Raw genomic sequence first — 57,671 nt, forward strand, 5'->3', positions numbered from 1 at the left:
TTGGCCATCAGCATGGCGATTGTCATCGGCCCGACACCGCCGGGAACCGGCGTGATGGCACCGGCACTCTTTTCAGCCGAGGCGAACTCGACATCGCCGACCAGCCTGGACTTGCCTTCGCCCTTGTCGGGCGCCGGGATGCGGTTGATGCCGACATCGATGACGGTGGCACCTGGCTTGACCCAGTCGCCCTTGACCATTTCCGGCCGGCCAACGGCTGCGACCAGAATGTCGGCGGTGCGGCAAAGCGCCGGCAGATCCCTGGTGCGGCTATGGGCAATCGTCACGGTGGCATTGGCTGCCAGCAGGAGATTGGCCATCGGCTTGCCAACAATGTTGGAGCGGCCGACAACGACGGCGTTGAGGCCCGACAGGTCCTTGCCGTGCTTGCGCTCGATCAACAGCATCGAGCCGAACGGCGTGCAAGGCACCAGCGCCGTGTCGAGTTCGCCGGTGGCGAGCTTGCCGACATTGATGAAGTGGAAGCCATCGACATCCTTGTCGGGCGCGATCGTCTGGATGATCTTGCCGCCATCGATATGGCCGGGCAGCGGCAGCTGAACGAGAATGCCATGGATCGCGGGATCGGCATTGAGCGCTTCGACCAGGGCGACGAGATCGGCTTCGGAGGTTTCGGCGGCGAGCGTATGCTGGACCGAGTGGAAGCCGCATTCCTTGGCGGTGCGCGACTTGTTGGCGACATAGACCTTGCTTGCCGGATCCTCACCGACGATGACCACGGCCAGGCCCGGCGTCACGCCATGCGTGGCAAGGTTGGCCGCCGACTTCTTGACGCCTTCGACGACCTCGGCTGCGACACTCTTTCCGTCAATGATCTCAGCCATGGCCTACTCCGTCTGCTGCTTCTTTCGAAGCGGCATTGTCATCAAATTTTCGACCCGCAACCTCGCCATTGCGGCGTCCGGTGCCGTAAACTCGAAACCGCGTGGGAGAATTTCAGAAGTAGCGGCGTGAGCGCCGCTCCCTGAGCAGGTTCAACTCCTTGCGAACCTCGCGCAGGCTTTCGCTGATCTCGTCGATCTGGTTTTGCGGCGCGGGTGCTTCGGCCTGCGTCGGCTGCGGGGTCTGCGGTGGCGCAGGCGGCCAAGGGTAGTAGCCCGCCGGTTGCTGCGCCGGCGGATACGGATACGGCGTGGCGTAACCCGGCTGCGGCGTCGCTGCATAGCCCGGCTGCGGATGAGGCGAATAGGACGGCACGAAGCCGCCTTGCGGAAGCTGCTGCGCAGGTTGCGTCTGCATCGGCTGCGGCGGCCATGATTGTGGCTGCATTGGCGGTGCAGGCATCACCGGCTCGGCAGCGGCATGATCAGCCGGGCCAGGCTGCAGTGCAGGAGCCGTTTCAGCCTTTGGCGCAGGTGCCTCGCCGCGATTGTCTGGCTGCTTGTTTGCCGTTGCCTGTTCGCGACGTGGCCGGGGCCTTGAGCGACCGCGCCGGTTGGCAGTGTCGCGCAGACTCTGAAGTGCCCCGCGCAGCGCTCCGATACCCACACCAGAGGCGAAGCCGAGCAGCATACCGCCCAGCGAGATCATCGCCCGCGACGGACCTGTCGACTGCAGCGGGGGCGATGCCGGCGATATGATGGCCACATTGCCCGAATTGATATCCTTCTGCTCGCTGGTCTCGCGAGCCCTGAGCAGGTACCCCTCATAGACGGCGCGCTTGGCGGTAACGTCGCGCTCGAGTTCGCGAAGCGTGACCATCTCGCCGCCGACGTCGCCCTGGCGGATCTTGAGCTGGGCCAGCCGCGCGGCAAGCTCCTGCTCGGTCTGCACGGCGCGCTTGAGTTCGACCTGGATGGAAGCCGCGACCCGGCGCAGTTCTGTGGCGATGCGTTCGCGCGCGCCGCTCAATTGGGCTTCGACCGCCAGGCGCTCCGGGTGGCGCGGGCCGAGCCTGACCGCAGCCCGGTCGGCTTCCTGGGTAAGCGCTGCATATTGCGCGCGCAGTTCGGTGATCGCGGGCGAGCTGATCGCCTCGGGCAAGGCGCCGGAAAGCACCGAGTCGATGCCGAGGTCACGCGTAGACGCAGCGCGCGCATTGAGTTCGAGCGTGCGGGCGCGGGCCGCCGTCAGCTGGTCGTTGACCCGCTGGATCTCGTCATCGGTGATCAGTCGGCCCTGCGGATTGATAAGCTCGTTCTCGGCCTTGAAGGTCTCGACCTTGCGTTCGGCGGCTTCCAGCGACTTGCGCATTTCGTCGAGGCGGGCATTGAGTTCGTCGGTCGCACGTCCGGCAGTGCCCGATTGCAGCTCGCCAAAGGTCTGCATGAAGACCTGGGTCATCGTGTTGGCGATGAGCGCCGACTTCTCGGCATCCTCCGTCTTCGCCCCGATCGAGATGACGAAGGTGTTGACGTCCCTTTGGATGGTCAACGCCTCATAAAGGTGTTCCGCTGCCAGCGAGTGGCGCCGCCCGGGGTCATCGCTTGCGGCCTTGTCGTTGGAAGAGATCAGCGAACGAATAAACCCGCCGACACTGAAGCCGCCGCCAGCCGTTCCGTTGAATTCTGGATCTTCGGCCAGGTTGAGCTTGTCGACGACCTTGACCAGCACCGAGCCGGAGGTCAGCCTGCGCACCTGGGTTTCGACCACCGCCAAGGTCGCATCCGACGGTAGATCGCCGACGGTCAGCTCCTTGTCCGAAAGCCTCAGATTGCGTGGATCGACGATCATCTCGGTCCACGCTTCGTATTTCTTGGGCGTCGACAGCGCGAGGGCCACGCCAAGAAGCGCCCCGGCGAGCGTCGTCGAGGCGATCAAAAGCTTGGAACGGGTAATGCCGCCAATGACCGCCATCGGGTCGATCAGCGGCTTCCAGCGGACATCATCGTGGTCACTGGGCTCGTCGAACGCCGCGGCAGGCGCCGCGGGCTGAACCATCGCCGGCGCCGCAGGCGTGGAGGGGTCGAGCATCCTGTCGCGCCAGTTGCCGGTCATCGATGACGAAACCGGTGCCGGCTTGTCGCTGGGCGTTTCCGGCGCAGCGCTGCTCGGGGCCCTTTCGTCGATCGATTGCGCCGGTGCTACGGGTGTCGTTTCGGCCAGTTGCTCGCGCGCGGCACGTTCGGCCTCGCGCCGAAAACGCGCCATGCGATGGCGCGTCGCGGGATCCTGGAAATCTTCTTGCCCGTCGTTTTCCGTGGACATCGACAGCAGCGAAGAGCCCCGCTGCTTCGGAGCAGCGTCGTCCCGGTCCAGCGCAAGCAACGAGCGCTTGCGCCTCCAGTCGTCGCGGTTTCCAGATTCGGCCATGGTTCGAGCTGCTTCCAAAAGTCCAGGCCGGATCAGCTGTCCGGTCGTTAACCCACGCTAAACAGACATGGGAAACAAAAGGTTAATTCCTACTTTGCGGCAGCATATAGAGGTTCTGCGCAGAACGGCACATTAAGCTTTGAGTTTTATCGTTCAACTGGATCATGACCAAGGCGAACGACATACCGCGCAGGCCATTGCGCGACCGGATCGGCAGTTTCGTGACGCAGCGGCGCGCGATTCTGCGCGACTACTTCTCGGCGATCAGCGGCTCGGCCGGACGGCTGGTCTTTTCGCTGATCTATTTCATCGCACTCGCAAACACGCTCTCGATCGCCGATTTCGGCCTTTTCGCCACGGCTTCCGCCGCAGGCGTCATGCTGTCGCGAACGCTGGCCTTCGGCTTCATCTCCGCACTTTACCGCACGGCGACAATCCGGCCGCGGCTGATCGGCAGCTATACCGCGGGCTTCCTGCTGCTTGCCGTACTGTCGTTGCCGCTGCTCGTCGCCGCCTCCGCGCTGACTTGGTTCCTGTTTTTTTCGACCACCTTGCCCGCCGGTATTTTTGCCGCCGTCATCTTCGCCGAGGCACTGTTGTGGCGGCCGGTCGAAGTGGCGATGATCGTCAACAACGGGCTTGGACGCTTCGGCCGCGCGGCGGTGCTGGCAATCCTGACCACGGCGATCAGGGCTGCCGCCGCGGCGCTGTTCGTCTTGTGGCCGAGCCACACGGTCGAGGCCTGGGCCGGGTTCTACATTGCCTCAAATCTCGTTTCCCTGGCCTTGGCTTTCGGCGTCTTCTACCCACGCCAGCGACTCAGGCTGACGCCAGACCTGTATTGGCGGCGGCTTTCGGATTCGATCTATGTCGCCGGCGCGGAAGTGCTGTTTTACCTGCAGATGGAGTTCGACAAGCTGCTGGTGCTGGCCATGGGCGGTCCGCATCTCGCCGGCATCTATGCCATCGTCATGCGTCTGGTCGACCTCACCGCCATTCCGATCCGCACCTTCTCGATGATGCTGGTGCAACGCATGATGCGCGCACCTGGGATGCTGGAGAAGTTCAAGATCAAGGCCGGCATCGAAGGCGGCATCCTGATCGTTTCCACCTCCGCCTTGCTGTTTTTGGCGGTGGTGCTGCACTTCTACCCCAACTTCCTCGGGCGCAATGTTTCGGAGGCTGCGCCGCTGATCGGGCTGGCGCTGTTCGTGCCGGCCTTGCGCAACCTCGTCGAGTATCACGCCGAACTGCTGTTCGCGCGTGGCCAGACGCTGATCCGCGCCGGCAGCCTTGCCATGCAGGCCGCATTGAAAGCCGCGCTGTTGTCGATGTTGCTGCTGCGGATCGCCGACACCGAGACACTGATATGGTCGCTGAACGGCATGTTCGCGCTGCTCTATCTCGCATCGGCAGCGGTGACCTATACGGCGCTGCGGCGGCCGGCCAAGGCAGTCTAGGCCTCAGGCGACGACAAGCCTGCGGATACGGCCAAGATCGGTACCGATAAACGACTGCATGCCGATCGCCACCTGCTCCGGTGACATCTCGGCGACAAAGGTCTCGAATTGCGCATCGGTGAGCGGCGTGCCGGTCCAGTGGACCCGGCAGAACTCCTGCGAGCCGACATAGTGCCCCGCCCCGGCCACGACCTCATCGACGAAGCGGCCGTAGATCATGCATTCGGAGAACTTGCGCCGTGCGCAAACCGCTTCGACCCAGTGCCGCCCACTGACCTTTTCGATGCGGGCGAGCATGTCGCGCACGGACGACCGGCGCCAGGCGATCAGCGTCGAGATGTAGTCGTGCGGTGAAATTTCGGGCGCAGCGATGCCAAGCACAGCGGCGGCATTCGCGGACCAGATACGATGGTTGTCGTGGCCGGGGTTGAGCAAAGCATTGTCGCGCCGGAACAGGCGCAGTTCGCCATCGCGCCAGAACCAAGCGCAATCGAACGGCCTGAGGAAAGCCACGTCGGAATCGACATAAACGAGCGTCTCCTGCTCGATCCGTTCGGCGATGGCCATGCGCCGCAATTGCTGTACATGCCAGCCGCGCAGCGGCGGTGCCTTGAGGCTCAGCCAGATGCGGCGTTTGAACAGGCTTGTCGGGTCGGGAATGTCGCGCAGCCAGGACGGCAACAGCTCGCGCTCGTCGATGACGGTGCGGCGATTGCTTTCGAGTTGCCGAAACAGCGCCACGTCTCGATGCTCGACCAACAGATAATGATGCGAGGCACCAGCGACATGGCGGTCGACGGTCTCGCACAGCAGGCGGCAGCGCTCGAAATCGGCAGCGTAACTCGCCGTCACCAGCGCCGCATCCGGGGCCGACATGCTCTTCGCGTTCAAGAGCGCTTCCCTCCGCCTCGCCCGCCGAGTTTCTGTCGCAGCACGCGAAACAGAAACAGCGGATTGCCGACGACATAGCGACGCCACAACCGACCAGGCTCGATGAGCAGGCGGAACAGCCATTCGAGGCGAAGCTGGCGCATCCACTCGGGCGCACGCGGAACCGACCCGCTGAGGAAATCGAGCAGCGCACCGACCGCGATCGGCAGCGTACAATGTTTGGGCCCCATGTTGCGCGCGATCCACAATTCCTGGCGCGGCACGCCCATGGCGACAAGCAATATGTCGGGGCGCAGGTCGCCAATGGCCGCGACGATTTCAGGCTCTTGCTCAGCCGTAAAGAACCCGTCATGAACAACAACGATGTTGTGATGCGGGGCAATCTGGCTCAAGCGCTCGGCCGCGCGCTCGGCATTGGCACGCTTGGCGCCAAGCAGCGCAACCGTCAGCGGCCGGCTACTCGCTTCCAGCAGGGCAGGCACGAAATCCGTGCCGTTGAGGTTGTCGGGAAATGGTGCGCCATAAAGCCAGCGCGCGGCGATATCGACACCAATGCCGTCGGCGAGAACCAGGAAGTCGTTGAGCGCCGCCGCGAATGCCTTGTCGGAACAAGCGATATTGGCATTGTGGGCGTTGAGGAAACTGACCTTGGTGAAGGTCCTTTCCTTGATCAGTTGCGACAGCAGCGAGATCGCCTCGTCGCGCCGCAGGCTGGCGACCTTGATGCCGAGAATGCTGCGGTAGGTTGTGGCCGCTTTCGGGATCGTCATGCTCACGCAGCCACCTCGTGTGCGCCCGCACCAAGCTTGGCGAGGCCAAGCGCCACCGCCCGGTCGAGGGCTGATATCTGCCGGCGGTGGAAATCCGAACCATCAACGTCGGCGACCTTCTGATCGACGATTCGTTCAAGCGCCTTGGCGAAGGCTACGGGATCGTCGGTCATGGTGCAATTGTCCGGCTTGTAGGCGATGCCGCGCAGCGAATGCGCGGTTGCCACCGAAGGCAAGCCCAGTTCGAAGGTCTCGATGGTCTTGAGCTGGACACCACTGCCCGACGTACTGACGAGCGGAATGACAGCCGCGCCACGCACGAAGGCCTGGGCATCGGGCACCCGGCCAACGAACTTGACGCCGGGATGGGGCGAGGACACGCCAGCCGGGACGCTGCCGGCGATATGGATCCGGAAATCGTTGCGCAGATGCGGCACGACCTTGGCGAGGAACCAGTCGAGACCGATGCGGTTCGGCTCCCAGGTCCAGGTACCGATCAGGGCCGCGTCGCAGTCGATGGCGCGCTTGCCATGGCTGGCTGAAAGCTCCGAGCGAGTGACCAGCGGCAGGGCCACCGAACGCGTGTCGGAGGCAACGCCCAACTCCGCGCGGTCCTCTTCGGCCAGGGTAAAGACGAAGCTCGCATTGCGGCACAAACGCTTTTCGATGACTTCGAGCAGTCTTGCCTCACGGCGAAACAGCAGGCGCTGAAAAGCACCGTTGGCGGCGCGCGAATTTTCCGCCGCCGAGCGAAACTCGACATTGTGCGCAACGAAGATCGAGGGCCGGTCCTGAAAGATGCTTTCGAACGCAGCGGCCATCTGTACCGAATTGAGGATGTAGCCGTCGAACGGCCCTGCCGCCTCGATCGCCTGCCGCACCGTTTCATCGGAGACGATACGCAGCTTGGCCGAGGCGAATGTCAGCCCCGACGCAATCGCGCTTGCCAGCCAGGCAAGCTTGAGCTGCAAGGGCGCCGCATCGGTGCGCACGTCGAGCGAGCCGAGCAAGATGGTGTTTTCGGCATCGGACGGCGCCTTGCCGGGCCAGCCAAAGCCAAGCACGGTCACGCGAACGCCGGCCCGGCGAAGCGCATCGATGATCGCCTGGTTGGCGATCTCGTAGCCCGAAGATAGTGCTCCGTCAGGCACGATGGATGTGGCAAACAGCAAATGCATCACGACAAGTTCCTGCCTATGCCCTAGCAGTGCGCGGTGAAGTCTTCATTAAGCAATTTCAGCCGGTTGTGGAACTTGTCCGCCAATCGGCCGTTGGCTGATCGGTTGTTTAACTGACCGTTATGGCGCGCGTGATAGGGACGAGGCATCAACAACCGGCGTCTTTTCATGAATGCTCTACCTCCGCTCCAGTCCGTGACCATTGCCGGCACTTCGCCTGCTCTGGCGGTGGACGACGTCGAGGTGGTGGTCACGCTGCCGACTTTTCGCCGGCCGCAGCAATTGCTGGCAACGCTCGATTCGCTGGCCAAACAAAAGACCGCGCGCAGCTTCGCAGTGATCGTCATGGAGAATGATGACGAAGGCACCGAAGGCAAACGCGCAGCCTTGCCGCTGTTTGAAAGCGGTGCGATGACCGGGCTGGTCATCGTCGCGCATGAGCGCGGCAACTGCAGCGCCTACAATGCCGGCTGGCACACAGCCTTGCTGCGCTTTCCGAATTTCACCCGGCTGCTGGTCGTCGACGACGACGAACTGGCCGATCCCCTGTGGCTCGACACCATGTGCACGGCTGCAGAACGCCTCGGCGTCGACATCGTCGGCGGACCGCAGGTACCGGTGTTCGCCGATCCGGCACACCAGGTCTGGGCGACACATCCGGTCTTTGCGCCACCCTATGGCGTCACCGGTCCGGTCGGTGCGCTGTACTCCTCCGGAAACCTCCTGGTCAGCCGGAACGTACTTTTGGCCATGGGCCCACCCTTCCTCGACCTGCGCTTCAACTTCATGGGCGGCGGCGATTCGGATTTCCTGAGCCGCTCGGCGCAGAAAGGCTTCAAGCTCGGCTGGTGCGCGGAAGCGAAACTGTTCGAGACGGTTCCGGCACGGCGCACCGAGGCCGACTGGATCCGCGCGCGTGGTTTGCGCAACGGCGTTATCTCGACCCTGGTCGCCAAGAAGAAATATGCCGGCACGCCGTTTGCCAATACGCGCGTCTTTCTGAAAAGCCTGGCACTGCTTGCCGCCTCGCCGTTGCGCGCGCTGAAGCGGCTCGCCGCCACCGGCTCGCCGTCTGTAGCCGTGTACCCGATCCATGTGGCACTTGGCCGTGTGATGGCCGAGTTTGGTTATGCCAATGAGCAATATCGCCAGCCTGAAAAGAACTGACACGGCGCCGCTGTCGGCGGCGTTCACCGCATCAGGCATCGCCACCGCGATCGCGGCGATGGTGTTGACCATCGTCATCGTGTCGTTCAGGCCGTTCCAGCCGGCTGGCGCCGTCACCGTCGAGGGGGGCGACATCGTCAACCAGCTCGGCTTCGGATCGCTTGGCGCTTTCGCCATCTTTTCGCTGGCGACGATGGCCAGTCCGGGCCGGCTTCGCGCCATTGCCGGGCTGCCCTGGGCCGTGTTGTTGTGCTTCTTCCTGATCTCCGTCGGTGAAGCGGCCGACCCTGGCGCGGCGTTCCGGGCGGCAAGTTTCACGCTCATCGGCATCATCGCCATGGCAACCGTGCTCGCATTGCCGCGTGATGGCGATTCGTTCTCGACTGTGCTGGTCGTCGCCGGCTTCTTCGTCGTGGGGCTGAGCTATGCCGGCGTCTTCCTGTATCCCAGCGTGGCAATCCACGGCGCCGATGGCTTCGAACCCGAGCATTCCGGCTTGTGGCGCGGCGCCTTCAGCCACAAGAACATCGCTGCACCAGTCATGGCCTGCTTCAGTTTCGCCGGCATCTATCTGATCCGCCGACACTGGCGCTGGTCGGGTTACGTCCTGCTGGCGATGTCCATGTTCTTCATGATCCACACCGGGTCGAAGACAACGGCCGGGCTGGTACCGCTGTCGATCATGCTGGTGCTGCTGCCCGGTCTGGTCGGCATGCGGCTCGGCACACCGGTGCTGTTTGCGCTGGCCGTCATCGGTACGGCATTGGCCACGCTGGGCATCGTCTTCATCGAGCCGCTGAAGCAGCTGGCGGCACACCATTTCCCCGAACTCACCTATACCGGGCGCACGACGGTCTGGGCTTTTGCCGGCGAGATGATCGCGCAGAAACCCTGGTTCGGATATGGCTACGAAAGCTTCTGGCGCACGCCTCTGGTGACCGGCATCGGCCATGCCTTCGACCAGGGCTGGGACATCCGTTTCATCGTCCACGGCCACAACGGCTACATCGACATCGCGGTGACCATGGGCCTGCCTGCGCTTGCCGTCGCCGTCTATGTCTTCCTGATCGCACCGCTGCGTGACTACATGCGCATCCCGCTCTACAAGGAAAATGTCTTCCTCGGCGATTTCTTCATGATGGTGGTGCTGTTCACCGCGCTCAACGCCTTCCTCGAAAGCTTCTTCTTCCGCCGCATCGACCCGGTCTGGATGTTCTTCGTCCTGGGCGTTCTGGGGCTGAGGATGGTGTCGCGCATGGTGGTCCACAAGTCGAGCGCCTGACGCCAGGCTCTTGATCCGGCCCAGGGAGCGAGACATGCTCGCGCCATGGTCGCCGTTGTTTCCAGACGCTGGATGCTCGCCCAGACGCTCGGCGTCGGCTTCACCGCGTTGCTCCCGGTTCGGGCGGCGCGAAGTGCCAAATGGCCGAAGATCGACGCGACGTTTCTTTTTGCCGCCGACATCCACGCCTGCCGCATGGCCAGCGGCCTGAGCCCGCATTGCCAGGCAGAAGGCAAGACCGACGAGAACCTGCGCCGGCATATCGCAGCGCTGAACGGGGTCGGCGCCTTCGCATGGCCGCGCGAGATCGGCGGAGTGGCGAGCGGGTTGGCGAGCGCTGGCCAAAGGATCGACCGGCCGCTTGGCTTGGTGATCGGCGGCGACATGACCGACGATGGCGGCGGACAGGTGACGCAACCGCATGAAGGCACGCAGCTTCTGCAGTTCAGCCAGCGCTATCAGGAAGGCAACGGCCCCGACCGGGTGCATGTGCCTGTCTATGTCGGGCTCGGCAATCACGACCTCGACCAGGATGGTCCGCCGCCGCATGTCGACTGGTATCGGCGCGAGATGCGCGACTATGTCGAGATCAACCACCGCCCAAGCGTATTCTTCAAGCCGCCGGTGCCTGCCAGCAACTATGACGCGCCGTCCGATTGCTATTCATGGGACTGGGGCGGGCTGCACCTTGTCCAGATGCACAGATTTGCTGGTGACACCTCCAGGGGCGCCGTCAGCGCGCTCGGCTGGCTGAAACAGGATCTCAAAACCTTCGCCGGCGATGGCCGACCGGTGATCCTGTTCCAGCACTATGGCTGGGACCGTTTCTCGATCGAGAGATGGGACCCGGATGCCCACAGGTTCGACGATTCCGGCAGCGGCCAGCCGCACTGGTGGAGCGACGACGACCGGCACGCACTGCTTGAGGTGATCGACGGCACTAACGTGATTGGCGTCTTCCATGGCCACCAGCACGAGACTGCGATGATCTACAAGCGCGACAGGCTCGACCTGTTCAAACCGAAGGCAGCCTTCATGGGCGGCTTTGCCGTGGTCCGCGTGACCGACACCTTCATGGATGTTGCGCTGGTGGAAGCCGGCCCGCACGGCAGCGTCATCTTCACCAACGCCTTCAGCAAGGTTCTGGATCACACACGCTGAAGTGGCGTTGCACCCTTCCGCCTGGCTCCAAGACGGTCTATGTCAGTTGTGTTCGGAGGGCTTTGCATGACCATCAGACTGATCCTCGCCGGCTGCGGCAACATGGGCTACGCCATGCTCACGGGCTGGCTCAATTCGGGCAAGCTCGCGCCCGAGGAAACCTTCGTGGTCGAACCCAATGCCGAGCTTCGCGCCCGCGCCGCCGACCTCGGCAGCCGGGTCGCCTCGGAAGTCGGTGGCATACCGGCCGATGCCGCCCCCGAAATCATCGTCATTGCCGTCAAGCCGCAGGTCATTCGCGAAGTAACCGCCGGCTATCGCCGCTTCGGAAATAGCCGCACGACATTCGTCAGCGTTGCCGCGGGCACGCCGGTCGCCACCTTCGCCGACATCCTCGGCAGCCACACGCCGATTGCGCGCTGCATGCCCAACACGCCGGCGGCCATCGGCAAGGGCATGATGGTGGTCTATTCCAACGAGCACGTCACCGAAGCGGCCAAGGACATCGTCGGCGACCTTTTGTCGGCAAGCGGCGAGGTCGCGACCATCGCCGACGAGGGCCTGATGGATGCGGTGACGGCGGTGTCCGGTTCGGGCCCGGCCTACATCTTCCATTTCATCGAGTGCCTGACCGCTGCGGCCGAAAACGCCGGGCTGCCGTCAAACACCGCCTCCCTTCTTGCGATGCAGACAGTGTACGGGGCAGCGAGCCTTGCCGCTGAAAGCCGCGAAGATCCCGCCGTGCTGCGGCGCCAGGTAACCAGCCCCAACGGCACGACTGCGGCGGCACTTGGCGTCCTGATGGGCGAGGATCGTCTCAAGATTCTGCTGACGGAGGCCGTCGAGGCGGCCCGGCTGCGCTCGATCGAGCTCGGCAAGTAAGCTATTTCGTGTCAGCTTCGGCTTGCAGCGCTTTGATATGAGGCGCCGCGGCCTCGTTGACCGCACGCTCCATGTCGCGGAACCGGCGAACGACGTCTTCGCCGACTGAGGTAAGCTCGGCACCGCCGCCGTGTTTACCGCCGGTCTTGGCTGCAACCAGCGGCTTGCCGAACATATCCTTCATCTCTTCGACCAGATCCCAGGCGCGCTTGTAGGACATTTCCATGGCGCGCGCCGCCGCCGAGATCGAGCCGGTGGCGGCGATTTGTTCGAGAAGTTCGACCTTGCCCGGACCGAGACGGCCCTTGGGGTCGAGATACAGTCGCAAGGTCAGAGATGGCATCGGCTACTCCAGTCAGTCGCTGGTTAGCACAAGCGGAGCCCCCGGAGAAAGATTGGCGCGATCGAATGCAACCGTCTTGATGACGGCAAAGACTTGGCGGCCGACACTGAGCTGAAGTGTTTCCAAGGACTGGCGGGTGATGCGCGAGACGAGCATGTCGCCGTGGCAATCGAGCCTAAGGTCGATCTGCGCACCGTTGACCTTGCCGATCTCGGCGATCCGCCCCGGCAGGATGTTGAGCGCGCTCAGCCCTTGCGGCCGCTCGGTGGCGATCATCACGTCGCGCGCCCTGATGCGGACGCGAACCTTGGACCCCACCGACAAGGCAATGCTCGGCACGCGCATTTCGCCGGCAGCGGCGCCCAGCACGGTCATGCCGAATATCTCATCATGGCGCAGGACGGTCATGTCGAGCACGGCACCGCCCTCGCCCACCTCTTCCGGCGGCAACAAGTCGAGGCGCTGCATGATCTCGATTGTCGGTCCGGACGCGGCAACCTTGCCTTCGGCCATCACCACGATGTCGGTGGCGAGCCGCGCCACCTCTGATATGGAGTGGCTGACATAGACGATCGGGATTTTGGTCTCGTCGCGCAGACGTTCAAGATACGGCATGATCTCGGACTTGCGGGCATCGTCGAGCGAAGCCAGCGGCTCGTCCATCAGCAGCAGCCTTGGACTCGCCAGAAGCGCACGGCCAATGGCGACGCGCTGCTTTTCGCCACCCGAAAGCAGCGCCGGACGCCGCGCCAGCAGATGGCCGATGCCGAGCATCTCGACGACCCGGTCGAACTCGGCGTAACGCTCGGTCCGCGGCGTGAACCAGCGGCCATAGAGCAGGTTCGAACGCACGTTGAGGTGCGGAAACAGCCGCGCGTCCTGGAAAACGAAACCGAGCCGGCGCCCATGAGCCGGCACGAACATGCGCGCCGCCGTATCGACCAGCGTCCTGTCGCCGATGATGACGCGGCCGGCGTCGGGGCGGATCAGGCCGGCGATGATGTTGATGAGCGAGGTCTTGCCCGAACCGGACGGCCCGAACAAGGCGGTCAGCTGGCCAGCACTTTCGAAGCTGGCTTCAAGGTTCAGCGCGCCGAGGCGGTGATGGACATCGACGAGCAGTGTCATCCGACATCCATGCGTTGGCCGATGCGGCGGGCGAACATCTCGGAAACGACAAGCGCGATCATCGAAATGGCGATCGAGATCAGCGTCAGCCGCAGCGCGCCGGCGTCGCCGCCCGGCACCTGGGTGAAGGTGTAGATTGCCGATGGCAGGGTCTGGGTCTCGCCGGGGATGTTGGAGACGAAGGTGATGGTGGCGCCGAACTCGCCCATCGCCTTGGCAAAGGACAGGATCATGCCGGCGACGACGCCTGGCAGGATCAAAGGCAGCGTCACGGTCAGGAAGACCCAGAGCGGGTTCGCGCCCAACGTGCCGGCAGCCGATTCAAGGCGCCGGTCGACCGCCTCGATGGACAGGCGGATAGCGCGCACCATCAGCGGAAAGCCCATGATCGCACAGGCAAGGGCGGCACCGGTCCAGCGGAAGGAAAAGACGATGCCGAAATATTCGTCGAGGAACGAGCCGATGGGGCCGCGCCGGCCAAAGCTCAGAAGCAGCAGGTAGCCGGTGACAACGGGAGGAAGGACGAGCGGCAAGTGGACGACGCCGTTGAGCAACGACTTGCCCCAGAAATTGCCGCGCGCGAGCAAAAGGGCAATGGCAATGCCGAAAGGCAGGCTGGCAGCCATCGCCCACAGCCCGACCTTGATCGACAGGTGGACCGCATTCCATTCGTCAGGAGTGAGGTCCAGCCATGTCATGCGTCAGTCTGAATGCCTTTAGTTGGAAGCGACGGGCGCAAGCATAGTGAAACCTTGCGCTTCGAACAGCTCCCTAGCCTTGGCGGACTGAAGATATTTCACATACGCTTCCGCGTCCGTGTTCTTCGAGCCCGCCGTCACGCCAACCGGATAGACGATGGGAGGATGCGTCTCTTCCGGGAAAATGCCGACGATCTTGACGCCCGGCTCGGCGGTCGCGTCGGTCTGGTAGACGATGCCGAGCGGCGCTTCGCCCGTCGACACGAGCTTGAGTGCCGCGCGCACGTTTTCAGCCTGGGCGATCTTGCCTTCGACCGACGACCAGACGCCGAGCTTCTCGAGCGCGGCCTTGCCGTACTTGCCGGCAGGCACGGCCTTGACGTCGCCCATGGCGAGGCGGCCTTCGCCGAGCAGTCCGGCGAGGTCGAAATTCGCCGCGATATCGGCCTTGGCGGCCGAATCCTTCGGCGCCACCAGCACAATGCGATTGCCGAGCAGCTTCACTTCCGAGCCATCCTTGATGAGCTTCTTTTCGGAAAGATACTTCATCCAGTCGAGGTCGGCGGAGATGAACACGTCGGCAGGCGCACCGCCTTCGATCTGCTTGGCGAGCGCCGAACTCGCGGCATAGGACGCGGTCGCGGACTTGCCGCCCTCGGCCTTCCAGGCCGCATCGACGGCGTCGAGCGCATTCTTCAGGCTGGCGGCGGCAAACACCACGACATCACCGTCGGCGCGCGCTGCCGGCAGGCCGAGTGCGAGCACCGCGGCCAGGCCACCAACCATTGCGGCGAACCGCACCCCAAATCCCCTACGCGTAAGCATCCTCATTCCTCCGTCGTTGCCGGCCGCCTGGCCGAGATTCGTTATATTCATACGGATATAACAAAAGGCAGGCAACCACCCGACCGGGTGGTTTTGAACGAAACAGTTGCGATGGTTTCGATGCCAATCGCGCCTTTGCCTGGCATGGCAATCCGGGGAAGACTGGACCACCGCATCATGTCATATGTGGCCGCCTAACCATGGGACATCTGGTTCTGGCACGCTGCGGCCGGCGCGGTTCGTCCCTCCCGCCCCACTGTCGACGAGACCTCCCCACATGGCCGGCATATCAACCTACGAAATCATCTGGCTCGCCATTGCTCTTCTGGGCGCCGGCGCCATCACCGGCCTTCTCGCCGGCGTCTTCGGTGTCGGCGGCGGCACGGTCATCGTGCCGGTGCTCTACGAACTGTTCCAGTCCGTCGGCGTGCCGGAAGAAGTACGCATGCCTTTGTGCGTCGGTACTTCGCTGGCGATCATCATTCCGACGTCGATCCGCTCGTTCAATGCGCATCGGGCCAAAGGCGCGGTCGACATGGCCATTCTCAAGCAGTGGGCGATCCCTGTCATCGTCGGCGTCGCCATGGGCAGTTTCATTGCCCGCTACGCACCGGCCGACCTGTTCAAGGCGGTGTTCGTCGTCGTTGCCGGCATTTCGGCGATCCGGCTGCTGTTCGGCAAGGATTCCTGGCGGCTCGGGCTCGACATGCCCGGCAAGCTGGTCATGAACATCTATGGCTGGGTCATCGGCGTGCTGTCGAGCCTGATGGGCATCGGCGGCGGCCAGCTCTCCAACCTGTTCATGACCTTCTACGGCCGGCCGATCCACCAGGCGGTCGCCACCTCGTCAGGCCTCGGCGTGCTGATCTCGATCCCCGGCGCGCTCGGCTACATCTATGCCGGCTGGCCGCGCGCCGCCGAATATCCCGATGTCGCCGCCCTGCAGTTTCCGCTATCGCTCGGCTATGTCTCGCTGGTCGGCATGATCCTGTTCGTTCCGACCAGCGTGCTGACCGCTCCGCTCGGAGCAAAACTAGCCCATGCGTTGTCGAAGCGAAAGCTGGAGGTCGCCTTCGGTATCTTCTTGCTTCTGATCAGCCTGCGTTTCCTGATCAGCCTGATTGGCTGAACAAACGCCCGGCACTGCCGGGCGTTCTCGTTTTCGCAGCTCCGATGGCTCGGATCAGGCCCGCTCGAGCGCGACCGCAATGCCTTGGCCGACGCCAATGCACATGGTGGCAAGCGCCAGCCTGCCGCCGCGCAGGCCGAGCTCAAGCGCGGCAGTACCGGCGATGCGGGCGCCCGACATGCCAAGCGGGTGGCCCAGTGCGATGGCGCCACCATTCGGGTTCACGTGCTCCGCATCCCAGGCGATGCCAAGGTCGCGCAGCACGGCAAGGGCTTGGGAGGCGAAGGCTTCATTGAGTTCGATGACGTCGAAATCGGAAGGCTGAATGCCCAGTCGGGCGCACAGCTTCTTCGTCGCCGGCGCCGGGCCAATGCCCATGATGCGTGGGGCAATACCGGAAGCCGCACCGCCTAGCACACGCGCAATCGGCGTCAGGCCATGCTTCTTCACCGCCGCCTCGGAGGCGACGATCAACGCTGCTGCACCGTCGTTGACGCCCGAAGCGTTGCCGGCCGTCACCGTGCCGCCTTGGCGGAACGGTGTCGGCAGCTTGGCCAGCGTCTCGATTGACGTGCCGGCGCGCGGATGCTCGTCCTTTGAAACGACGATGGCGTCGCCCTTGCGCTGCGGGATGGTCACCGGCGTGATCTCCTTGCCGAGACGGCCATTGTCCTGAGCGGCGACGGCCTTGTTTTGGCTGCGAACCGCGAAAGCGTCCTGGTCGGCACGGGTGACGGCAAAGTCCTCCGCCACGTTTTCGCCGGTCTCCGGCATCGAATCGACGCCGTACTGCGTCTTCATCAGCGGATTGACGAAGCGCCAGCCGATGGTGGTGTCATGGATCTCGGCATGGCGCGAGAACGCAGCGTCGGCCTTGGGCATGACGAAAGGCGCGCGGCTCATGCTTTCGACGCCGCCTGATATCATCAGATCGGCTTCGCCTGATTTGATCGCCCGGGCAGCCGCAATCAATGCGTCCATGCCAGAACCGCAAAGGCGGTTGATCGTCGTGCCCGAGACGTCCTGCGGTAGGCCGGCCAAAGCAGCGACATGCGGGCAACGTTGCGGTTGTCCTCGCCGGCCTGGTTGGCGCAGCCGAAAACGACGTCGTCGACGGCGGCCCAATCGACGGACACATTGCGCTCCATCAATGCCTTGAGCGGAACAGCCCCCAGATCGTCGGCGCGGACCGACGACAAGGCACCGCCGAAGCGGCCGATCGGCGTGCGGATGTAGTCGCAGATATAGGCCTCAGCCATCCCTTGATCCTCGCTTTGCGCCAGCCGCCTCGCCCTTGTGGGCGGCGTCGGTGCGTGCCTTGAGGTCGCGCAGCGTCTTCAGCTCCAGTTCGGTCGGCGCAGGTGTTTGCTCGAGCGTGTCGGCAAATTTCACCGTCCAGCCGCAGGTCTCCTGCACCTTGTCAGGGGGCACACCCGGATGCAGCGAAACCACGGTGAACTCCTTGGTGTCAGGGTCCGGCTTCCAGATCGCCAGATCGGTGATCAAAAGTGTCGGACCCTTGGTGTCGATGCCGAGACGCTGGCGATGGTCGCCGCCATCGCCATGGCCGAAGGAGGTGTAGAAGTCGATCTTGTCGACCATGCCGCGCTTGGTCTGCACCATGGTGATGTAGATTTCCTTCGACGACGTCGCGATCTCCGGTGCGCCGCCGCCGCCCGGCAGGCGGGTCCTGGGGTGGGCGTAGTCGCCGATGACAGTTGTGTTGATGTTGCCGAACTTGTCGAGCTGGGCGGCACCGAGGAAGCCGATCGAAATGCGCCCGCCCTGCAACCAGTAGCGGAACATCTCCGGCACTGAAACGGTGGTGACGGCGGTGTCGCACAATTCGCCGTCGCCGATCGACAGCGGCAGCACGTCGGGCGCTGTGCCGATGGTGCCCGATTCGTAGATCAGCGTGATGTCGGGCGCATGCGTCAGCCGCGCGACATTGCAGGCGGCCGACGGCGCGCCGATGCCGACGAAGCAGACGTCGTCGCCTTTCAGGGCGCGCGAGGCGGCAATGGTCATCATCTCATTGGGGGTGAAGCCAATTTCGCTCATGCCACGCTCCTCAGCTGTTCGACACGGGCGGCAAAATCATCGGCGCTCTTTTCGATGACGTTGTTTTGCATCCACGCGCGGAAGCGGTCGCGGTCGGCTGATATCTCGTCCCATTCGAGATAAGACGCGTTGTCCCTGACATAATAGCCATGGGCGTAGGATGGGTGCGCCCCGCCCGGCACGACTGAAATCGCCGTGACCGACCAGTTCGGCAGCACGGTCAGGTTGGGGTGCAGGTCGTCAAAATTGTCGACCACTTCCTCGACGGTGACCACGGCGCGCTTGGCGGCCAGGGCTGCTTCCTTCTGGATGCCGATGATGCCTTCGACCAGCACGTCGCCGCGTCTGTTGGCCTTCTGGGCATGGATGAAGGTGACGTCGGGCCGAACCGACGGAACGGCGGCCAGCACCTCGCCGGTAAACGGACAGGTCACCGACCTGATGTTCGGGTTGACTTTGGCGAGCTCGGCACCGCGATAACCGCGGAAGATGGCGCAAGGCAGGCCGGCCGCTCCCGCCTCATAGGCGTTGGCCATGGCCGCGTGGCTATGCTCCTCGATCTCCAGCGGATGCGGAAAACCGTTCTCGACGGCGTCGCGCAGACGGCGCAGCAGGCCAACGCCGGGGTTGCCGGCGTAGGAGAAGACCACCTTCCTGGCCATGCCCATGCCGATCATCTGGTCGTAGATCAGGTCGGGCGTCATGCGGACCAGCGTCAGGTCCTTGAGACCCTGGCGGATCGCCTCATGCGCGGCCGCAGTGGGAATGAGATGCGTGAACCCTTCGAAGGCCACTGTGTCGCCGTTGTTGAGATTGTCGGCGACCGCCTGCGACAGGGGGAGAAATTTGGTCATCGCGTTTCGTCCCGTTTGTCCAAAGTTCACCCAAAAGTTCGTATTGCGAACATTTGTTTTATATGCGATACATTTTTGAGCCAAGATGATGCCGGAGTCAATGAGATGACTCCGCGGCGACGCCATTCCCGAGGGATCTGCCATGAGCGACGAACAACCCGTCCGCGATCACGTCGCTTCGCTGGAGCGCGGGCTCGCCGTCATGGAGATCCTGGCTGCCAATCCAGCCGGCCTGACGCTGACCGAAACCGCTGACAAGGCCGGCCTAACCCGCGCCGGCGCCCGGCGCTTCCTGCTGACGCTGGTAGCAACTGGCTATGCCGTACAGGCGGGACGGAATTTTTCTCTATCACCAAGGCTTCTGGCGCAGGCCCGCATCTGGCTGCATGGCGTTCCGCTCTGGACCTTCGCCGAACCCTTCATGCGCGAGACCGCAGCCAAGCTGCACGAATCCTGTTCGGCGGCGATCCTGTCGGGCGAAGACATGGTCTATGTCGCGCGCGTGCCCGGGCCACGAATCATCGGCGTCGACCTGCAGGTCGGGGCGCACCTTCCCGCCCACTGTACAGCGATGGGGCGCGTTCTGCTTTCAGGTCTGAACGACGCGGATCTTGAGGCGTTCATGACGGGCGCTGGCATTGCCCAGCGCACCCCCAGGACGATCACCGACCGGACAAAGCTGGTTGAGATCGTCAAAGATGTTGGCCGCAGCGGCTTTGCCATTGTCGATGAAGAGCTGGAGATCGGCCTGCGCTCGATCGCTGTGCCGCTGCGCGACCGCTCCAATGCCATCGTCGCCGCGATCAACGTCTCGACGCAGACCTCGCGCCACACGCCGGCTCAGATGGAAGCAGAACTCCTGCCGATCCTTCGGCAGGTGGCGGCACGGATCAGCGATTTCTTCGTCGTGCAGTGATCAGGCGGCTTCGGCGAGACCGTTGCGCTTGGCATTCAGCCGGATGACGGCCCGGATCGGCAGGTGATCGGAGGCGATGCGCGCCAGCGCCGTATCGTGCGCCTCGAGCTCGGTGAGCAGGCTGTGCGGCCTGGCCATGACACGGTCGAGCGCCAGCACCGGGAAGCGCGAAGGAAAACTCGGAACGATCGCATGCGTCGGCCCGAAAGCCGGCTCCAGGCTGCGCAGCGACGAGCGCTTGCCCAGCCGCCATTCGTTGAGGTCGCCGACAAGCACCGTCGGTCTGTCGCTGTGCAGTTCGGCGGCGGTCAACAGCGTGCCAGCCTGCAGCTTGCGCGAGTGGCGCAACAGGCCGAAATGCGCCGCGATGATCCTAAGCGGCCCTGCTTCGAGCTCGAGATCGACAACCACAGCACCGCGCGGCTCGGCCCCCGGCAGCACGATCTGCCGCGCCGAACTGACCGATCCCTTGCGAAACAGCACGACATTGCCGTGCCAGCCATGGCTCTTGCGCCGGCCGGCAAGCGGCACCGGAACAAGCCCGGTCTCGCGCTCGACGGCATCGAGGTCGAGCAACCCGGCACGGTCGCCAAAGCGCTGGTCGGCCTCCTGCAACGCGATGATGTCGGCGCCGATCTCGGAAATCACCTGCATCGTGCGTTGCGGGTCGAAACGGCGATCGAGCCCGACACATTTGTGGACGTTGTAGGACGCGACGACGATTTCGCTGTGAGTGCCGGCTTCGGCGGTCAACGACCTGCCTTGCAGCTCAAACATCGAGGACGGGTGCGCCGCACCTGCTCCAGCGGGAATCTCAAAGCCTAGTCTGCTAGCCATCACTCGTCTGGAATCTCTGGGAAATTCGTGTTCAGTTGCGGCAGGCGTATGTGCCAACTGTAGCCTATATGGTCGAGCTATTCGAGGTTTACCACATGCGTCACGATAGCCTTCCACCGAAATGCTACCGTGAGGATATGGTTCCCTCCAAAGCCGATTGGCCGCCTGCCGCATGAAACTCATCGCAATTGCCATCGCTGTCGTGGGGATCCTGGTCCTCGCGTCGCTGTTGGCGGTCTATGCATATGGCCGCTTCGCCAAGCGCGCCCAGGGCACACCCTCCAGTGCATTGCCGACCGAAGAAGATGAAACCCAGTTCGACCGGCTGGTGGCCCCGCTTCTGCACAACCATCCGGACCAGAGCGGGCTGGCGCTGCTTTCATCCAACCTGCACGCCTTTGCCATCAGGGCCTACACGGCACGCCATGCCCAGCGCAGCCTCGACCTGCAATATTACTATTGGAAGGACGACCTGACCGGCAGCCTGCTCGCCAGGGAAATCCTCGGCGCCGCCGACCGCGGCGTGCGGGTGCGGCTGATCCTCGACGACATCAACGCCAAGGGCTACGACCCCAACTATCTCGCCCTCGACAGCCATCCCAACATCGAAGTCCGCCTGTTCAACCCGAGCTGGGCACGGGCCTTTGGCCTGCAGCGCGGGCTGGAGCTGGTGCTGCGCGCGGTGCGCACGACACGGCGCATGCACAACAAGGCATGGATCGCCGACGGCAGGCTGGCCATCGTCGGCGGGCGCAATGTCGGCGACGCCTATTTCGATGCCTCGGAGGACGCCAACTTTCGCGACATGGACCTTTTGCTCGTCGGCCCCGTGGTCGGCCAAACCGAAGCCATCTTCGACCGCTTCTGGAACAGCGAGGCGGTGTTGCCGATCCGCCATGTCACCGGCATGGCCAAGGGCGACCTGCCAGCGTTGCGCACCCGCCTCGAACACACGGCAACGACCGGCCTGGCGGAGCCCTACATCCATCGCGTTGCCGACGAGAGCCGGCAATGGTCGTCGTCGGGCATGGGAAAGCTGCGCTGGACCAGCGAGGCGACTGTTGCTTCCGATCCACCCGAAAAGGCATCAGGCGGAGGCCAGGATAGCTGGCTGATGACGGCCATCAGGCCGATCCTGACTTCGGCGCAACGACAATTGCGCATTGTCTCGCCCTATTTCATTCCCGGCGAGAACGGCACCCGCGAGCTGACCACGCTGGCCCGGAACGGGGTTGCGGTGACCGTGCTGACCAATTCGCTGGCCGCCACCGACGTCGCCGCCGTCCACGGCGCCTATGTCCGCTATCGCAAGCCACTGCTCAAAAGCGGCATCGACATCTACGAGTTGAAGCCGGACGAGGACCGCACCGACATGTCGCTGTTCGGCTCGAAGGGTGCGAGCCTGCACACCAAGGCGTTCATCGCCGACGGAGCGGCGGGCTTCGTTGGCTCGTTCAACTTCGACCCGCGCTCGGCCGCGCTCAACACCGAAATGGGCGTGCTGTTCAAGCAAGAGGAACTCGCAAGTGAAGTCGAGGCGGTGATATCGGCGCAGATCTCGCCGCGCAGCAGCTTCAGGCTTTCGCTGCACGGCGACAGACTGACCTGGACTGACAGGGCTGCCAACGCTCCACGCGAACTCAGGCACGAACCGCAGGCCAGCCTGCGGCGGCGGCTGGTGGCCAAGGTCATCAGCTATCTGCCGATCGAATCGCAGCTGTAGGCCAAACGCCGAGCCACGTACGAACAGGCGATTCGTAGCGATTTCTCTTACAAATACCGACAGATATCTACAGCTCGCCAGTTTTCAGCGGCTCGGCGCAAGTAATTCGAATCGGCACGGTAGATGCGCCGATTATGCAATGCAGGCGCAATGCGGCGCGCTCTTTAGATCGCTCCGCCGGCTCCGGGATTTCACGGAACCGGCAGAATCGGTCTGAAGGAGCGCCCCCGTGCGACATGAATGGAAACCGGAGCTGGACCAGCGCGGCGCACTGCCCGTCCGGTCATCGCCGCTACGCGCCGCGACGCGTCAATCGGTTTTCCTTCAGACACTCAGCCTCGGCGCCCGCATCTCGCTGAAGCGCTCGGCCGTGTTTTGCCTGCGATTCGCCTGCCGCCCGGTCAGCACCTTCAGCTGGATCAAATTCCTCGACGATTTTTCCCGCCAGCAGATGCTCGCCGGTCCGCATGACGACCTGCTGCGCAAGTCGCTGGATGTCTTTTTCATCACGGGAATCCCAAGCCCGGCTCGCCTCGAGCTGATGACCGAGCATTTCCGGATCGCGGCGGAACTGCTGCGGCACGACGATCTCGCAACCCTTTGGCGCGGCGAACGCCTCGACATGGGCGCTGTCAGCGGGCGCCACGAAGACTACAGCATGCAGATGCTGCTGGCCGACCATTGCGGCTGCCGCCATGAGGGCGTCTTCGCCATCAAGCTGGCGCGGGCGAGCGACGACTACACATTGTGGACAGCCAGCTTCGTCTTTGTCCGTGGCCAAGACGGCACGGCAAGCCTGGCGATCGGCGGCATGCAAGGGCCCAAAGGGGCGGAAGCGAAGCGCTCGGTCATATCAGCTACCCGATGCCTGGGTGGCCTGCGGCCCAAGGATGCCATGCTGCTTGCCCTGCACGGGCTGGTGTCACCGGCCAACCCGCCACACATCATGGCCGTCTCCAACGCCACACATGTCATCAACCAGCGCCGGCGCAAGCGCCGCCGGCTGATGCAGGCCGACCTCGACGGATACTGGACAGAACGCGGCGGCATGCCAGCCGAACCGTTCGGCTTCCGGCTGCCTGCGCCATCGGCGCCTCAAAGCGACAGCCCGAACCGACGCGAACAGAGCAAGCGCGCGTTCTGGGAAGCCGGTGCGCGGGTTTGCCGGACGTTCAGCCGAATTCAAGCCTTGAGATAGACCCGCAAACGGGCCGAAGCTCGCCCTGACACAGGTTCAAGCTCAGCATTCCACGGCATGGCGCGAAATGGCGGCAGCCATGGGCTGATTTGCGTCGAGCGTTTGCGTCTGAAGCGGTGACTAACGAACCTATCTGGCCCAATTCAAACGCATTCGGATCATTTTGTGTCGGCTACACATCCGCAATGCGCCTTGTGCGCAGCGTCGTTGCGCCACGCCGGCAGCAGAATCTGCACTTAACTCTTTGATTCTGATCGGGGAGAATGGTGCTGCCAGAGAGGATTGAACTCTCGACCTCTCCCTTACCAAGGGAGTGCTCTACCACTGAGCTACGGCAGCAACTGTGAACGGGGCGGCTTGTGCCACATGATTCCCGGGAGCGCAAGTTATCAGTTGCGCCAAATCGTGTATCATTTTCCACAGGCCCGCTTACGCCACAATACTGGCCATTTCCGTTGCCAAGCCGCTATGAACGATCGACAAGCGGGGACCACCACATGTCGTCGAAACCAAAGATGCCCTCAAGCGGTGCCGACAAGCGCCAGGAGCGGCTCGCAGCCGAGTTGCGCGCCAACCTGATGAAACGCAAGGCGCAGGCGCGCTCGCGACGCACCGGAGAAGCCGATACGAGGCCGGAAGGCCTTGCCGCGGCCGAGGGTGAGACGGAGAAACCCGAGAAAGCCTGACCGGCAACGGCAGGCGCTTGGCGCCAACGACCGTAAAAACCGGCTTTCTTGAACCTGAAAGCGCGATGGTCTAGACGGGCGGCAAGAAAATTTCTCGCCAGAACCGGGATCGCCCGGAGAAACGACGGCCAATGGATCGCATCAGAATTGTCGGCGGCAACGAGCTGACCGGAACCATCCCGATCTCGGGCGCGAAGAACGCAGCCCTTCCCCTGATGATCGCCTCGCTGCTCACCGACGATACGCTGACGCTCGAAAACGTGCCGCATCTGGCCGATGTCGAACAGCTGATCCGCATTCTCGGCAATCACGGCGTCGACTACTCCGTCTCCGGCCGCCGCGAGCGCCAGGGCGAAGGCTATTCGCGCACCATCAGCTTTACCGCGCGTAACATCGTCGACACCACGGCTCCTTACGAGTTGGTCTCCAAGATGCGCGCCAGCTTCTGGGTCATCGGCCCGCTGCTTGCCCGCATGGGCGAGGCCAAGGTGTCGTTGCCCGGCGGTTGTGCCATCGGCACACGGCCGGTCGACCTGTTCATCGACGGCCTGCAGGCGCTTAGCGCCAAGATCGAGGTCGAAAACGGCTACATCCTGGCCTCGGCCAAGAACCGCCTCACCGGCAACCGTTACACCTTCCCCAAGATCTCGGTCGGCGCGACCCATGTGCTGATGATGGCAGCAACGCTCGCCCGCGGCGAGACGGTGCTCGAAAACGCCGCGCGTGAGCCCGAGGTCGTCAACCTTGCCGAGTGCCTCAATGCCATGGGCGCCAGGATCACCGGCCAGGGCACTTCGACGATCACCATCGAAGGCGTCGATTCGTTGTCGGGTGCGCGCCACCGCGTCATCCCCGACCGCATCGAGACCGGCACCTACGCCATGGCGGTCGCCATGACCGGCGGTGACGTGCTGCTCGAAGGCGCGCGTGCCGACCTTTTGCAGGGCGCGCTCGATATCGTGTCCCAGACCGGGGCCGAAATCATCCAGACCAATTCCGGCATCCGCGTGCTGCGCAACGGCTCGGGCATTTCGCCGGTCGACGTCACCACCGAGCCCTTCCCCGGCTTCCCCACCGACCTGCAGGCGCAGTTCATGGGCCTGATGACGATGTCGAAGGGCAAGTCGAAGATCACCGAAACGATCTTCGAAAACCGCTTCATGCATGTGCAGGAACTCGCCCGCCTTGGCGCGCACATCACGCTGTCGGGCCAGACGGCGATCGTCGAGGGTGTTTCCAAGCTCAAGGGTGCGCCGGTCATGGCAACCGATCTGCGCGCCTCGGTGTCGCTGGTCATCGCCGGCCTCGCCGCCGAGGGCGAGACGGTGGTCAACCGCGTCTACCATCTCGACCGCGGCTTCGAGCGCCTCGAAGAAAAGCTGTCGCGTTGCGGCGCGGTGATCGAGCGCATCAGCGGCTGAGTTAAGGAATGGGGCAGTAAGGCAGCAGGGCAATAAGTGACTTCCGCCCCAATGCCTTACTGCCCTAGTCCCTTACTGCCCTACTTGCCCTCACGCGCGGTTGCGCGCTGCACCAAGACCGCCTAACAAAGCCGGACGCATCACCTTTCCGCACAGGCAGCCGACCGGACATGAACCTGCTCAAACTAGTCGCCCTCGACGAAGAAGATCTGGAGATCGTTTCGGCGCATGTGCAGGATGCGGTGATCAAGGTCGTCGACCTCGCTTTCGATGCCCCCGCCAAGCGTTTTGCGCTGGCGATGAACCGTTTCGCCTGGGAAACCAAGACCGGCTTCTTCCGACCCAAATACGAGCGGCGCAGGTCGATCCTGCATTTCGACCGCGTGCTGTCGGCCCAGTTGCAGGGCATCTCCCGGACCAAAAGCGACGACGTGCTGGAGCTTCTGGCCATCGGCTTCGCCCAGGACGAGGGTCCTGCCGGCACCATCGAGCTGTTGTTTTCCGGCGACGCCGCGATCCGGCTCGAGGTCGAGGTCATCGAGGCGCGACTGACCGACACCGGGGCTGCCTGGCAGGCCTCCTCTCGCCCCATTCACAAGACCTGAGCATTCCAGACGATGGCCATCACGCTTAGCCAATCCGACGCCGACTTCGAGAAGCGCTTCGCCGCCTTCCTGACGACCAAGCGCGAGGTCTCTCCCGACGTCGATGCGACGGTGCGCGCCATCATCGACGACGTGCGCACGCGCGGCGACGCGGCCCTGATCGACTACACCCGGAAATTCGACCGTGCCGACCTGTCGACGCTCGGCATTGCCGTGACCCGCGCCGACATCGACCAGGCCTACATCGACGCCGACCCCGAGACTGTCGAGGCGCTGCGCTTTGCCCGCGACCGCATCCGCTCGCACCATGCCCGCCAGATGCCCAAGGACGACCGCTATGTCGACCCGATCGGCGTCGAGCTTGGCTCGCGCTGGACCGCCGTCGAGGCGGTCGGGCTCTATGTGCCCGGCGGCACGGCGAGCTATCCGAGTTCGGTGCTGATGAATGCCGTGCCGGCGCAGGTTGCCGGCGTCGAGCGCATCGTCATCGTCGTGCCTGCCACCGGCGGCGTCATCAATCCGCTGGTGCTGGTCGCAGCCGATTTGGCCGGTGTATCTGAAATCTACCGTGTCGGCGGCGCCCAGGCGATTGCCGCCCTTGCCTATGGCACCGAGACCATCCGCCCCGTCGCCAAGATCGTCGGACCCGGCAACGCCTATGTCGCGGCTGCCAAGCGCCAGGTGTTCGGCACTGTCGGTATCGACATGATCGCCGGCCCATCGGAAGTGCTGATCGTTGCCGACAGTGACAACGATCCCGACTGGCTCGCCGCCGATCTGCTCGCCCAGGCCGAACATGACGTTTCGGCGCAATCAATCCTGATCACCGATGACGCCGCCTTCGGCAAATCGGTGGAACAAGCGGTCGAGCGCCAGATCAAGCTGCTGCCCCGCGCCGCGACGGCTGCCGCCAGTTGGCGCGACTTTGGCGCGGTGATCCTGGTCGACGACTTCGATGTGGCCATGCCATTGGTCAACCGCATCGCCGCAGAACACCTCGAGCTCGCCATTGCCGATCCGGAAGCCATGCTGCCAAAAGTGCGCAATGCCGGTGCGATCTTTGTCGGCAAGCATACGCCCGAAGTCATCGGCGACTATGTCGGCGGCTCCAACCACGTGCTGCCGACGGCACGCTCGGCGCGCTTCTCCTCGGGGCTGACGGTGCTCGACTTCGTCAAGCGCAGCTCGATCCTCAAGCTTGGCCCTGATCAGCTGCGCGCGCTGGCGCCGGCGGCGATCGCCTTGGCCAAGGCCGAAGGGCTCGACGCCCATGCGCGCTCCGTCGCCATCAGATTGAACATGTAGGCGCGATGTCCGACAAAGGCCACGCACGCTCCCGCCTGGTCGACGTCGAACTCGACGAATCGATCGGCCGTTCGACGCCCGACGTCGAGCATGAACGCGCGGTGGCGATCTTCGACCTGATCGAAGAGAACAGCTTTCATCCGATCAATGACGACGGCCATGGGCCCTATCGGCTCAAGCTGTCGCTTGTCGACGCCCGGCTGGTCTTCGCCATCTCGCGAGAGCATGGCGAAGCGGTGGTCACCCACATCCTGTCGCTGACGCCGTTCCGCCGCATCGTGAAGGACTACTTCATGATCTGCGAAAGCTATTACGAGGCGATTCGCTCTTCGACGCCGAGCCAGATCGAGGCGATCGACATGGGCAGGCGCGGCCTGCACAACGAAGGTTCGCAGACGCTGCTCGACCGCCTCTCCGGCAAGATCGAGATCGATTTCGACACCGCGCGGCGCCTCTTCACGCTGATCTGCGTGCTTCACTGGCGCGGATGACATATGGCGGCAAACGGTTCGTCTCCGCGCTCTATCCTGTTCATGTGCCGAATGAATTCGGTCCGCTCGCCGATGGCCGAGGCGATCGCCCGTCACAGTCTGCCGGCTTCGACCTTCGTGACCTCGGCGGGTGTACGCGCCGGCGACCGCGACCCGTTCGTCGATGCCGTGCTCGCCGAGGAAGGCATGGCGCTGAACGAGCACCAGCCGCGCACCATCGATGATCTCGAAGACGACTATTTCGACCTGATCGTGACACTCGCGCCCGAGGCCCATCACGCCGCGCTCGAGTTCACCCGCTCGATGGCTGTCGACGTCGAATACTGGCCGACACCCGATCCGACCGCGATCACCGGCACGCGCGATCAGATCATGCATGCCTATCGCGATGTGCGTGAGCGGTTGAAGCTCAGAATGGCCAAAAGATTTACTGCCCAGGCGCAAGCAAACGACGCCGATTAAGCGTGTTCACAAAGCGTGGAATATCATATAGGTTCCGCGAAAATTCCGGCCAGGTCGCCGGAAAGTCATCCAAACCAAAGGTACCGAATGCCGAAGGAAGAAGTCCTCGAGTTTCCGGGCGTCGTAACGGAATTGTTGCCGAATGCGATGTTCCGGGTCAAGCTCGAAAACGAACACGAAATCATCGCCCACACCGCCGGTCGCATGCGCAAGAATCGCATCCGCGTCCTCACCGGCGACAAGGTCCTCGTCGAAATGACGCCTTACGACCTGACCAAGGGCCGTATCACCTACCGCTTCAAGTAAGCCGCGCACAGCCCATCAGGCGCTCAGCCGGTCTCAGCTTACAGGATTTTGGATTGAGCGATCTGCAAAAGCTTGTGCTTGCCTCGGGTTCGCCCCGCCGCGTCGAGCTGTTGCAGCAGGCCGGCATCGAGCCCGACCGGCTGTTCCCGGCAGATGTCGACGAGCGCCCGATGCGGGCCGAGCACCCACGCTCGCTGGCCAAGCGCCTGTCGGTGACCAAGGCCCAGAAGGCGCACGACGTCCTGTCCAAGGAAGCCGAGCCGGCTTCCGGTTTCATCCTTGCCGCCGACACTGTTGTCGCCGTCGGCCGCCGCATCCTGCCCAAGGCGGAGACATCGGATGAGGCGCTGCATTGCCTGCAGCTGCTTTCGGGCCGCTCGCACCGGGTCTATACCGGCCTCGCGCTGGTGACTCCCACCGGCAAGCTGCGCCAGCGCCTGGTCGAGACGCGCGTGCGTTTCAAGCGCCTGTCGAAGCAGGACATGGAAAACTACCTCGCCTCGGGCGAATGGCGCGGCAAGGCCGGTGGCTATGGCATCCAGGGCCTCGCCGGCACCTTCGTGGTCAAGCTCGTCGGCTCCTACACCAATGTCGTGGGCCTGCCGCTCTACGAGACGACGTCTTTGCTTTCGGGCGAAGGCTATCAGGTCCAGCTCAACTGGCAGGCTGGTGTGCGCGTATGACCGACAAGCCCAACGCCGTCGTAACACCCTTGCGCGCCAAGATCGCCTGCCCCGAATGCGGCAAGCCTTCGGCGCGCGACAGCTATCCGTTTTGTTCGCCGCGCTGCAAGGCCGTCGACCTCAACCGCTGGCTTTCAGGCAGCTACGCCATTCCCGTCCGCGACGACGAAGACGAGGATTCCAACGCAAACGGCGAAGCCGGCTGACAACGCTGAGCGGCCTTCGCAGCTTACGCAACGGCCTGTGATTTCTTTCAAGAAAAACACGTCGCAGGCGCTGGACAGCGGCAAATCTCGTGTTATAACCCACCCGCTTTCGAGGGTGCAGCGCACCACTCAAGGCTTCCGGGTCAAGGCTCTTGCTCGATCCTGGAACTAGGCCCAGATAGCTCAGTTGGTAGAGCAGCGGATTGAAAATCCGCGTGTCCGTGGTTCGAATCCGCGTCTGGGCACCACCTAACTCTCCGAAAAGTTCGAGTTTTCTAACTGCCCGAGTGGCCTCGGTGCCAGACGCGATAGCACAGTCTCAGCGCGGCCTTGCCAGCACCCTGAGAGCGGGCCTGCGAACCGAAGCTCATCCCCATGACATGGTTCGATTGGCCAGGCTCGTCAGCGCCACTGACGATTGCCGCATTGCACAATCGGCGCCGGCGCGCAAAATAGCGCATGGCCGCCAAACCACTCGCCGTTCTTGTGATTGACGAAAATCGCATCCGCGCCTCGATCATCGAGGCGGGGCTGCGCGAGGCCGGCCATGACGAGGTGACGCTCGTCCACGACGTTTCCGGCATCGCCCGGCGCATCGCCGAAATCAATCCCGATGTCATCGTCATCGATCTCGAAAACCCCAACCGCGACATGCTGGAAAACATGTTCCAGCTCTCACGAGCGGTGAAGCGGCCGATTGCCATGTTTGTCGACCGCTCCGACAGCGCCTCGATCGAGGCAGCGGTTGATGCCGGCGTTTCGGCCTATGTCGTCGACGGGCTGAAGCGCGAGCGGGTCAAGCCGATCCTCGACATGGCGGTCAGCCGCTTCAACGCCTTTTCGCGCCTGTCGCGGGAACTGGAAGAGGCGCGCAGCGAACTCGAGGACCGCAAGGTGGTCGACCGGGCGAAAGGCATCCTGATGAAGTCGCGCGGGATCCCGGAGGCCGAGGCCTATGCGCTCATGCGCAAGGCGGCGATGAACCAGAACCGCAAGATTTCGGAGATCGCGCAGAGCCTGGTGACTGCCGCTGGCCTGCTTGGAGACGACGCATGAGCGACGCCCGTTTCGAGATATCAGCCGGTTTCCTGCCCCTGCTCGACAGCGCTCTGCTCGTTGCAGCAAGAGAGAAAGACTTTGCCACGGACGAAGGCATCGAGCTCAATCTCGTCCGTGAAACCTCATGGGCCAATATCCGCGACCGGCTCGCCGTCGGCCACTTCCAGGTAGCACATATGCTGGCGCCGATGCCGATCGCCTGCAATCTCGGCCTGACGCCGCTGGCTGCGAGCACCATCGTGCCGATGGCGCTGGGCCTCGGCGGCAACGCCATCACCGTGTCGAAGGCGCTGTGGCAACACATGGTCGCGCATGGCGCGACGGCTGACCTTTCGCCACGCGCGGCCGGCGATGCGCTGAGGGCCGTCGTGGCGGAGCGCGCGCGTGCCGGTGCTGCGCCGTTGCGCTTTGGCGTCGTGCATCCCTACTCCGGCCACAACTACGAACTCCGTTACTGGCTCGCAGCCTGTGGCATCGAACCCGATCGCGACATCGAGATCGTGATCCTGCCGCCGCCGCTGATGGCCGATGCGCTGGGCTCTGGCGCGCTCGACGGTTTTTGTGCCGGCGAGCCTTGGAACACCGCTGCGGTGATGCTCGGCCACGGCCGGATCGCAACCGTGAAGGCCAGGATCTGGCGCTCCAGTCCCGAGAAAGTCCTGGGCGCCGACGCGCGCTGGGCCGAGACCAATGCCGATGCGCTGGCGGCATTGCTGCGTGCCATCTACCGCGCCGCGCAATGGTGCGCCGAACCCGCCAATCACGCCGAGTTGGCGCAGATACTTTCAGCGCCCGCCTATGTCGGAAGGCCGGCATTATGGATGCGGCCGGCCCTTTCGGGTCATCTCGGCATAACCGATGGCATCTCGGTCGAGGTCGACGACTTTTTCGTGCCGCAGGCCAAGGCAGCGACCTTCCCATGGAAAAGCCATGCACTGTGGTTCTACAGCCAGATGGTGCGCTGGGGACAGGTCGGACATTCGGTCGCCAATGCGGCGATCGCGCGCGAAACCTACCGCCCCGACCTCTACCGAGCCGCACTGAAGCCGCTCGGCGTGGCCTTGCCCGGAGCCAACGCCAAGGTCGAAGGCGCGCTCCAGACTGCAACTCCGGTCGGTTCTGCCGGCGCCAGCCTGGTGCTCGGTCCGGACGGCTTCTTCGACGGCAGCCTGTTCGATCCCGACGATCTCGATGGATACATCGCTGCCCAGAAAAGCCCAACTGGATACTGACCTCCCGCTGAGCAGTTCTTGTGCGATGCACAATAAATGGGCACGACCTGCTAGCGACTGGTCATCTGTTGATCGCTGCCAGTCCGGCGACCGAAGCCCTCGCTTCCATATAAGCATCTGAAAATAAACGAACTCCATGTGCTGGCGCAAACTGGCACGGCTTGTGCATTGCAATAGACGAGGCCACCGCATCGGCCCGAAACTCGATTCGAGTTTCGGTGAGCACGATGCGGCACTCCGAAGGCCAGACATATCGGCGTCCAATGGCGGGCGTCTCAGGCAAAGCTGCCGACCAGTTGACCGCGATCCCGGATGTACGGACGCGCGACCCTGGCCGGCAGCTTTTTTGTTTTCGCGATCCAGATCAGCGCGGCGCCTCCCACGCCGCCCAACGGAGCCGACAATGACTGCAACCATCCCAGCCGCGCCCAGCCAGAACAATGCTCCGGCGCGGGCGCTTGCCATCTCCACCCTCGCTTTCACCGTTTGCTTTGCCGTGTGGACGATCTTTTCGATCATCGGCGTGCGCATCAAGCAGGAGCTCGGCCTCTCCGAAACCCAGTTCGGGCTGCTGATCGGCACCCCGATCCTGACCGGCTCGCTCGTGCGCATCGTGCTCGGCGTCTGGACCGACCGTTTCGGCGGGCGCCTCGTCTACACCGCCACCATGCTGGCGGCAGCCATCGCCACCTTCCTGCTCGCCTTCGCCCAGACCTACACGCAGATGCTGATCGCCGCCCTCGGTGTCGGCCTCGCCGGCGGTTCCTTCGCCGTCGGTGTCGCCTATGTCTCGCGCTTCTTTCCGGCGGGCAAGCAAGGCACCGCGCTTGGCATCTTCGGCGTCGGCAATGTCGGCGCCGCCGTCACCAAGTTCCTGGCCCCCCTTCGTCCTGCTCGCCGGCGGCTGGCAGGACGTGGCGTTGATCTGGGCCGCCTGCCTCGGCTTCATGGCCTTCATCTTCTGGTTCGCCAGCGAAGACGATCCCATCATCCGCCAGCGCCGGATCCATGGCGGCCAGCCGAAGAATTTCTGGAACGAATTCGCGCCGCTCAGGAATGTCCAGGTCTGGCGCTTCGGCCTCTATTACTTCTTCTCGTTCGGCGCCTTCGTCGCGCTGGCGCTGTGGCTGCCGCGCTATCTCATCGGCGTCTACGGCTTCGACATCGTCACCGCCGGCATGATCGGCGCTGCCTATTCGATCCCGGCCAGCATCTTCCGCGCCTATGGCGGCGTGCTGTCCGACCGGATCGGCGCGCGCACGGTGATGTACTGGACCTTCGGCGTCTCGGCGATCGCCACGCTGATCCTGTCACTGCCAACGGCCGACTATGTCGTGCACGGCATCAGCGGCCCGATGTCCTTCCACTTCGAAGTCGGCCCGGTCGCCTTCATGGTCGTCGCATTCGTGCTCGGCTTCTTCATGAGCCTGGGCAAGGCCGCCGTCTACAAGCACATCCCGGCCTATTATCCCGACAATGTCGGCGCGGTCGGCGGCCTCGTCGGCATGATTGGCGGGCTCGGCGGTTTCATCCTGCCCATCGCCTTCGGCGCGCTCAACGACCTCACCGGCCTGTGGTCGAGCTGCTTCATGCTGCTGTTCGCCCTCGTCGTCGCCTCGCTGGTCTGGATGCACCTGTCGATCCGCAAGATGTCGCACGAAAGCGCCGACGAGACGCTCACCTTCGCCACCCAGTGAAACGGACAAGGACCAACGTCATGACCGAGAGACTTGTCATCATCGGCAACGGCATGGCCCCCGGGCGCATGCTGGAGCACCTGCTGGAGGCGGCACCCGACCGCTACCAGGTCACCATCTTCAACGCCGAGCCGCGCGTGAACTACGACCGCATCATGCTGTCGCCGGTCCTGTCGGGCGAGAAGGGTTATGAAGAGATCATCATCCATGGCGACGGCTGGTACATCAAGCACGGCATCACGCTCTACAAGGGGCATAGGATCGTCGCCATCGACCGCGGCGCCAAGACTGTCACGTCAGATCATGGCGTGACCGAGCCCTATGACAAGCTGGTCATCGCCACCGGCTCGGTGCCGTTCATCATCCCGGTGCCGGGCAACGACATGGCCGGCGTGCTGAGCTACCGCGACCTCGACGACGTCAACGCCATGCTGCTCGCGGCACAGGCGCGGGCCAAGGCGGTCGTCATCGGTGGCGGCCTGCTCGGCCTCGAAGCCGCCGCCGGCCTGCAGGCGCGCGGCATGGATGTGACGGTGCTGCACGTCATGCCGACGCTGATGGAGCGCCAGCTCGATCCGGCCGCCGGTTACCTCCTGCAGAAGGCGGTCGAGGCGCGCGGCATCAAGGTCATGACCAAGGCCAACACCAAGGCCATCGTCGGCAACGGCAAGGTCGAGGGCGTAGAGCTTGCCGACGGCACCATCGTCCCGGCGACACTGGTGGTGATGGCGGTCGGCATCCGGCCCAATGCTTCGATCGCCAAGGACGCCGGCATCGCCACCAATCGCGGCATCGTCGTCGATCACGGCATGCACACCTCCGATCCCGACATCCTGGCGCTCGGCGAATGCGCCGAGGTCGGCGGCCAGGTCTATGGCCTGGTGGCACCGCTCTACGAGATGGCGCGCGTTGCAGCCAGCCATCTCGCCGGCGACGAAACGGTGGGCTTCGTCCACTCCGACACGCCGACCAAGCTCAAGGTCACCGGCATCGAGCTTTATTCGCTCGGCGACTTCGCCGATGGCGACGACCGCGAGGAGATCGTGCTGCGCGATGCCGCGGCCGGGGTCTACAAGCGGCTGGTTTTGCAGGACAACCGCGTCATCGGCACCGTGCTTTACGGCGAGACCGGCGACGGCGCCTGGTTCAACGACCTCAAGAAGAAGCAGACCGACATCTCGGAGATGCGCGATACGCTGATCTTCGGCCAGGCCTATCAGGGAGGGTCGCCGCTGGACCCTATGGCGGCCGTTGCGGCACTGGCGGATGATGCGGAAATCTGCGGCTGCAACGGCGTCTGCAAGGGCAAGATCACGTCCGCCATCACCGCGAAGGGGCTGACCTCGCTCGACGATGTGCGGGCGCATACCAAGGCGTCCGCTTCCTGCGGTTCCTGCACCGGGCTTGTCGAGCAGCTGATGTCGCTGACGCTCGGCGACAGCTACAACCCCACAGCCGTGCAGCCGATGTGCAAATGCACCGACCTCGGCCATGACGACGTGCGCCGGCTGATCAAGGCCAAGGGGCTGAAGACCATCCCCGAAGTGATGCAGGAGCTGCAGTGGAAAACCTCCTGCGGCTGCGCCAAATGCCGGCCGGCGCTCAACTACTACCTCGTCTGCGACTGGCCCGACGAATATGCCGACGACTACCAGTCGCGTTTCATCAATGAGCGTGTCCACGCCAACATCCAGAAGGACGGTACCTATTCGGTGGTGCCGCGCATGTGGGGCGGGGTGACCAATGCCAATGAGCTGCGCGCCATCGCCGATGTCGTCGACAAGTTCGAGATCCCGCTGGTCAAGGTCACAGGCGGCCAGCGCATCGACATGCTGGGCATCAGGAAGGAAGACCTGCCGGCGGTCTGGTCCGATCTCGGCAAGGCCGGCTTCGTCTCGGGCCATGCCTATGCCAAGGGCCTGCGCACGGTGAAGACCTGTGTCGGCTCGGACTGGTGCCGGTTCGGGACACAGGATTCGACCGGGCTTGGCATCCGCATCGAGAAGTTCATGTGGGGCTCGTGGACGCCGGCCAAGCTCAAGATGGCGGTGTCGGGTTGTCCGCGCAATTGCGCCGAGGCGACCTGCAAGGATGTCGGCGTGATCTGCGTCGACAGCGGCTTCGAGATCCACTTCGCCGGTGCTGCGGGCCTCGACATCAAGGGCACCGAGGTGCTCGGCCTGGTCAAATCAGAGGACGAGGCGCTCGAGGTCATCGTCGCGCTGACGCAGATGTATCGCGAGCAGGGTCGCTACCTCGAACGCATCTACAAATGGGCCAAGCGCGTCGGCGTTGCCGAGATCAAGCGCCAGATCCTCGACGATGGCGACAAGCGCACGGCCTATTACGAGCGCTTCGTCTTCAGCCAGAAATTCGCCCAGGTCGATCCGTGGTCGGAGCGCGTCTCCGGTAAGGACAAGCACGAGTTCCAGCCGATGGCCTCGGTCAGTTTCGCGGAGGCAGCGGAATGAGTGAGATGGACTGGATCGCGATCGGCGCCATCGCCGACATCCCCCTGCGCGGCGCGCGCTGCGTGAACACGCCTCAGGGCAAGATCGGGGTGTTCCGCACTGCCGAAGACCAGGTCTTCGCCATCGAGGACCATTGCCCGCACAAGGGCGGGCCACTGAGCCAGGGCATTGTCCATGGAACTGCGGTGACCTGCCCGTTGCACAACTGGGTGTTTTCGCTCGAAACCGGCAAGGCGCTCGGTGCCGACGAAGGTTCGGTCAGGACCATTCCGCTCAAGGTCGAGGATGGGCGACTGTTCATTGCCCTCGACGTTGTCGCGTCCAAGGCGGCCTGACCATGGAAAATGCACGCGAGGTGAGGACCACCTGCCCCTATTGCGGGGTGGGTTGCGGCGTGCGGGCGCGGGTCGCCGCGGACGGCACGACGTCCGTGCGTGGCGACCCCGGCCACCCCGCCAATGCGGGCAAGCTGTGTTCCAAGGGATCTGCGCTCGGCGAAACGCTTGGCCTCGACGGCCGCGTGCTGCACCCCGAAATCGCCGGCCGCCGCGCCGGCTGGGAGGAGGCGCTCGATCTCGTCGCCAGGAAATTTTCCGACACCATTGCGGAACATGGCGCTGATGCCGTCGCCTTCTACGTCTCGGGTCAATTGCTGACCGAGGACTACTACGTCGCCAACAAGCTGATGAAGGGTTTTGTCGGCTCGGCCAACATCGATACCAATTCGCGGCTGTGCATGGCCTCGAGCGTTGCCGGCCACAAGCGCGCTTTCGGCGAAGACATCGTGCCTGGTATCTACCAGGACTTTGACCAGGCCGACCTGGTCGTGCTGGTCGGCTCCAACACCGCCTGGTGCCACCCGATCCTTTACCAGCGCCTGCTTGCCGCTCGCGCCGAGCGCGGAACGAAGATCGTTGTCGTCGATCCACGCCGCACGGCAACCGCTGCGGAATGCGACCTGCACCTGCAGCTCAAGCCGGGTACGGACGTGCTCTTGTTCAACGGCCTGCTGGCGCAACTGGCGCGCAGCGGCGCCTTGGACAAGGCTTACATCGCTGCCCATACCAGCGGCTTCGACGCGGCGGTCAGCCTTGCAACGGCCGACGCGCCCGCGGTGAAGCGTGTCGCAGAAGGCTGCGACCTGAACCCTGTTGACGTTGCCGCCTTCTATGACTGGTTCGCCACGACCGGGCGTGCCGTCACCGTCTACAGCCAGGGCGTCAACCAGTCGGCGCATGGTACCGACAAGGTCAACGCGATCCTCAACTGCCACCTGGCGACAGGACGTATCGGCAGGCCGGGCATGGGACCGTTTTCGGTGACCGGCCAGCCCAACGCCATGGGCGGCCGCGAGGTCGGTGGCCTCGCCAACCAGCTTGCCGCCCATATGGGCTTCGAGGATCCGTCGGCCGCCGACCGCGTCGGCCGTTTCTGGGCAGCGCCTGATATCGCCCGCAAGCCCGGGCTCAAGGCCGTCGACATGTTCGAGGCAGCAGCCGACAGGCGCATCAAGGCGCTCTGGGTGATGGGCACCAACCCGGCCGTCAGCATGCCCGATGCCGGCAAGGTGCGCACGGCATTGAAGGCCTGCGACTTCGTTGCGGTGTCGGACGTCACCCGCACCGACACCAGTCACTTCGCCGACGTGCTGCTGCCCGCCGCTGCCTGGGGCGAGAAGGACGGCACGGTGACCAATTCCGAGCGCCTGATATCGCGCCAGCGCCCATTCGTGCCGATGCCCGGTGAGACGCGCCCGGACTGGTGGATCGTCGCCGAAGTCGCGCGGCGCATGGGTTTTGCGTCTGCGTTCGATTATGCGAACCCGGCTGCGATCTTTCGCGAGCACGCCGCCCTTTCCGGCTTTGAGAACGACGGCGCCCGCCTGTTCGACATCGGTAGTCTCGCCGACCTCACTGATGACGAATATGACGCTCTTGCACCTTTGCACTGGCCGCTGCCCTCTGGCGCTTCCGCTGACGCCCAACGCCTGCTCGGCGACGGTCGGTTTCCCACCGCCGATCGTCGCGCCCGTTTTGTGCCGGTCCGCCAGGAAGGCGCAGCACTGCCGGTCGATGCCGCCTATCCGCTTGTCCTCAACACCGGCCGCCTGCGCGACCAGTGGCACACCATGACCCGCACCGGACGGGTGCCACGGTTGATGGCCAATTCGCCGGAGCCAGCGCTTGAGTTGAACGCCGCCGACGCTGTTGCATTGGGGGTCGCCGACGGCGACCTCGCTCGCATCGAAAGCCGCTACGGCGGCGCCCGCGCCAAGGTGCTGGTCAGCGATGGCCAACGTCGGGGCGAGGCGTTCCTGCCGATGCACTGGAGCGGTCGCTTTGCTGCCAACGCTTCGGCCGGTCCGTTGTCGGCGCCGGTCACCGATCCGTTTTCCGGCCAACCGGAACTCAAGCACGTTCCGGTGCGAATTTCCCGCGAGCCGATCGCCTGGGCCGGCGTTTTGATGACCCGCCGCGATATCAGGCCGACCGGCTTCGTGCATTGGAGCCGGGCAGCGGTCGCCGGCGGCTGGGTCTACGAACTGTCGGGCACCGAACCGCCCGAGCAAGGCATATTGCTTGCGCGTCGCCTGGTCGACGTGGTGCCGGCCGACCAGCTGCTCGAATACACCGACCGGCGGACATCGACCTTTCGTGCTGCCGCAACCGATAGCGAGGGCAGGCTCACAGAGGCGTTGCTCGTGGCACCGCACGGCCACTTGCCCGAACGGGACTGGCTGCTGTTGCTGCTCGCCTCGGCCGAGCCGCTTACGCCGCTCGACCGCCGCGCACTGCTGTCGGGACGCGCGCCTGTCCCCGTGCCATCCGTCGGCCGCATCGTCTGTTCCTGCTTCAATGTCGGCGTGAACCAGCTCGCCACGGCGATCTCGGGCGGCACTACGAGCATCGACGAGATCGGCAAGCTGCTGAAAGCCGGTACCAATTGCGGCTCCTGCCGTTCCGAGATCAGGGCGATGCTCGACGCCGACCGGCTTCAGGCAGCTGAGTAACTCCAACAAGCAACACAATCAAAAGATTGGCCGATTGCATCGAGCCTGCTCGCCACGACCCAGCTGAACATCGGAAGAGCCCTGGAGTCAGCCACCGACGAACCTCCGCTTCGTGACCGCAAGCACGCCATCGGCGCTCAAGCGGTGCAGTCGCGTTGACCAAAGCGCCATCAGTCTTGGCAAACACTGATCGCCACGCCGCATGTGCAACCGAAATACTTCCCGTCACTGGACGGTTGATCGGGATCTTTTAACAAAAACCTACTTGCCCGCGCCACAAACTCTTCAAATTTACATGCAATTCATCTTTGTTCTGCATCTTCTTTCCCCTGGGAGAACTTCTTGGACCGAATTGGGGGGATCGGCATGTCGGCGAGCGCTCGGGCGAGCACGGAACACCAGAAGCTCGCGCATGGACTGATGCACAAGACCAAGGCGTCTTATGCGGCAGCGCTGATGCTGATCGCATCGCTGGCGACCGCAAGTTTCTTCCTGTTGAGTTCGGTCATATCGGCGAATGTGCAGAAGACCGCGCTGATCGAGCTCGGTGCGCGCCAGCAGATGCTGTCGCAACGCATATTGCTGACCGCAACCGAGGCCTATACGGCCGACGCGCAGTGGCTGCGCACCCAGGCGCGCCAGAACCTCAAGGCAGCGCTCACGGCCTTCCTAGCCAACGAACAGCTGTTACAGGCCGGATCGGATGACAGCAACTCGCCGCTTCACCAACTGGAGCTTTCCGAGGAAGCAACCCGGCTCTTCGAAGAAGCCCCTGGCCAGATCGAGGCGTCGACGCGGATCCTCGCACACACGGTCAACGCCTTCCTTGCCGAGCTGCCGGATTCGGTGGCGACAGACATGCCAGCCGACGTCACCGCGCATTTCGCAGCACTCAGGCTCTACATCGCCGAAAAGGCCAGGCGCGAATACGAGACGTTGACCCGCCTGTTCTCGTCGGAGGCCGCCGAGAAAGGCGCGGCCGTCGAAAAGATCCACCTGACCGTCTTTGTCCTCACCTTGCTGCTGCTGCTGGCCGAGGCCGTGCTGATCTTCAGGCCGCTGGTGCGCCGGGTCGTGTCCTGCACCAGCGAGTTGCTCAGGGCGCGCGACCAGATGACCTTCGCCGCCAACCATGATGCGCTGACCGGCCTCTACAACCGGGCATTCCTCAACGACTACATGGACACAGCCCTTGCCGCTGCCCGGCGCAAGGGCGAGAAGATGGCGGTCATCCACCTCGACCTCGACCACTTCAAGGCCATCAACGATACGCTTGGCCATGCCGCCGGCGACGCCGTGCTGATCGAGACCGCCAAGCGCATTTTGGCCAGCGTGCGCGATTCCGACGTCTGCGTGCGCCTAGGCGGCGACGAGTTCACCATCATCCTGACCGATGTCGGTTCGGAAGCGGATGCCGTGGAAGTGGCGGCACGGATCACCGCCGGCCTCAAGCAACCGCTGGAATTCGCCGGGACCTTGCTGAAACCCAGCGCAAGCGCTGGCGTGGCGCTGTTCCACGACGCCAACAGCACGATCAGCGATCTGATCGTCAACGCCGACCTTGCACTCTATCGCGCCAAGGCGGAGGGCCGCGGTGGTTACCAGCTGTTTGCTGCAACGTTGCGCGACAAGTTCGAGGAAAAGGCCACTCTCGAGCGCGAACTGCGCGAGGCCATCGCCAACCAGGCATTCGCGGTTCATTTCCAGCCACAGGTCTCGCTCCCGAGCGGCAAGGTGATCGGCGTCGAAGCACTTGTGCGCTGGGAGGTCGGCGGCAGGAACATTGCGCCAGGCGAGTTCCTTCCGGCGGCGGAAAAGGCCGGGCTGATGCCGGCGATCGGCCGCACCGTCTTTGCCAAGGCGATCCACACGGGTGCTCAATGGCATCGTTCCGGCCTCGATTTCGGCCGGCTCTCGCTCAACGTCTCGGCCCAGGAATTGCGTGAGGCGGATTTCGCCAACCACCTGCTCGACCTGCTCAAGAAGGAAGGCCTTCCGACGCGTCTGGTGGCACTGGAAATCGTCGAGTCGGTCATGCTCGACGACGAAAACTGCGGCATCGGGCTGACGTTGAAGCGCCTGCGCAAGGCTGGCATCCGCATGGAGCTGGACGATTTCGGCACCGGCTATGCCTCGCTGTCGCATATCAGCGCCAACGAGGTCGATCGGCTGAAGATCGACCGCCGTTTCGTCCGCGACATCCACAACAACCCCGCCAACTCCAAGATCGTCAAGGCGATCATTGAGCTGGCGCGCGGCCTGGGCATATCGATCGTCGCCGAAGGTGCCGAAACCGAAGTCGAACTGTCGTGGCTGCACGAGCTCGGATGCCCCGCCGTCCAAGGCTATGGCATCGCCTTCCCGATGCCGGGCAATCAGGCGGAGGCGTGGCTTGCCACGCGCAATGGCACGCCACAGCGGGCCGGCAAGAGCCACGTCGCGTAAACCGCAGGGCGGCCGGCGGTCATTCCTGCATTGTTGATCCAAATCAAGGCACGGCTTTTGCAAAGGGATCAGTTTCGGGCGTGTCCAGCCTGGAGAAATGACATGCCGACCGAAACGATCATTATTGTTGCCGCCGTCCTCGCCGCCTTCGGTTTCTTCGCCGCAGCACTTGCCTATGCCAGCCTGACGTCGGAACCGGTGCGCAACAAGAGGTGACGACTGCGGGGCCGCAGCCTTCCGGCCAGCCTCGTCAGAGACGGGCGTCGCCCAATGTCACTTGCGCGACGCCGACATAGGGGTTGGCGTGCAAGGCCAGTATCCACAGGCTGACGCTCGCCGTCACGGCGAAGATCAGGATCGCCTTCCTGCCCGCATGCGGCCTGTCGGCGTGGACAGCGCCAACGACGATAGCCGACAGCATCGTCAGGAAAAGCACCAGATACCATTTGAGCTGATTGACCGAGCTTGTGCCGATGGCGAGCCGCGAATTGCGGGCGTCCTGCAGTTCGTCGAAATCCTGCACCATTTGGCCGATGACAGGATCAGGGTAGCCGGCCTTCGCCAGGCCGATCAGGACGAGGCGGATGCCCTGCAAAGCCTGCTCGACCACTGGCTCGGGCGATCGGTTCCCGTTTTGCCATTCCGCCGAGACAACCGCATGCTTGTAGGCCTCAAGGCCGGCCAGCAGCTCGGTGGAGGCGAGTGCCTCGGGCTTTGCCATGCCGGCAAGCCGCATCATCGAAGATCGTTCCTCGCTTGCCACCTGGCTGGCGCGCGCATTGACCGACCATACGTCAGCCGCGGTGAAGCCAAGCGACAGGGCCCAGGCCGTGGTGATCGTGCCGACGAAGGCGGCAACCGGCATGGTCAGCGGGTTGCCGGCCGCCTGCCTGGCGAAGATCGCGAGGAACGCCGTACCCAGGAAAAAGGCGATGGCCCCGACAACGATAAAGGGAAGCGTCATCAGGACAGGCGACCAGGCAAATATGTCCACGACGCTTCCCCCTGAACTCACCACCATCCGTGAACGTGAATAAGCCAATTCCCTCGATCCTCAAACAAAAAGCCCCGCAAACGCGGGGCTTTCGCATGAATGTCGCTGGAAATCAGCCGTTACGACCTTGGGCGTTCCTTCTTGGGATCGTAGTGGGCGAAAGGCACGACACGGGCTGGCAGGCGCTTCTGGTGGCCGTCGAGCTTGCCGATCTCGACCTCGGTGCCGACATTGGCATGCGTGGCATCGATACGGGCGAGCGCGATGTTCTTTTTCAGCACCGGCGAACGCATCGACGAGGTGACGATACCGATCTGGGCGCGGCCGATATGGACGCAATCGCCATGGCCGACGTCGACGTTCGAGTCGATGTCGAGACCGACAAGCTTGTGGATCGGGTTGTCCTTGCGCCGGATCAGTGCTTCGCGGCCGATGAAGTCGTCGGTCTTGGTCTTGAGCGGCACGGTGAAACCGATGCCGGCCTCGAACGGGTCGGTCTGGTCGGAGAACTCGTAATTGGCAAAGATCAGGCCGGCCTCGATGCGCACCATGTCGAGTGCGGCAAAACCCATAGGCTTGAGCCCATGCGGCTGGCCGGCGTCCCAGACCGCGTCGAAAACCTCGTCGGCATCGCGCGGATGGCACCAGACCTCGTAGCCAAGCTCGCCGGTGTAGCCGGTGCGCGACACCACCACAGGAACACCCTGGGCGTCGCCGATGCGGCCAATGGTGAAGCGGAACCATTCGAGCTCGGCAAGCGCCGGCTGGTGCGGTGGCGTCCAGATGATCTCCTTGAGGAGATCGCGGCTGTTGGGGCCTTGCACCGCGATGTTGTGCATCTGGTCGGTCGACGAGCGCACCAGAACCTTGAGGCCGAGTTTTTCAGCGACCTCGCGCAGCCACACGCCGGAATAGTCGTCGCCGCAGATCCAGCGGAAATTGTCCTTGCCCAGCCTGAGCAGCGTGCCGTCGTCGATCATGCCACCATGCTCGTAACACATGGCGGTGTAGACGACCTGGCCGACACCGAGCTTCTTGACGTCGCGGGTCAGCGTGTACTGCAGCAGGGCTTCTGCGTCAGGACCCGTCACCTCGAACTTGCGCAGGGCGGACAGGTCCATCACCACGGCCTTTTGGCGGCAGGCCCAATATTCCTCGATCGGGCCTTCCTTGGCGAAGTCCTGCGGCAGCCAGAAGCCCTTGTATTCGACGAAATTGCGGGTGTGCTTGGCAAAGCTTTGGTGGAAGGCGGTCTCACGGGTCATTTTGGCTTCGGCCTCCGGGGTCGTGCGTCTGGCGATCGCGCGCTGGAACTTGTTCTGGCCGGAATAGGTCCGGACGTGAATGTCGGTGAGGTTCCAGCCATTGGCTGGCGTGGTGTCATCTGGGCAGGCCGATGAGACGCAGACGATGTCGGTCAGCGCCCTGAGCAGCACATAGTCGCCGGGCCTGGACCACGGCTCGTCTGAGAACATCACGCCATGCGCGTCGATGCCGGTGTTGAAGAAGAAGTTGACCGCCATCCAGCCGGCACGGGCGTTGACCCCATGCGGGACAAGCGCGCCGTTAAAATTCTCCGAGCAGTTGATGTGGCCGGGATAACCGATGTCGTCATAATATTTGGCGTAGCAGGCGAGTGCGAAGGCGTCGTGCCGGCCGCAGGTGTCCTGCACGACCTCGACCAGCGGCTCGAAATCCTGGTCGAAATATTTCGCATGCAGCCCGGGCATCGGATAGGCATGGCCCATCAGCGAGCGGGTGGCAGTGACATCGAGCGCGAGGTCCCTGCCCTTGTCGAGCTTGCGTGCCGAAAAGCACTGGAAGTCCGTGCACTGGCGGCCATCGACATCGATGATCTGGATGTAGTCGCCGGCTTTGACGAAATAGGACTCCGCCGTCTTCGACTTGACCCGGAGATCGAGCACCGGATCGGCGAGCGGATCGGCAAGGTCCGACTTGCCGGCGGGGCGGCCAGCCGCACTGATCGTCGACCGCTTGACCATGACCACCAGCGGCGTCGACGTGTCGTGACTGTCGATGGCCATCGGGCCACCTGGCGCGGCCACCACCAGCGAACCCGGACGGGCAACGGTGAAACTTTGCTCAGTGCCGGCTGGCGTTGCGCCATCGAAGAAGCGCACCGCCTCGACACGGCCAAGATCGAGCTTGTGCCGCGCCAACCCGGCACGGAAAGCACGCAAACTGTCGTCACCATCGACAAGCAGCGCCTTCAGCCCCGCCGCATCGCTGTTGGTGCGCGTACCCAGGATAGCTGGATCGGCCCTGCCCTGCGCGTCGAAGGCCACCAGCTCGCAAGCCTGGCCGCCCTCGGCATTGCGGACGCTTACGGTGTCGCCGGCTTCGATGTCGATCAGCACCGCACCGCGACCCGGCACGTGATACCGTTCCATGCCCGGTACAAGCAGCCCAGGCTGCAAAATGAGACTAGGGCGCGGCGGGCCCGCCGCAATTTCGGGGTAGGCTGAAATCGTCATCACCACCTCGTCCAAATTTGCCTGTGTGTAAAAATATTTCAGTATGAAGAATACTCGAATTTGCCATGCCCGCAAGGCTTCGTTTCGTCGCATTGCCAGAAAATGAGGCGAGGTGACCGACCGACAGGCAGCCTCTCGACGATATCAGGGAACATAGGCCCCTGCCCGTCGGGCGATTGTTCCGGCCCATTCAACCGTGTTACTGGACCAGATTCGATAAATATTTCAAACTTGGACTGGGCTGCGGTAGGATTCGTCCGGCGCCCGTGGCCAAAGGCAGAGCTGACATGCAAGGTCGCGAAATGAAGGTTGAAACCGGCCAACTCACATCGCAAATCATTGCGTCCTACTCGGTAGGCGCGACGGTACAGACCGTTCTCGATCGCCTGTTTGCAAAGATAAGGTCGGAGGAATACCCGCTGGACACGCGCCTTCCCTCGGAACGGGCGCTGGCTTCGGAGATGGGGGTAGCCCGCAATACCGTGCGTGAGGCGCTTGATGTGCTGGAAGACCGCAAGGTCATCAAGCGGCGTCCCGGCAGTGGCAGTTTCGTCACCTACCGCTCGGAAGAGGTGCCGGAGCGGGCAGACAGTTCGGTCGCGCTGGAAACCAGCCCGCTGGACCACCTTGTCGTGCGCGGCATCCTGGAACCGGAAATGGTTCGCCTCGCGGTCATCAACATGACGCCGCGCGAGGTCTGGGAACTGGAACAACTCATGTCAAAGATCGAAAGCGTGCATACCGACGTTGCCGCTTTCGTCAAATGCGAAGAGGACATCTATCGCAAGATCGCCGAGGGAACGCACAATCCCTTGCTGGCATCCTGCTACAATCTGGCGATCGAGGCCTGCAGGGTGAGCTTCCGCACCACGCAGCTTCGCCGGCACCTGTCCCCGAAGCGGATCCTCGAATATCAACAGCGCTACAATGCGCTGTTCAATGCGATTGCCTCTCGCGACGTGGAGCGATCTGTCGAGTTCATCAAGCTGCATTTGGTCGAGGAGCAGAAGCTACTTTTGCAGGATTGATTCCGGTGTCCTTGCCTGCAGGGCGGTTCCATTCCCGCTCGATCGCAGGCGTTGCTCCCAAAGCTGCCCCAAATCCGACATCTCCCGCTTGAGAAGTCCGCCATGGCGTTTCAACCAGCGTGGAATTGAGCCGAAAGCGGCAATCTTCGCCTTGCCGTTTCTCAGCGTCACCACCGGCCAGTCTCCGACCAGCGCGTTGTCGATCCCGAACATGCTCTCGCCCCACCAATGGGCCGGGCCGAAGGCGTGGGTGACGTGACCAAGCTGCTTCATTGCAGCCAGCACGGATGCGGGATTGACGCTGTTGGATTTCTCGACCGCCGCATGCCAGATATCCAGGATGGCGACATATTCCCAGCTCACCGCAGTCCAGGTGCCAGGGAAGCGACTGTTGTATTCGTCGAAGAAGCCCTTCGGCTGGTTGAAGAAGAACGTCTTGTCGGTCAGCCTCTCATCGTCGAAATCCGGAAACTGGAAGACGAAGCCTTCCATGAATTCGACAGACGTTCGTGCGACGAGCCGATCGTAATAGTCGAGCGTGCAGGAAATGATCTGCCCCTTGAAGCCTTGGGCATGAGCATACTCGGTCATCGCATGGACCATGGGCGTATAGCTGGTGCACCAGCATAGAATATCGGCGTTCGAATCCAGCATTGGGCGCACGATTTCGGCAGCATCGGTCGTGGCAGGATCGTACTGGACTTCCTTGGCGATCCCCAAATTGGCCGCCTTGAAGGCCGCGCGATAGGTCGCAAGCGAGGGCAGGCCAAGCGCATCGGTCTGGCTGCAGATCGCCACCGTCCGCAGTTCCGGCCTTGCCTGCGCCAGCCACTCCACACCCGTCACATTGAAGATCGGATGCAGTTCACTGGGCGCGATCAGGTATGGCGTATCAGGCGACAGGTCGCTCGGCAGCAGGGTGGAGGTCAGGACTTTGCGCTGTCTCAGATAATCCCTGATCTCGGCCAGCGTATCTCCGCCCAGCGTCATCAGCAGCTTGATGTCATGCCGTTCTATGAGATGGCGCGCGCCCTCCGCGGCCCGCCCGGCATCGTAGCCGCAATCAAACTCCATGATCTTGATCGGATAGCGGCGCCCGTTGATCAGCAACCCGCCGGTCCTGTTCAGCCAGTCCTCCCAGATCCGGCAGCCATGCAATCCGGGCAGGCCCCAAAACTCCACTTGACCGCTAAGCGGTGCCAGGAAATCCAATGGTCACGGCGTCCGGCATGCCGACGGACAGCCGCGGCAGGACACTGGAAACTGCTAGTCGATGGGCAAAGCTGGAATTCGGCATGTCTGTGAATACCACCAAAAACAGGGCGCTTCATCCCAACGGCGCGAAATTTTCCTTCCTCACAGGAAACACGTCGTTGACAAATTGGTATAATGGCAGGCAACATAACTGAACCAGAGGAACCAATAACGAAATTTGGTCTATACCAAAAGGAGGAAACCATGACAGCCAAGCGTGTCGCCGTGATCGGTGCCGGACCGTCGGGTCTGGCGCAGTTGAGGGCATTCCAATCGGCCGCGGCGAAGGGCGCGGACATCCCGGAAGTTGTCTGCTTCGAGAAGCAGGCCAATTGGGGTGGCCTGTGGAACTACACCTGGCGCACCGGACTCGACCAATATGGCGAGCCGGTACATGGTTCGATGTACCGCTATCTCTGGTCGAACGGCCCCAAGGAGGGCCTGGAGTTCGCCGACTATTCCTTCGAGGAGCATTTCGGCAAGCAGATCGCCTCCTATCCGCCGCGCGCAGTGCTGTTCGACTACATCGAGGGCCGCGTCAACAAGGCCGGCGTGCGCAAGTGGATCCGCTTCGAGACGGTCGTGCGCATGGTGACCTGGAACGAACAGACCAAGAAGTTCACCGTCACCGTCCAGGACCTGCCCAAGGATCACTGCTACTCCGAGGAATTCGACAACGTCATCGTCGCATCGGGCCACTTCTCGACCCCGAATGTGCCCGAGTTCCCCGGCTTCGACCGCTTCAATGGCCGCATCCTGCACGCCCACGACTTCCGCGATGCCCGCGAGTTCACTGGCAAGGACATCCTGATCGTCGGCACCAGCTATTCGGCCGAGGACATCGGCTCGCAGTGCTGGAAATACGGCGCCAAGTCGATCACCAACTGCTACCGCACCGCGCCGATGGGCTTCAAATGGCCCGACAACTGGGAAGAGCGGCCGCTGCTGGAAAAGGTCGAGATCAACACCGCGACCTTCAAGGATGGCTCGACCAAGCGCATCGACGCGATCATCCTGTGCACCGGCTACAAGCACCACTTCCCGTTCCTGCCTGACGACCTGCGGCTCAGGACCGCCAACCGGCTGGCGACAGCCGACCTCTACAAGGGCGTTGCCTATGTCCACAATCCGGCGCTGTTCTATCTCGGCATGCAGGACCAGTGGTTCACCTTCAACATGTTCGACGCGCAGGCATGGTGGACGCGTGACGTCATCCTCGACCGCATCAAGGTGCCAGCGACCAAGCAGGCGATGATCGCCGACGTCGAGGACCGCGTTGTTCGCGAGGATGCCGGCAAGGACTCCCATGACGCGATCGAATACCAGGGCGAATACGTCAAGGAGCTGATTGCCGAAACCGACTATCCGAGCTTTGACGTCGACGGCGCCAACGAGGCCTTCTTCGAGTGGAAGGAACACAAGAAGAAAGGCATCATGGAGTTCCGCAATCACTCCTACAAATCGGTCATCACCGGCACCATGGCGCCGGCCCATCACACGCCGTGGAAGGACGCACTCGACGACTCGCTCGAATCCTACCTCAGCACCGCCGAAGCGGCGGAGTGAAGGCCGGCCCATCTGGGCCGCGCGACTTTCCTGACATGAAACGCCGCCCCGGCCGGGGCGGCATCGCTTTTGCGTGCCATCACGGCGGCAGCGTGACGATGAGGTTGCGCGGGAGTGTGTCCGGCTGCCCGGTTTCATCTTTCAAAGCGAGCACCGCCAGGGTAGGTCATCGGGACAAATCCCGTCGCCGCCTCGCTCTGCCTGTTCGACAAACTCAAGCCGCCTCGCTGCCATTTTCAGGGCGGAGAGGAACCCTATTCCTGTGCGGGAGTATCCCGAGCGATTGGCGACGAAGAGGCGTGCGAGGCGCTGCGGTGGTCTGACGTGACGCGAACGCGGATGGGCTCGCCCTCGAAGGGGCTGAGCCCAGTTGGCCGAACGCTATTGCGAACTCAAGCTCGGGCCGCGGTTCTTTTCGCTGGCATAAAGCGCCACCGCCATCGCCCGGTTACGGACGTCGAGCTTGTCGTAGAGATTCTTGAGGTGGTACTTGACGGTGTTCTCGGAAATCCCGGTACGCGCCGCAATCTGCAGGTTGGTCCAGCCATCGGCCAGCACCGACAGAAGCTCGCGCTCGCGTGTCGTCAGCCGTGACAGCGGCGTGTCGTTGATCTTGGACACATCCATGTAGGGAATGCAGATCCGGCCGTGGGCGACTGCGACAAGCGTGTCGAACAGAATTGCCGGGTCGTCGAACTGGTAGCAGAATCCCTGCACGCCAAGACGCACGCATTGCTTGAGGATCGAGATGTCGTGGTCGTTGGAGAAGATCACCACACGGGCATGAAGCGAGCGCCGCTGCATTTCGGCCAGCACCTCGCCGGAATCCATGTCCTGCAGTCGCCAGCCCAGCACCGCAATGTCGAAGAGAGGATCTGTCGCCGAGGCCGCCTCCAGGAAGGCCTTGCCGGTCTGCACGCTTTCGGCCAGCTCGAAGCGGCTGTCCCGCGTCAACATGTCGCCAAGGGCTGCGACCACCAGCGGATTGCGCTCGGCGATCAGGACCCTGAACCCGTTTTCTTTCGCCACCGGCATCACCTCAATCCCGATGCCATGGCGCTGACCCTTCCATTCGGCGTTCATATTCCTCCCGCCTATGTTCGTGCACGCACCTCTTGCCGACGTCTCCTGCAATGGGCCGATCCTCCTCCGGTCTCGACCGAGATCGACCTCTTGAACGCAATTCATATCATGAATGATTTTTTCATTCCAGTGGATGCGGCATTTTTGCTGCCGAACTGACGGCCAAGCCGGCAAACAGCACAAAACCCGCCCTTCCCACCCGTCCGGGTAGGTTGCAACTGTCCAGAGAGAGACTGGCGAATTGGCCGATATTCCAACCGGAACGATCCTGATGACGTTTGGGCTGACGCTGCGACAAAATAGCTTGACGGCGCATCGAATTCGGACAAACTTCACTTTGAGGAAAAAAAGAAGCCTTAGCGGAAACTGCCGCCGTGCCATGAAAACCGGAAAAGCCGGACTGGGACGACGGGCATTCTCAATCAATGGGGAACTGAACCATGAGCGCTGTTACGGACATCAGTCCGGCGGATACCGCCGGCCAACTACACAGGACAATCGACTGGCGAGGCGCCTTCTGGGTTGCCAGCGGCGTGCCGCCTCTTGTCTTGTTCTCTATCGGCGGCATTGCCGGCACCGCCGGCAACATTGCCTTCGCGATCTGGATCTTCTCCATGCTGATGGGGTTCATCCAGTCCTTTACCTATGCCGAGATTGCCGGCCTGTTCCCGAACAAGTCGGGCGGCGCCTCGGTCTATGGCGCCACCGCCTGGCTGCGCTATTCCAAGTTCGTCGCGCCGCTGTCGGTGTGGTGCAACTGGTTCGCCTGGTCGCCGGTGCTGTCGCTCGGCTGTTCGATTGCCGCCGCCTACATCCTCAACGCGCTGGCGCCGATCCCGGGCTTCACCGAAACCTCGCCTGAAGTGCTGCAGTATCTCGCGGCCAATGTCGGCACGACTGCCGCCGACGCCGTCGCTGCGGTCACCGCCGCCGCGACCCCCGGCATCCGCACCTGGACGCTGTACAGCCATTCTCTGGGTCCGGTTGGCTTCTCGCTCAACGCCACCTTCTGGATCGGCGCTGTCTTGATGCTGATCACCTTCGCCATCCAGCATCGTGGCATTCTTGGTACCGCCGCCGTGCAGAAGGCCGTCGGCCTGCTGGTCATCGTACCGCTGCTCATCGTGGGCGTCGTGCCGATCCTGACCGGCCAGATCAACTGGGACAACTACTCGCCCTTCGTGCCGCTGGCCGCTGCCTATGCGCCTGAGCCCGGCGCGTGGAACGTCGGCGGCTGGACGCTGGTTCTCGGTGGCATGTTCATCGCCGCGTGGTCGACCTACGGCTTTGAAACCGCGGTCTGCTACACCCGCGAGTTCAAGAACCCGGCAACCGATACCTTCAAGGCCATCTTCTATTCCGGCCTGCTGTGCATGTTGCTGTTCATGATCGTTCCCTTCACCTTCCAGGGTGTTCTGGGCCTAAACGGCATGCTGGCAACCCCGATCGTCGATGGTTCCGGTGTCGCCGATGCGCTTGCCAGCATGGTCGGCGGCGGCGGGCTGGTGAAGAGCCTGCTGGTCATGCTGATGATCCTCGCCCTTTTGCTCGCCATCATGACGGCAATGGCCGGCTCGTCGCGCACGCTGTACCAGGGCTCGGTCGACGGCTGGCTGCCGCGCTATCTCAGCCACGTCAACGGCCATGGCGCCCCGACCCGGGCGATGTGGACCGACCTCGTCGCCAATCTTTTTGTCCTGGCCATCGCCTCGGCAGACGCGACGAGCTTCTTCTTCATCCTCGCCGTGTCGAACTGCGGCTACATCATCTTCAACTTCCTCAACCTGAACTCCGGCTGGATCCACCGCATGGACAACGGTCACATCAAGCGGCCGTGGCGCGCTCCGACCTGGCTGATCACGGTTGGCGCGCTGTTCGCCTACGTCAACGCCATCTTCATGGGCGCCGGCGCCAAGGTCTGGAACCCGATGGCCCTGTGGGCCGGCCTGTTCACCGCAGCCTTGATCATCCCGGTGTTCTGCTACCGCCATTACGTCCAGGACGGCGGCAAGTTCCCCGAGCACATGCTCGAGGACCTCGGCATGCAGCAGAGCGACCTGAAAGTGAAGAAGGCCGGCATCCTGCCCTACCTGACGCTCATAGCCGGTCTCGCAGTGGTGCTGATTTCCAACTGGTTCTTCGTGCTCTGACACGCTGAACCCGACAACCGATCCCGCGCCGTCCAGTGACAGCGCGGGATTTTTTTTCGACAAGTCTGGGGAATGACCGATGAGTGCACTGACGACTGACGAGGCCGGCGACGGCCAGCTTCAACGAACGATCGACTGGCGCGGCGCCTTCTGGGTGGCCAGCGGCGTGCCGGCGCTTGTTCTGTTCTCGATCGGCGGCATCGCCGGCACCACGGGTACCCCAGCCTTCCTGATCTGGACCGCCTCGATCATCCTCGGCCTGATCCAGTCCTTCACCTATGCCGAGATCGCCGGCCTGTTTCCGTCCAAGTCGGGCGGCGCTTCGGTCTATGGCGCCACCGCCTGGCTGCGCTATTCCAAGTTCATCGCGCCACTGTCGGTGTGGTGCAACTGGCTCGCCTGGACGCCGGTGCTGTCGCTCGGCTGCTCGATCGCCGCGGCCTATATCCTCAACGCGCTGGCGCCGATCCCCGGCTTCACCGAAGCCTCGCCCGAGGTGCTGCAATACATGGCGGCCAATGTCGGGACGAGTGCTGCCGACGCCGTTGCCGCGCTGACCACGGCGGCGACGCCCGCGATCCGCAGCTGGACGCTTTATCACGGCACGCTCGGCCCGGTCAGCTTCTCGCTCAACTCGGTGTTCTTCATCGGCGTGATCCTGATGCTGGTGACCTTCGCCATCCAGCACCGCGGCATCCTCGGCACTGCCAACGTCCAGAAATACATCGGCCTGGTGGTGATCGTACCGATGCTGATCGTCGGCATCGTTCCGATCATTACCGGCCAAATCAACTGGGACAATTATTCGCCGCTGGTGCCGCTGGCCGCCGCCTATTCGCCCGAGCCGGGCGCATGGAACGTCGCCGGCTGGACACTGGTCTTTGGTGGCATGTTCATCGCCGCCTGGTCGGCCTACGCCTTCGAGACGGCGATCTGCTACACCTCGGAGTTCAAGAACCCCGGCCGCGATACCGTGCGGGCGATCTTCTATTCCGGCCTGCTCTGCCTGGCGCTCTACACGCTGGTGCCCTTCACCTTCCAGGGCGTACTTGGCCTCAACGGCATGCTGGCCACGCCGATCGTTGACGGTTCTGGCGTCGCAGAAGCAATGGCCAGGATGGTCGGCGGCGCCGGCTTCGTCACCTCGATCATGGTGATGCTGATGATCTTGGCACTGCTGCTGTCGATCATGACGGCAATGGCAGGCTCCTCGCGTACGCTTTACCAGGGTTCCGTCGACGGTTGGCTGCCGCGCTATCTCAGCCACGTCAACAGCCACGGCGCGCCGACCCGCGCCATGTGGACCGACCTGATCTTCAACGTCTTCCTGCTCGCCATCGCCGCTGCGGATGCCACCAGTTTCTTCTTCGTGCTGTCGGTGTCGAACTGCGGCTACATCATCTTCAACTTCCTCAACCTCAACTCCGGCTGGATCCACCGCATCGACAACGGCCACATCCACCGGCCGTGGAAGGCACCGACGATCCTGATCGCGGTTGGCGCGCTGCTGTCTTACGTCAACGCCATGTTCATGGGCGCCGGCGCCAAGGTCTGGAACCCCTGGGCGCTGTGGGCCGGTTTCATCGCCGCAGCCCTGATCATCCCGGTGTTCTGCTACCGCCACTACATCCAGGACGGCGGCAAGTTCCCGGTGCACATGCTCGACGACCTCGGCATCACCCAGGAAGACCTCAAGAACCGCAAGGCCGGCATCCTGCCCTATCTGACGCTGATCGCCGGCGTCGCCGTAGTGATCCTCGCCAACTGGTTCTTCGTCATCTGACAGGCAATGACCATCCTTATGGGGATCATCCCTTTGGGCGAGGCCGGCGCAAGCCGGCCTTTCCTTTTGCGCTTATGCCCCGACACCGCCGCCGGCCATTCACCGGGGAAAAAAGCGCCGGGCTAATATTTCTTTCCATGAAAGATTTTTGCATCAAGGTTGACTTTCGGTCCATTCGGCTGCTATAGATTCAGTCGGGAAAATTCAGCGCAAAAAGCTGTCCGGATGATGTATCCGGGGCTGAGAACCAATGGCTTATGCCATGGGATCGCACGCGCACGCCTGGGAGGAATGGCACAGCATGACGACGGTAATCGACGGCAAGGTCGCCGCAGCCGATGTGGTAGCGAAGGTCAGGACCGCTGCCGAGAAGCTGATCGCCGAGACCGGGGTTGTTCCGGGCATCGCGGTGGTCATCGTCGGCCATGACCCGGCAAGCCAGGTCTATGTCGCTTCCAAGGGCAAGAAGGCCAAGGAATGCGGTTTTCATTCGATCGAACATGCGCTGCCGTCCGACACCTCTGAAGCTGATCTGGTCGCGCTGGTGCAGAAACTCAACGCCGATCCCAAGATCCACGGCATCCTCGTCCAGTTGCCCCTGCCCGACCATGTCGACGCCGGCAAGATCATCCAGACGATCTCGGCCGACAAGGATGTCGACGGCTTCCATTTCACCAATGTCGGCAAGCTCGGTACCGGCGAACTCGACACCGCCTTCGTGCCCTGCACGCCCGCCGGCTCGATGCTTCTGATCGAGCGTGCGCTTGGCCGCGACCTGTCGGGCCTTAATGCAGTCGTTGTCGGGCGCTCCAACATCGTCGGCAAGCCGATGGCCAATCTACTGCTCAATGCCAACGCCACTGTCACCATCGCCCACAGCCGCACCAAGGACCTGCCGGCCTTGTGCCGCAGCGCCGACATCCTGGTGGCAGCGGTCGGGCGTCCTGAAATGATCAAGGGCGACTGGGTCAAGCCTGGCGCCACTGTCATCGATGTCGGCATCAACCGCCTCGACGGCGGCGCCAACGGCAAGTCCAGGCTTGTCGGCGACGTCGACTATGCCAGTGCAGCCGAACAGGCTGGCGCCATCACGCCGGTACCCGGCGGCGTCGGGCCGATGACGATTGCACTTCTGATGGCCAATACGGTCGTCTCAGCCTGCCGTGCGGCAGGCCAGTCAGCACCTCGTTTTTAATCTGGGAGCCTAGGGCTCCGCGGAAATCGAACCAAACTCAAGGGAAGAGAGTCATGGCCGAATTCAAGACCGACATCGAGATCGCGCGTGCGGCGAAGAAGAAGCAGATCCAGGAGGTCGGTGCCAAGATCGGCATTCCGAGCGAGCATCTGCTGCCTTATGGCCACGACAAGGCGAAGATCTCGGCCGAGTTCATCGCCAATGCGCGCAAGAACAAGGACGGCAAGCTGATCCTGGTCACCGCGATCAACCCGACGCCAGCCGGCGAAGGCAAGACCACGACCACGGTGGGCCTGGGTGACGGCCTCAACCGCATCGGCAAGAAGGCGATCGTGTGTATCCGCGAAGCCTCGCTCGGGCCGAACTTCGGCGTCAAGGGCGGTGCTGCCGGTGGCGGTTATGCCCAGGTCGTGCCGATGGAGGACATGAACCTCCACTTCACCGGCGACTTCCACGCCATCACCACCGCGCATAACCTTCTGTCGGCGCTGATCGACAACCACATCTACTGGGGCAACGAGCTCGGCATCGACACCCGCCGTGTCGTCTGGCGCCGGGTGATGGACATGAACGACCGGGCGCTGCGCGAGATCAACTGCTCGCTCGGCGGTGTTGCCAACGGCTTTCCGCGCGAGGCCGGCTTCGACATCACGGTGGCGTCCGAAGTCATGGCGATCCTGTGCCTGGCGACCGACCTGAAGGACCTGGAAAAGCGTCTGGGCGACATCATCGTTGCCTATCGCCGCGACAAGACGGCGGTCTATGCCCGTGACCTCAAGGCCGACGGCGCGATGGCGGTGCTGCTCAAGGATGCGGTCCAGCCGAACCTGGTGCAGACGCTGGAAAACAACCCCGCCTTCGTCCATGGCGGCCCGTTCGCCAATATCGCCCATGGCTGCAACTCGGTGGTCGCGACCACCACCGCCCTCAAGCTTGCCGACTATGTCGTCACCGAAGCCGGCTTCGGCGCTGACCTGGGTGCCGAGAAGTTCTTCGACATCAAGTGCCGCAAGGCTGGCCTCAAGCCTGCCGCTGCGGTCATCGTTGCGACGGTGCGCGCGATGAAGATGAATGGCGGCATCAAGAAGGAAGAGCTCGGCAAGGAAAATGTCGATGCGGTGAAGAAGGGCTGCGCCAATCTTGGCCGCCACATCGAGAATGTGAAGCAGTTCGGCGTGCCGGTGGTGGTGGCGATGAACCACTTCGTCTCCGATACCGACGCCGAGATCTCGGCGATGAAGGACTATGTCGCTTCGATGGGTGCCGAGGCGATCCTGTGCAAGCACTGGGCCAAGGGTTCGGCCGGCATCGAGGAGCTCGCCCACAAGGTGGTGCAGCTCGCTGAGAGTGGTGCTTCGCAGTTCTCGCCGCTTTACCCCGACGAGATGAAGCTGTTCGACAAGATCGACACCATCGTCAAGCGCATCTACCGCGGCTCGGAGGCGATCGCCGACAAGTCGGTGCGCGACCAGTTGCACCAGTGGGAAGCCGCCGGCTACGGCCATTTGCCGGTATGCATGGCCAAGACGCAGTATTCGTTCTCGACCGACCCCAACCTGCGTGGCGCCCCTGTCGACCATGTCGTGCCGGTGCGCGAGGTCAGGCTTGCCGCCGGTGCCGGCTTCATCGTCGCCATCTGCGGTGAGATCATGACCATGCCCGGCCTGCCCAAGGCACCGTCGTCGGAAAAGATCTTCCTCAACGAACAGGGCCAGATCGAAGGACTGTTCTGAGGCGAAAGTTCTCTCCCAAGGCGCTCCAATCCACCCCTCCTGTCCCCCAGGCCCGGAGCGCCCTTTAAGGCCTGGCACCTCATGTGCCAGGCTTTTTTTTGCCACCTGCCGGGCCGCGCTCATGCGGCATGGTCTGGCTGTGCCGAACGTCTCGGCGAAAGGCAAAAAGTTGCCTAGCAGTAAAATTTCTTGCACTTGGATATTGCCCTAGCGGCAATTTTGAGTTCAAATGCCCTCAACAATGTCCGCCTCAAGGCAAGGCCGAGGGCGGAGAACAATATGGAGGAGTACCGGAAATGACAGCTTCATGGCGTTTTTCGACGTTGGGTGATCGCCACCGCGCGCTGGGTTCCAAACTGGAAGACTGGAGCGGCATGGGCACGGCCTGGTCTTACGACAAGGACGCCGACGAGGAGTACCTGGCGATCCGCACCAAGGCCGGCCTGATGGACGTCTCGGGCCTCAAGAAGGTCCACATCACCGGCGCACACGCCTCGCACCTGATCGACCTGTGCACCACCCGCGACGTCGAGAA

The 57,671-nt window shown here is 63.2% G+C and carries 47 protein-coding genes, 2 tRNA genes and 2 pseudogenes (2 of these 51 only partly in view); 33 read left to right on the forward strand and 18 right to left on the reverse strand.

Annotation, left to right across the window (positions count from 1 at the left end; all coding sequences use genetic code 11):
- A protein-coding gene (gene folD, locus ACHMW7_RS24865) for a bifunctional methylenetetrahydrofolate dehydrogenase/methenyltetrahydrofolate cyclohydrolase FolD (RefSeq protein ID WP_395448092.1) crosses the window boundary here: on the reverse strand, positions 1–845 show its 5' portion. The gene continues 52 nt to the left of window position 1, outside the view; only the first 845 of its 897 coding nucleotides appear in the window; the start codon lies at positions 843–845; the stop codon falls past the left edge of the window.
- 112 nt (positions 846–957) lie between these two features.
- The gene (locus ACHMW7_RS24870; protein WP_395448093.1) at positions 958–3,273 is read right to left on the reverse strand and encodes a GNVR domain-containing protein; all 2,316 of its coding nucleotides are present in this window, start codon (positions 3,271–3,273) and stop codon (positions 958–960) included.
- A gap of 164 nt (positions 3,274–3,437) precedes the next feature.
- Here ACHMW7_RS24870 and ACHMW7_RS24875 point away from each other — a divergent pair, with 164 nt between their 5' ends.
- The gene (locus ACHMW7_RS24875; protein WP_395448094.1) at positions 3,438–4,733 is read left to right on the forward strand and encodes a lipopolysaccharide biosynthesis protein; all 1,296 of its coding nucleotides are present in this window, start codon (positions 3,438–3,440) and stop codon (positions 4,731–4,733) included.
- 3 nt (positions 4,734–4,736) lie between these two features.
- Here ACHMW7_RS24875 and ACHMW7_RS24880 read toward each other — a convergent pair whose 3' ends face one another.
- The 3 genes from ACHMW7_RS24880 to ACHMW7_RS24890 are packed head-to-tail and all read right to left on the reverse strand — an operon-like array spanning position 4,737 to position 7,572.
- Positions 4,737–5,609, reverse strand: a complete 873-nt coding sequence (locus ACHMW7_RS24880) for a DUF6492 family protein (protein ID WP_395451429.1) — start codon at positions 5,607–5,609, stop codon at positions 4,737–4,739.
- An 11-nt stretch (positions 5,610–5,620) separates the two neighbouring features.
- Positions 5,621–6,394, reverse strand: a complete 774-nt coding sequence (locus ACHMW7_RS24885; RefSeq protein WP_395451430.1) for a WecB/TagA/CpsF family glycosyltransferase — start codon at positions 6,392–6,394, stop codon at positions 5,621–5,623.
- 2 nt (positions 6,395–6,396) lie between these two features.
- Positions 6,397–7,572 (reverse strand): glycosyltransferase, encoded by a 1,176-nt coding sequence (locus ACHMW7_RS24890; protein WP_395451431.1) that lies wholly within the window; start codon positions 7,570–7,572, stop codon positions 6,397–6,399.
- A gap of 168 nt (positions 7,573–7,740) precedes the next feature.
- On the opposite strand from ACHMW7_RS24890, the gene ACHMW7_RS24895 reads away from it, so the two are divergent.
- The 4 genes from ACHMW7_RS24895 (at position 7,741) to proC (ending at position 12,064) form a co-directional block, all read left to right on the forward strand.
- Positions 7,741–8,739, forward strand: a complete 999-nt coding sequence (locus tag ACHMW7_RS24895) for a glycosyltransferase family 2 protein (RefSeq protein ID WP_395448095.1) — start codon at positions 7,741–7,743, stop codon at positions 8,737–8,739.
- Positions 8,708–10,021, forward strand: coding sequence for an O-antigen ligase family protein (locus ACHMW7_RS24900; RefSeq protein WP_395448096.1), 1,314 nt, complete (start codon positions 8,708–8,710; stop codon positions 10,019–10,021). Before ACHMW7_RS24895 ends, ACHMW7_RS24900 begins: the two co-directional genes overlap by 32 nt.
- A gap of 45 nt (positions 10,022–10,066) precedes the next feature.
- Positions 10,067–11,182, forward strand: coding sequence for a metallophosphoesterase (locus ACHMW7_RS24905; RefSeq protein ID WP_395448097.1), 1,116 nt, complete (start codon positions 10,067–10,069; stop codon positions 11,180–11,182).
- Between the two features lie 66 nt (positions 11,183–11,248).
- A complete protein-coding gene (gene proC, locus ACHMW7_RS24910) occupies positions 11,249–12,064 on the forward strand; it encodes a pyrroline-5-carboxylate reductase (protein WP_395448098.1) in 816 nt (271 codons plus the stop codon).
- Between the two features lies 1 nt (position 12,065).
- On the opposite strand, the gene ACHMW7_RS24915 is transcribed toward proC, so the two are convergent.
- The 4 genes from ACHMW7_RS24915 to modA are packed head-to-tail and all read right to left on the reverse strand — an operon-like array spanning position 12,066 to position 15,058.
- Positions 12,066–12,407 carry a winged helix-turn-helix domain-containing protein gene (locus ACHMW7_RS24915; protein ID WP_395448099.1) on the reverse strand — a complete coding sequence of 114 codons (342 nt, stop codon included), beginning with the start codon at positions 12,405–12,407 and terminating at the stop codon, positions 12,066–12,068.
- Positions 12,408–12,419: 12 nt separating this feature from the next.
- Complete coding sequence (modC, locus tag ACHMW7_RS24920; RefSeq protein ID WP_395448100.1) at positions 12,420–13,535, reverse strand: molybdenum ABC transporter ATP-binding protein; 1,116 nt, start codon at positions 13,533–13,535, stop codon at positions 12,420–12,422.
- The gene (gene modB, locus ACHMW7_RS24925) at positions 13,532–14,233 is read right to left on the reverse strand and encodes a molybdate ABC transporter permease subunit (RefSeq protein WP_395448101.1); all 702 of its coding nucleotides are present in this window, start codon (positions 14,231–14,233) and stop codon (positions 13,532–13,534) included. Before modB ends, modC begins: the two co-directional genes overlap by 4 nt.
- An 18-nt stretch (positions 14,234–14,251) precedes the next feature.
- Positions 14,252–15,058: a molybdate ABC transporter substrate-binding protein gene (gene modA / locus ACHMW7_RS24930; protein WP_395448102.1), complete on the reverse strand. Its 807-nt coding sequence runs from the start codon at positions 15,056–15,058 to the stop codon at positions 14,252–14,254.
- Positions 15,059–15,335: 277 nt separating this feature from the next.
- Here modA and ACHMW7_RS24935 point away from each other — a divergent pair, with 277 nt between their 5' ends.
- Positions 15,336–16,187, forward strand: coding sequence for a sulfite exporter TauE/SafE family protein (locus tag ACHMW7_RS24935; protein ID WP_395448103.1), 852 nt, complete (start codon positions 15,336–15,338; stop codon positions 16,185–16,187).
- Positions 16,188–16,241: 54 nt separating this feature from the next.
- Here ACHMW7_RS24935 and pcaF read toward each other — a convergent pair.
- The 3 genes and pseudogenes from pcaF to ACHMW7_RS24950 all read right to left on the reverse strand — a co-directional run bounded on the left by pcaF (position 16,242) and on the right by ACHMW7_RS24950 (position 19,102).
- Positions 16,242–17,446, reverse strand: a pseudogene (gene pcaF / locus ACHMW7_RS24940) (3-oxoadipyl-CoA thiolase).
- Positions 17,439–18,248, reverse strand: a complete 810-nt coding sequence (locus tag ACHMW7_RS24945) for a CoA-transferase subunit beta (protein WP_395448104.1) — start codon at positions 18,246–18,248, stop codon at positions 17,439–17,441. The pseudogene pcaF and the gene ACHMW7_RS24945 overlap by 8 nt, the downstream one beginning before the upstream one ends.
- Positions 18,245–19,102, reverse strand: a complete 858-nt coding sequence (locus tag ACHMW7_RS24950) for a CoA transferase subunit A (RefSeq protein WP_395448105.1) — start codon at positions 19,100–19,102, stop codon at positions 18,245–18,247. The genes ACHMW7_RS24945 and ACHMW7_RS24950 overlap by 4 nt, the downstream gene beginning before the upstream one ends.
- Before the next feature lie 142 nt (positions 19,103–19,244).
- On the opposite strand from ACHMW7_RS24950, the gene ACHMW7_RS24955 reads away from it, so the two are divergent.
- Positions 19,245–20,018 carry an IclR family transcriptional regulator C-terminal domain-containing protein gene (locus tag ACHMW7_RS24955; protein ID WP_395448106.1) on the forward strand — a complete coding sequence of 258 codons (774 nt, stop codon included), beginning with the start codon at positions 19,245–19,247 and terminating at the stop codon, positions 20,016–20,018.
- On the opposite strand, the gene ACHMW7_RS24960 is transcribed toward ACHMW7_RS24955, so the two are convergent.
- Complete coding sequence (locus ACHMW7_RS24960; protein ID WP_395451432.1) at positions 20,019–20,795, reverse strand: endonuclease/exonuclease/phosphatase family protein; 777 nt, start codon at positions 20,793–20,795, stop codon at positions 20,019–20,021. It lies immediately after the preceding gene.
- Positions 20,796–21,027: 232 nt separating this feature from the next.
- On the opposite strand from ACHMW7_RS24960, the gene ACHMW7_RS24965 reads away from it, so the two are divergent.
- Positions 21,028–22,578, forward strand: coding sequence for a phospholipase D family protein (locus ACHMW7_RS24965; protein WP_395448107.1), 1,551 nt, complete (start codon positions 21,028–21,030; stop codon positions 22,576–22,578).
- Between the two features lie 229 nt (positions 22,579–22,807).
- On the forward strand, positions 22,808–23,776 hold the full coding sequence (locus ACHMW7_RS24970) for a DUF535 family protein (RefSeq protein WP_395448108.1): 969 nt from the start codon (positions 22,808–22,810) through the stop codon (positions 23,774–23,776).
- 264 nt (positions 23,777–24,040) lie between these two features.
- Here the strand turns inward: ACHMW7_RS24970 and ACHMW7_RS24975 are convergent.
- Positions 24,041–24,115, reverse strand: a tRNA-Thr gene (locus ACHMW7_RS24975).
- 158 nt (positions 24,116–24,273) lie between these two features.
- On the opposite strand from ACHMW7_RS24975, the gene ACHMW7_RS24980 reads away from it, so the two are divergent.
- The 17 genes and pseudogenes from ACHMW7_RS24980 (at position 24,274) to ACHMW7_RS25060 (ending at position 41,855) form a co-directional block, all read left to right on the forward strand.
- A complete protein-coding gene (locus ACHMW7_RS24980) occupies positions 24,274–24,462 on the forward strand; it encodes a hypothetical protein (protein ID WP_395448109.1) in 189 nt (62 codons plus the stop codon).
- A gap of 131 nt (positions 24,463–24,593) precedes the next feature.
- Positions 24,594–25,883, forward strand: a complete 1,290-nt coding sequence (gene murA / locus ACHMW7_RS24985) for a UDP-N-acetylglucosamine 1-carboxyvinyltransferase (RefSeq protein WP_395448110.1) — start codon at positions 24,594–24,596, stop codon at positions 25,881–25,883.
- Between the two features lie 170 nt (positions 25,884–26,053).
- Complete coding sequence (locus ACHMW7_RS24990; protein WP_395448111.1) at positions 26,054–26,488, forward strand: DUF2948 family protein; 435 nt, start codon at positions 26,054–26,056, stop codon at positions 26,486–26,488.
- A 12-nt stretch (positions 26,489–26,500) separates the two neighbouring features.
- Complete coding sequence (gene hisD, locus ACHMW7_RS24995) at positions 26,501–27,793, forward strand: histidinol dehydrogenase (RefSeq protein WP_395448112.1); 1,293 nt, start codon at positions 26,501–26,503, stop codon at positions 27,791–27,793.
- Between the two features lie 5 nt (positions 27,794–27,798).
- Entirely contained in the window at positions 27,799–28,284 is a 486-nt protein-coding gene (locus ACHMW7_RS25000) for a UPF0262 family protein (protein WP_067965312.1), read from the forward strand.
- A 51-nt stretch (positions 28,285–28,335) separates the two neighbouring features.
- Positions 28,336–28,746: a low molecular weight phosphatase family protein gene (locus ACHMW7_RS25005; protein WP_395448113.1), complete on the forward strand. Its 411-nt coding sequence runs from the start codon at positions 28,336–28,338 to the stop codon at positions 28,744–28,746.
- 87 nt (positions 28,747–28,833) lie between these two features.
- Positions 28,834–29,052, forward strand: coding sequence for a translation initiation factor IF-1 (infA, locus tag ACHMW7_RS25010; RefSeq protein ID WP_006200926.1), 219 nt, complete (start codon positions 28,834–28,836; stop codon positions 29,050–29,052).
- A 53-nt stretch (positions 29,053–29,105) separates the two neighbouring features.
- On the forward strand, positions 29,106–29,735 hold the full coding sequence (locus tag ACHMW7_RS25015) for a Maf-like protein (RefSeq protein ID WP_395448114.1): 630 nt from the start codon (positions 29,106–29,108) through the stop codon (positions 29,733–29,735).
- Complete coding sequence (gene yacG / locus ACHMW7_RS25020) at positions 29,732–29,941, forward strand: DNA gyrase inhibitor YacG (RefSeq protein WP_395448115.1); 210 nt, start codon at positions 29,732–29,734, stop codon at positions 29,939–29,941. The genes ACHMW7_RS25015 and yacG overlap by 4 nt, the downstream gene beginning before the upstream one ends.
- Before the next feature lie 172 nt (positions 29,942–30,113).
- A tRNA-Phe gene (locus ACHMW7_RS25025) sits at positions 30,114–30,189 on the forward strand.
- Between the two features lie 211 nt (positions 30,190–30,400).
- Positions 30,401–30,997 carry an ANTAR domain-containing response regulator gene (locus ACHMW7_RS25030; RefSeq protein ID WP_395448116.1) on the forward strand — a complete coding sequence of 199 codons (597 nt, stop codon included), beginning with the start codon at positions 30,401–30,403 and terminating at the stop codon, positions 30,995–30,997.
- Positions 30,994–32,232, forward strand: coding sequence for a CmpA/NrtA family ABC transporter substrate-binding protein (locus ACHMW7_RS25035; RefSeq protein WP_395448117.1), 1,239 nt, complete (start codon positions 30,994–30,996; stop codon positions 32,230–32,232). The genes ACHMW7_RS25030 and ACHMW7_RS25035 overlap by 4 nt, the downstream gene beginning before the upstream one ends.
- A gap of 403 nt (positions 32,233–32,635) precedes the next feature.
- Positions 32,636–33,929: pseudogene (locus ACHMW7_RS25040) on the forward strand (nitrate/nitrite transporter).
- 20 nt (positions 33,930–33,949) lie between these two features.
- Positions 33,950–36,400 (forward strand): nitrite reductase large subunit NirB, encoded by a 2,451-nt coding sequence (nirB, locus tag ACHMW7_RS25045; RefSeq protein ID WP_395448118.1) that lies wholly within the window; start codon positions 33,950–33,952, stop codon positions 36,398–36,400.
- A 5-nt stretch (positions 36,401–36,405) separates the two neighbouring features.
- A complete protein-coding gene (gene nirD, locus ACHMW7_RS25050) occupies positions 36,406–36,735 on the forward strand; it encodes a nitrite reductase small subunit NirD (RefSeq protein WP_395451433.1) in 330 nt (109 codons plus the stop codon).
- Positions 36,736–36,737: 2 nt separating this feature from the next.
- Positions 36,738–39,410 carry a molybdopterin-dependent oxidoreductase gene (locus ACHMW7_RS25055; protein ID WP_395448119.1) on the forward strand — a complete coding sequence of 891 codons (2,673 nt, stop codon included), beginning with the start codon at positions 36,738–36,740 and terminating at the stop codon, positions 39,408–39,410.
- A 366-nt stretch (positions 39,411–39,776) separates the two neighbouring features.
- A complete protein-coding gene (locus ACHMW7_RS25060; protein ID WP_395448120.1) occupies positions 39,777–41,855 on the forward strand; it encodes a putative bifunctional diguanylate cyclase/phosphodiesterase in 2,079 nt (692 codons plus the stop codon).
- A 250-nt stretch (positions 41,856–42,105) separates the two neighbouring features.
- Here the strand turns inward: ACHMW7_RS25060 and ACHMW7_RS25065 are convergent, their stop codons facing one another.
- Together ACHMW7_RS25065 and ACHMW7_RS25070 are read right to left on the reverse strand one after the other, a co-directional pair.
- Complete coding sequence (locus ACHMW7_RS25065) at positions 42,106–42,849, reverse strand: hypothetical protein (protein ID WP_395448121.1); 744 nt, start codon at positions 42,847–42,849, stop codon at positions 42,106–42,108.
- A 119-nt stretch (positions 42,850–42,968) separates the two neighbouring features.
- The gene (locus ACHMW7_RS25070) at positions 42,969–45,344 is read right to left on the reverse strand and encodes a DUF1989 domain-containing protein (protein ID WP_395448122.1); all 2,376 of its coding nucleotides are present in this window, start codon (positions 45,342–45,344) and stop codon (positions 42,969–42,971) included.
- A 302-nt stretch (positions 45,345–45,646) separates the two neighbouring features.
- Here ACHMW7_RS25070 and ACHMW7_RS25075 point away from each other — a divergent pair, with 302 nt between their 5' ends.
- Positions 45,647–46,372, forward strand: coding sequence for a FadR/GntR family transcriptional regulator (locus tag ACHMW7_RS25075; RefSeq protein WP_395448123.1), 726 nt, complete (start codon positions 45,647–45,649; stop codon positions 46,370–46,372).
- On the opposite strand, the gene ACHMW7_RS25080 is transcribed toward ACHMW7_RS25075, so the two are convergent.
- Positions 46,355–47,584: an ABC transporter substrate-binding protein gene (locus ACHMW7_RS25080; protein ID WP_395448124.1), complete on the reverse strand. Its 1,230-nt coding sequence runs from the start codon at positions 47,582–47,584 to the stop codon at positions 46,355–46,357. The genes ACHMW7_RS25075 and ACHMW7_RS25080 overlap by 18 nt on opposite strands.
- 246 nt (positions 47,585–47,830) lie before the next feature.
- Between ACHMW7_RS25080 and ACHMW7_RS25085 the strand changes: the two genes are divergently transcribed.
- A complete protein-coding gene (locus ACHMW7_RS25085; RefSeq protein WP_395448125.1) occupies positions 47,831–49,192 on the forward strand; it encodes an NAD(P)-binding domain-containing protein in 1,362 nt (453 codons plus the stop codon).
- Positions 49,193–49,573: 381 nt separating this feature from the next.
- On the opposite strand, the gene ACHMW7_RS25090 is transcribed toward ACHMW7_RS25085, so the two are convergent.
- Positions 49,574–50,227, reverse strand: coding sequence for a LuxR C-terminal-related transcriptional regulator (locus ACHMW7_RS25090; RefSeq protein WP_395451434.1), 654 nt, complete (start codon positions 50,225–50,227; stop codon positions 49,574–49,576).
- Positions 50,228–50,715: 488 nt separating this feature from the next.
- On the opposite strand from ACHMW7_RS25090, the gene ACHMW7_RS25095 reads away from it, so the two are divergent.
- From ACHMW7_RS25095 to ACHMW7_RS25115, 5 genes are all read left to right on the forward strand, one after another.
- The gene (locus ACHMW7_RS25095; RefSeq protein ID WP_395448126.1) at positions 50,716–52,425 is read left to right on the forward strand and encodes an APC family permease; all 1,710 of its coding nucleotides are present in this window, start codon (positions 50,716–50,718) and stop codon (positions 52,423–52,425) included.
- Between the two features lie 79 nt (positions 52,426–52,504).
- The gene (locus ACHMW7_RS25100; RefSeq protein ID WP_395448127.1) at positions 52,505–54,208 is read left to right on the forward strand and encodes an APC family permease; all 1,704 of its coding nucleotides are present in this window, start codon (positions 52,505–52,507) and stop codon (positions 54,206–54,208) included.
- Between the two features lie 301 nt (positions 54,209–54,509).
- Positions 54,510–55,403: a bifunctional methylenetetrahydrofolate dehydrogenase/methenyltetrahydrofolate cyclohydrolase FolD gene (gene folD, locus ACHMW7_RS25105; protein ID WP_395448128.1), complete on the forward strand. Its 894-nt coding sequence runs from the start codon at positions 54,510–54,512 to the stop codon at positions 55,401–55,403.
- A gap of 53 nt (positions 55,404–55,456) precedes the next feature.
- A complete protein-coding gene (locus ACHMW7_RS25110) occupies positions 55,457–57,136 on the forward strand; it encodes a formate--tetrahydrofolate ligase (RefSeq protein WP_395448129.1) in 1,680 nt (559 codons plus the stop codon).
- Between the two features lie 296 nt (positions 57,137–57,432).
- On the forward strand, positions 57,433–57,671 hold the start of the coding sequence (locus ACHMW7_RS25115; protein ID WP_395448130.1) for an aminomethyltransferase family protein. It continues 895 nt past the right edge of the window; the window shows 239 of its 1,134 coding nt (coding positions 1–239); the start codon lies at positions 57,433–57,435; its stop codon lies off the right edge, out of view.

The sequence above is a fragment of the Aminobacter sp. UC22_36 genome, from assembly GCF_044056035.1.
Taxonomy (GTDB): Bacteria; Pseudomonadota; Alphaproteobacteria; order Rhizobiales; family Rhizobiaceae; genus Aminobacter.

Coding starts and splice junctions, on each gene's coding strand:
- ACHMW7_RS24870 (WP_395448093.1), bottom strand. CDS start 3,273: ATGGCCGAATCTGGAAACCGCGACGACTGGAGGCGCAAGCGCTCGTTG.
- ACHMW7_RS24875 (WP_395448094.1), top strand. CDS start 3,438: ATGACCAAGGCGAACGACATACCGCGCAGGCCATTGCGCGACCGGATC.
- ACHMW7_RS24880 (WP_395451429.1), bottom strand. CDS start 5,609: ATGTCGGCCCCGGATGCGGCGCTGGTGACGGCGAGTTACGCTGCCGAT.
- ACHMW7_RS24885 (WP_395451430.1), bottom strand. CDS start 6,394: ATGACGATCCCGAAAGCGGCCACAACCTACCGCAGCATTCTCGGCATC.
- ACHMW7_RS24890 (WP_395451431.1), bottom strand. CDS start 7,572: ATGCATTTGCTGTTTGCCACATCCATCGTGCCTGACGGAGCACTATCT.
- ACHMW7_RS24895 (WP_395448095.1), top strand. CDS start 7,741: ATGAATGCTCTACCTCCGCTCCAGTCCGTGACCATTGCCGGCACTTCG.
- ACHMW7_RS24900 (WP_395448096.1), top strand. CDS start 8,708: ATGAGCAATATCGCCAGCCTGAAAAGAACTGACACGGCGCCGCTGTCG.
- ACHMW7_RS24905 (WP_395448097.1), top strand. CDS start 10,067: ATGGTCGCCGTTGTTTCCAGACGCTGGATGCTCGCCCAGACGCTCGGC.
- proC (WP_395448098.1), top strand. CDS start 11,249: ATGACCATCAGACTGATCCTCGCCGGCTGCGGCAACATGGGCTACGCC.
- ACHMW7_RS24915 (WP_395448099.1), bottom strand. CDS start 12,407: ATGCCATCTCTGACCTTGCGACTGTATCTCGACCCCAAGGGCCGTCTC.
- modC (WP_395448100.1), bottom strand. CDS start 13,535: ATGACACTGCTCGTCGATGTCCATCACCGCCTCGGCGCGCTGAACCTT.
- modB (WP_395448101.1), bottom strand. CDS start 14,233: ATGACATGGCTGGACCTCACTCCTGACGAATGGAATGCGGTCCACCTG.
- modA (WP_395448102.1), bottom strand. CDS start 15,058: ATGCTTACGCGTAGGGGATTTGGGGTGCGGTTCGCCGCAATGGTTGGT.
- ACHMW7_RS24935 (WP_395448103.1), top strand. CDS start 15,336: ATGGCCGGCATATCAACCTACGAAATCATCTGGCTCGCCATTGCTCTT.
- ACHMW7_RS24945 (WP_395448104.1), bottom strand. CDS start 18,248: ATGAGCGAAATTGGCTTCACCCCCAATGAGATGATGACCATTGCCGCC.
- ACHMW7_RS24950 (WP_395448105.1), bottom strand. CDS start 19,102: ATGACCAAATTTCTCCCCCTGTCGCAGGCGGTCGCCGACAATCTCAAC.
- ACHMW7_RS24955 (WP_395448106.1), top strand. CDS start 19,245: ATGAGCGACGAACAACCCGTCCGCGATCACGTCGCTTCGCTGGAGCGC.
- ACHMW7_RS24960 (WP_395451432.1), bottom strand. CDS start 20,795: ATGTTTGAGCTGCAAGGCAGGTCGTTGACCGCCGAAGCCGGCACTCAC.
- ACHMW7_RS24965 (WP_395448107.1), top strand. CDS start 21,028: ATGAAACTCATCGCAATTGCCATCGCTGTCGTGGGGATCCTGGTCCTC.
- ACHMW7_RS24980 (WP_395448109.1), top strand. CDS start 24,274: ATGTCGTCGAAACCAAAGATGCCCTCAAGCGGTGCCGACAAGCGCCAG.
- murA (WP_395448110.1), top strand. CDS start 24,594: ATGGATCGCATCAGAATTGTCGGCGGCAACGAGCTGACCGGAACCATC.
- ACHMW7_RS24990 (WP_395448111.1), top strand. CDS start 26,054: ATGAACCTGCTCAAACTAGTCGCCCTCGACGAAGAAGATCTGGAGATC.
- hisD (WP_395448112.1), top strand. CDS start 26,501: ATGGCCATCACGCTTAGCCAATCCGACGCCGACTTCGAGAAGCGCTTC.
- ACHMW7_RS25000 (WP_067965312.1), top strand. CDS start 27,799: ATGTCCGACAAAGGCCACGCACGCTCCCGCCTGGTCGACGTCGAACTC.
- ACHMW7_RS25005 (WP_395448113.1), top strand. CDS start 28,336: ATGAATTCGGTCCGCTCGCCGATGGCCGAGGCGATCGCCCGTCACAGT.
- infA (WP_006200926.1), top strand. CDS start 28,834: ATGCCGAAGGAAGAAGTCCTCGAGTTTCCGGGCGTCGTAACGGAATTG.
- yacG (WP_395448115.1), top strand. CDS start 29,732: ATGACCGACAAGCCCAACGCCGTCGTAACACCCTTGCGCGCCAAGATC.
- ACHMW7_RS25030 (WP_395448116.1), top strand. CDS start 30,401: ATGGCCGCCAAACCACTCGCCGTTCTTGTGATTGACGAAAATCGCATC.
- ACHMW7_RS25035 (WP_395448117.1), top strand. CDS start 30,994: ATGAGCGACGCCCGTTTCGAGATATCAGCCGGTTTCCTGCCCCTGCTC.
- nirB (WP_395448118.1), top strand. CDS start 33,950: ATGACCGAGAGACTTGTCATCATCGGCAACGGCATGGCCCCCGGGCGC.
- nirD (WP_395451433.1), top strand. CDS start 36,406: ATGGACTGGATCGCGATCGGCGCCATCGCCGACATCCCCCTGCGCGGC.
- ACHMW7_RS25055 (WP_395448119.1), top strand. CDS start 36,738: ATGGAAAATGCACGCGAGGTGAGGACCACCTGCCCCTATTGCGGGGTG.
- ACHMW7_RS25060 (WP_395448120.1), top strand. CDS start 39,777: ATGTCGGCGAGCGCTCGGGCGAGCACGGAACACCAGAAGCTCGCGCAT.
- ACHMW7_RS25070 (WP_395448122.1), bottom strand. CDS start 45,344: ATGACGATTTCAGCCTACCCCGAAATTGCGGCGGGCCCGCCGCGCCCT.
- ACHMW7_RS25075 (WP_395448123.1), top strand. CDS start 45,647: ATGAAGGTTGAAACCGGCCAACTCACATCGCAAATCATTGCGTCCTAC.
- ACHMW7_RS25085 (WP_395448125.1), top strand. CDS start 47,831: ATGACAGCCAAGCGTGTCGCCGTGATCGGTGCCGGACCGTCGGGTCTG.
- ACHMW7_RS25090 (WP_395451434.1), bottom strand. CDS start 50,227: ATGCCGGTGGCGAAAGAAAACGGGTTCAGGGTCCTGATCGCCGAGCGC.
- ACHMW7_RS25095 (WP_395448126.1), top strand. CDS start 50,716: ATGAGCGCTGTTACGGACATCAGTCCGGCGGATACCGCCGGCCAACTA.
- ACHMW7_RS25100 (WP_395448127.1), top strand. CDS start 52,505: ATGAGTGCACTGACGACTGACGAGGCCGGCGACGGCCAGCTTCAACGA.
- folD (WP_395448128.1), top strand. CDS start 54,510: ATGACGACGGTAATCGACGGCAAGGTCGCCGCAGCCGATGTGGTAGCG.
- ACHMW7_RS25110 (WP_395448129.1), top strand. CDS start 55,457: ATGGCCGAATTCAAGACCGACATCGAGATCGCGCGTGCGGCGAAGAAG.